Here is a 57671-nt window from a genome sequence, read left to right as displayed (position 1 = left end):
GGATTCCGCCACAAAACTACCCGCCGTGCGACTGGGCAGTCGCACAACAGGCAAATACCAGCCGCCGGGCCCAGACCTCGCAACGCACTCGTCCGTGGTGCGACCGATCAGTCACACCACGGACCGATAGCGAGCGCCCGAGCGGGATTCCGCCACAAAACTGCCCGCCGTGCGACTGGGCAATCGCACCACAGGCAGATAGCAGCCACCCCATGCGGAATCCCGCCACAAAACTGCCCGTCGTGCGATCAGTCAATCACACGACGGGCAGACACCAAGCAGAGAAAGAAGGAACCGGGGGCGTATCCCGCCGCCGTGCGACTAGCGAGTCACACAGCAGGCAAATACCAACCCCGAAGCCCGACTCCCCCTACTCGCGGTCGAGCAGCGCGGTCAGCGCCCACAGGATCGACACCACATCAATCGCCTCCTGCAGGAACGCGCCGACAACCGCGGGAATCAGGTTGAATGCGGCACACACCATGCCGACAATCGCCAGCGACAAACCAGCGACTACCGCCTGCAGCATGACACGCTTGGTCCGGCGCGCAATCGCAATCGCCTTCGGCACGCACGCGATGTCATCGTTCATGATGACCACTTGCGCGGATTCCGAGGCGGCGGTCGTCGTACCGTCGGTCATCGCCATGCCGATATCGGCGGCCGCAAGCACCGGGGCATCGTTCACGCCATCGCCGACCATCATCGACACCGGGCGCGTGGTCGATTCGCCGACCAGCTTCTGGATGATCCGATCCCACCACGGCTGCGGGGCGACCTTGTCCTGGGCGGCGGAACGCACCGTATTCACCTTGTCTTCCGGCAGCAGCTCGGAATGCACATCGGTGATGCCGACCTCGTCGGCGATAATGCGAGCGCTGGGCTCCTTGTCGCCGGTCACCATCGTCAAATGCTCTACGCCCAGTTCACGCAGGCGTTGCAACGATTCCTTCGCATTCGGTCGCGGAATGTCCTTCATCACAATACGGGCGGCGAGCTTGCCGTTGATTGCCACATAGGTGGCCATTTCGTCAGGCGCGAGACCGCCGAAGCGGCTGTCCGGGAAGAAGTCTAGCGGTGTGGCGGATTGCGGCTGCAGCCCGGCATTCACCTGGGACTGCGTGACATACGCGAAACGACCGACACTCACGTTCAGCCCGTTGACCTTGCCGGAAATACCCTTGCCGGCATCCTCATGGATGTCCTTGACAACCGGGTAATCACCGCGACGATGCCCCGGATCGGTTGCAGGTTGCGCGCAATTGCGGTTGCCCTTGTCGAAGCGGTCATGCAGACGGTCGAGCGCGGCGGCACCCGCCTTCACGATACCTTTCGCGAGAATATGCACGGAGTAGGTTTCCACAACCCCGGCGAGCATGAGGATATGGTCCTTGTCGATACGGGCGCGGGCAGTTTCGGCTCCAGCTGCGGCCTCAGTGTTCTCTGCACCGGCGGCGACCGTACCGGATTCGGTGACGCGCATCGGGATGCCAGCACCCGCATCCGGCAGCAAATCAACGCGCACGACCTGTGGCTGTTTGACCGTCAGCGTGCCGGTCTTATCGAAGAAGATATGCGAAACGCGGCCAAGATTTTCCAGGATTTCCTGCGCTTTGATCAGGATCCCGGCCTTCGCCAGGCGTCCGGTACCCGCCATGTACGCGACCGGGGCTGCAATCAGCAACGGACATGGTGTGGCGAGCACGAGCACCTGCGCGAACCGCGTCGGCACACCGGACACGCCCCACGCCACGCACGCGATTACCAGTGAAATCACCGTGAACGGCACGGCCAGAATATCCGCGGTCTTGACGACGGTCGCGCGGGAATTTTGCGCGGACGAGACGAGCTCAAGGATGCGCTGATACTGCGAATCATGCGACAACTGGGTGGCACGCATCGTGAATGCGGTCGAGCCGTTGACCGCGCCGGACATGACGCGGGCGCCTGCGAACACCTCGCGGGGCACCGGCTCGCCGTTGATATTGCTCAGGTCGAGAGTCGCCTGGCCGCTCATCAGCACGCCGTCGACGGGGACGGTTTCGCCGGGGAGCACAGTCAGCACGTCATCCAGTTTGACTTCCTCGACCGGGATGGTGCGGAAATGCATGTTGCCGTTGGATGCCGCGGAATCGGCCGGATTCTCCACGGTTTTCGCCGAATCAGCGTTGCCGGGTGCAGAAGTGTCGGGTTCGGAGCCACCGGACGCCGCGCTTGATACCACGCTACCGGACGCCGCGCTATCGGACGCCGAATCGCCGGCTGTGGCACTGCTCACGTCTGCGGTCTTATGGAAGCCTTCCTCACTGCGCTGCGTCTTGCCGGCCGCGGAACCGACACCCGGCAACGTGGCAATATGCGCGGTCTGCGGGGCCGCCTTGATTAGCGCGGTCAAGTTGCTTTCCGCCTTGGATTGCGCGTATTCCTCAATCGCTTCGCCGCTCCAGACCATGAGCACGACGGTCCAGGCAGCCCAGTATTCGCCCACGGCGACCGTGGACAGAATCGCGATTACCGCGAGGATATCAACGCCTACATGCCCGTGCCGTAAATCGTCGACCATGCCGATAATCGTGTCCACGACGGTATACGCGACCAGCGCAATGATGAAGTATTGGCCCAGTGACGGGTCGAGGGAGCCGAGAGAATGGCCCCAAGGGCGGAAGCTCCACAGCAGCGCAATCGGTAATGCGCTGATGATGGTGATGGGTAGGAGCGGTACTCGCTTGCAAAGATCGATGATGCGTTTCATCGTTTCTCCTTACGCTCGTATACGGGGCCGGACGCAAGGTGATTGCATCCGGTTCTGCAATCACGCCTTGTTAACCCACCGACTGCGTTGTTGGTGCCGGGACTTGGGATCCCGGAACAAGCGCCTCCGATACACGGCGTAAAGATGACATATTCAGTTATTGGGGTTCAGTTATGGGGTTCAGTTATTGTTGACCGCGCATGTGCGCGACTTCTGCCATCGTATCAGCTTGCGGGCGACGCTATGGGCAGGCGCGGATGGCGTGTCGTGTTGGATCTTTATCGCCTATCGTCGTCTATCGGCACGGATTGCCGGTCAAGGATTGCCTGGCACGGGAACGCGGAGCCGGTCGTTCTGCATGGTCGTTTGCGGTAAGCCGCCCGACGCGAGTCTCCCGACGCCGGACGCCAAAGGATGACATTACCGATTGTCCGACAAGGGATCGTCCGACAAGGGATTGTCCGACGCGGGATGGTCCAATACGGGATCGTCCGGCGCGGATTTTCTCCCGCGAGCGAACGGCTCTCAGACAATTCGCAGAGAAACACGGGCGTGTTCAATGACTTGCCCGTTACAGTACAAGGTATCAGCGGACAGCCGCTGACCGGGTGCAAACCCGATAATTCAATCCCTTCTCTTCTTCTCTCTGACCCGGCGGTTTCTCTTCTCCCCCGCCGGGTTTCTCTTTTCTCGGCAGATTTCTCTTCTCCCGCCAGGGTTTTCCTTTCGGGTTATAGGGGTTATATCAGTCAACATACGTGTCCGGTGGTGGGGCGTGTGGGAGCCCGGAGCATTGCATTGGTCTCCGCGCGCATCCTGCATGCCGTGACATGCGCGACTGATCAAATCTCGCCGGAAAGTGGCGCTCCGGGCTGCGTTCTGTGGCTTTGCGTATGCCGGGACATACGTCATCTAGCATTACGGCCCCACGGCAGAGCGGAACACCCATCGCCCGGTACGCAACGCATGTCCGGGCATACACAAACCGACATTTCGGCACCAAAACAGGGCGGGACGCCAGCAGCCCGGCACGCAACGCATGTCCGGGCATACACAAACCGTCTACGCCAAAAGCCCGGTTTGCGTCACCAGTTTGTGAAACATCACAAACTATCTACGCCAAGAACCCCGCCAGCGTAACCAGTTTGAGCAAGTACACAAACTGTCTACGCCAAAAGCCCAGTCAGCGTAACCGGTTTGTATCGCACCACAAACTGTCTACGCCAAGGGCCTGATTAGCGTAGACGGTTTGCGAGGAAGGGGCGGGGTCCGCGGCCGTGACTGCGTACCATCGGACGCAGGCTCAGACGCTCAACCGCCCGCACCCAACCTGCCCGCACTCAGGTCACTCGCCCGCAGGCACCACCGTGGTGACCACACCGGCGCGACGCCCAGCTTCGGCCCGCACTCAGGTCACTCGCCCGCGGGCGCGAGGGTGGTGACCATGTATCGCATCAGGTCGGAACGGCTGATTACACCGACCACCTGCTTGCCATCAGCACCACCGGTCACCGGCAGTTTCTTGATGCGGTTGCCGGCAAGCATCTCGCACACGCGGCGAATCGTGGCGTGCACATTCACAGTGACCACGCGATGCGTGCAGATCTCCATCACGTTGATATCACGCAAGCCAGCGACACGCTGCGTGAACTTGTCACCTTGCACCCACAACGCGTAAACGTACGCCATAGACGCCTTGTCGTCAGTATCGCCAATCAGCGTGCGCATGATATCGCCATCCGTCACAAAACCGACCGCATGGTTGTCATCGCCGAGCACTGGAATCCCGGTCGTACCGTTGTTCACCATCACCACGAGCGCATCGTAGGCGCTGGCGGTTGCGGTGACCGAGTAGACGTCACGCTTCATCGCATCAGCCAAGGACGGCTCGTCGGCATGCTCAAGATCCTGCGGCTTCTGCGACTCACCGGCAGCGGCACGCACACGCGCCTTCGCTTCCACGCGCGCCATCGCAAGCGCCGCCAGGAAGCCCAGCACGTCCACCACGAACGCGACGCGGCAAGCCATATCGAAGCCAGCAGCAGCGCCGACCGCCGCAGACTGTCCGGAAGCCTCGCGAGAGGCCGACACCGCGGACAGAATCCCCACGAACACCGACGAACCCACGCATCCGGCGATCTGGAAGGTCGTGGACACAATCGTCACGCCATGCGGATACAGCCGCCGGTCAAGGCTGGACAGCGCGTAAGACTGCGACGGACCCATGACACACGAGCATCCGGCGATCGCAGGCGCATACAGCAGAACGATTCGCAGGCTGGTCGTCGAACGTCCCGTGAACGACAGCGCGAGCACGAAGCAGGCGATAATCGCCATGCCGATGCTCACCAGCCAGCCCACGCCGAACCGGTCGAAAATCTTACCCGCCACCGGCGCAAGCACGCAGGACACTAGGCATGCGGGCAGCAGGGTGAGCGCCGCCTGCAACGGGGAGAAGCCCAGCGCGCTTTCCATGAACATCGGCAGCAGGATATTCATCGAGAAAATCGTCATCAGCGCGGCCACCACCAGCAGTACGCCCAGCACGAACGCGCGGTTTCCGAAGGGTTCCAGATTCAGGAAAGGCTCCGGGATACGACGCTGACGCACCACGAACGCGACCAACGCCGCCACGCCGATCACCAGCGCGATGACAGCGGCGACCGTCTGGCCGGAGAACACCGTGGACACGCCATACAGCAAGCCGATTAAGCCGATTGCGGCGAGCGCCACCGACAGCGCATCCATATGCGGGTGTGTCAGCTGCGCGATATCGCCAATCCACAGGATCGAGCACACCAGGCAGATTGCGGACAAGGTGGCAAGCGCGAAGAACAGGACATGCCATGTGCCGTGAGCGAGCAGCACGCCCGCGGCAATCGGGCCGAACGCCGGACCGAATGTGGTCATCGCGCCGATCAAGCCCATATACACGCCGATTTTGTTCTTAGGCGCGACGGCGAGCGTCAAATTCATGCCGATCGGCACAATCATGCCGGTGCCGAGCGCCTGCAGCACACGCGCGGCGACAAGCACCGCGAAATTCGGGGCGAAACCGCCGACGATGCTGCCCGCGAACAGCAGGATAAGGGACAGCGCCATCAGACGTGACGTGCGGATTTTCTTGTACAGGAATCCGGCGACCGGGACCATCACGGCGGCGGCGAGCATGTACGCCGTCGTCACCCATTGCACGGTGCCGGCGTTCACCGACAGGTCCCGCATGATGGGGTTCAATGCCACGTTAAGGAATGTTTCGTTGAATGTGGCAAGGAATGTGGCGAATCCTGCCACGAAAAGAACACGGCCAGGTTTGATGGTCGAAGTCACGGTTGTCCTTTCATCTCGTTCAGCTGTTGTCGCTGGAGTCTCTCGTTGGTTGTTGCGGTTTGCGCAGTTACGACGTAATCCCCGGTGTTGCGCGCGTTGCCGCCGCGTTTGGCGCTGATGTGCCCCGACGCGGCCCCTGGGTTTGTGCACATTGCCGCCGCGATTAATACGTTCGAGACGCGCAAGACGCTCGAGACGTTCGCCGTGTACGCCGCGTATGCCGTATGCGGTGCCGTTGCGTACTGGTGCCGCCGCGCGGGGATGTGCCGTGCGGGAATGTGCCGTGCGGGGAGGCTGCTGCACAGGAATGCTGCACAGGGATGCTGCCGTAACAGGCGTGAATGCAGACAGCGAGGCCCGGACCGGGTGATCCCGAATCCGTTGATTTTCCTCGATATGCCTGCGAACGAAATGCGTGAGCCGCATTGATGAAAGGCGAAATCTACAAAAATAGCCGCAGTGTCTCATGACACGCATCGTTCAACATAACCGAAAATCCGCGGCTTCGTAAGCGGGCGGGCGTGTCGGGCTGGCGGCGTGGCGGGCAGCGGGAAACAGACAAGCACGGAAGCGGAAGAAGCGGAGTGTGAGCGAATTCTCACACGATGACGGCACCATCCGCCCAGGCACCAGCCCGGCACCACGAAACCGGCAACTGTGTGAGCCAATCCTCACAAAGTCACCTCCCACCCAGCAACATCAGCGAATTCCAACCGCGTCAACCCCCAATGTGTGAGCCAATCCTCACACGATGACGTCACCATCCACCCACACACCGGTCCGGCATCACGAAACCGGCCACCGTGTGAGCCGATCCTCACAAAACCACCCGTCAACCCGCCAAACCGACCAAACCCAGCCGCGCCAGACCCCACCGTGTGAGCCAATCCTCACAAAGTCACCTCCCACCCAGTAGCATCAGCGAATTCCAGTCGTCCCCACCTCACACCCAACCAATCCAATCGCGAATTGGCTGGGTCACAAAATCGCGGATTGGATCGATTTCGTAATGGATTTCAAACAATCAGCCCGCCATAATGATGCGTAATCACTCATGACGGGCGAGAAAACCGCGGAAAATCGCAGATTCGCAACACTCGCAACACTCGCGAGCATTCGACCACGCGACACCGGCGGCAGCCTCCACCCGTCCGAACCGGAAAGGATTGACATGGCCGAAGAAAACCGTGCGGAACTCAACAGGAACCTCGCCCAGATGCTCAAGGGCGGCGTCATCATGGACGTCACCACCCCGGAACAGGCGAAAATCGCCCAGGATGCCGGCGCATGCGCGGTCATGGCGCTCGAGCGCATCCCCGCGGACATCCGTGCGGCGGGCGGTGTAAGCCGTATGAGCGACCCGGCCATGATCAAGGGCATCCAGGAAGCCGTCACCATCCCGGTCATGGCGAAGGTGCGTATCGGGCATATCGCCGAGGCGCGCATTCTGCAGGCCATCGACATCGATTACATCGACGAGTCCGAGGTCCTATCCCCCGCCGACGACGTTTACCACATCGACAAGACCCAGTTCAAAGTGCCGTTCGTGTGCGGCGCGAAGAACCTGGGCGAGGCGTTGCGCCGCATCGCCGAGGGTGCCGCGATGATCCGCACCAAGGGCGAGCCCGGCACCGGCGATGTCATCCAGGCCGTGCGCCACATGCGCACGATGAACCGGCAAATCCACGAACTGCAGGCGCTGCGCGACGACGAGATCTTCGAAGCCGCCAAGAAGCTGGAAGTTCCCTACGACCTGGCCAAGTACGTGCACGACAACGGCCGTCTGCCCGTCGTGAACTTCGCCGCCGGCGGCGTGGCGACCCCGGCCGACGCGGCACTCATGATGGAGCTGGGCGCCGAAGGCGTGTTCGTCGGCTCCGGCATCTTCAAGTCCGGCGACCCGGCCAAGCGTGCCGCCGCCATCGTGCAGGCGACCGCCAACTGGCAGGACGCGGATCTGCTCGCCCGCCTGAGCGAAAACCTGGGCGAGGCCATGGTCGGCATCAACGAGGACGAGATCAAGACCATCATGGCCGCAAGGGGCGAGTGACATGGTCGTAGCGGTCCAGTACATCGAAAAGGAGCAGGGCGGCGACCAGACGCACGACGTCACCGGTATCCTCGCCGTCCAAGGGGCGTTCGCCGAACATGCGGCGACCCTTGACAAGCTGGGTGCGTCCTGGCGTCTGCTCAGGGCGGCCGAGGATTTCGACGACTCCATCAGCCGCGTGATCCTGCCCGGCGGGGAAAGCACCACGCAAGGCAAGCTGCTGCATTCGACCGGGTTGTTCGAACCGATCAAACAGCATATCGACGCGGGAAAGCCGGTGCTCGGAACATGCGCGGGCATGATTCTGCTCGCCAGCAAGCTCGACAACGACGACAACGTCTACTTCGGCGAGCTTGATGCGGTTGTGCATCGCAATGCGTACGGGCGGCAGCTGGGCAGCTTCCAGACGGTCGGCTCGTTCGGCGACATCCACGATTTGCCGCTCGTGTTCATCCGCGGGCCGTATGTCGCGCATGTTGGGCCGAAAGCCACCGTCGAGACGGAGGTGGACGGGCATGTGGTCGGTCTGCGGCAGGGGAACATTCTCGCCACCGCGTTCCACCCGGAACTTACCGACGACACGCGCGTGCACGAGCTGTTCCTGTCGCTGTAGGGCTGCGGGGCGCGGCGAATAGTGCCAGCAGGGCAATCGGGGCAGGAACCGGGAGTTGCGACGTCGTCTCCCGGTTCCTGTCATGTCACGTCGGCAGAATCACGGATTGAGGTGCGCATCTTGCGCGACATCACGCACAAACCGCCACGCTGTCACTCCGCGGCCCCGCCATCGGACGCGTCATCGCGGCCAGCGTCCCCGGCACCGGCCGCACCAGTTGCACCAAGGGCGGCAGCCGCGTCAAGCGCCGCATCCACATCATCGTTCCCGGCATCAGCCGCCCGTCGCGCGGTATCCACCGCCTCCCGGGTTTCGGCCTCGCCACGCGCTGCAGCGTCCCGAATTCCCGCAATCAGCGTCTCGCCGGCCTGCAGCCCGCCCATGGCAAGCCGTTCGAAATCCGCGGCCGCCTGGTCAATCATCCTCTCGACAGGCTCGGCTTTCGCTGTCAGTTCGAGCTTCGCGCCTTTGCGCGTGAGGCTGGAGTCCACGTATCCCTTCAGCGCCAGAGTTTCTGCCAACCGTGTCGCCGACACGCGTCCGGCGTCGAGATAATCCTGCAACGCCTTGAAATCAGCGGTATCACCGCCGTAGTGCAGGAACACGATGACCCGCACTTCGCCCAGATCCATACCGAACTGCGTGGCAATACGTTCCAAATACCTGTCCAGTATCCGAGACGCAAGATGTGCCGCGATGAACGGATTGTCACGCATGCCATCGGGCATAATCAGCGGAAGCCGTTCCTCGCCAAGCCGCTTGGTGCTGGGCAGAGCGGGATTCGCCGAACCGTCCGACGCCCACGCGATCAGATACCGGTAGACGCTGGCCCGCTTGCGCGCGAACGTATCCTCGTCGTACACCTGGCGGAAGAACTCGGTGTAATAGTCGAACACATAGCGCTTGATCCGCACGGTTTCCGAGAGCTTCATCGCGTGGTTCACCAGCGACCCCTCGGTTTTCACGTAGTAGTACATCGGCACGTGAATCGGGTACACGCTCGCCGCATACACCATGTAGTCGAGGTTGAAAATGAAATCCTCACACCAGCTGACACTCGTGTCCATACTCACCCGATGGTCGCGGATGATGTCACGCCGGTACAGTTTGTTCCACAACACCCCGAAGTAGAAATCCGCGGGATCCTTGAGCAGTTCGTCCGCGTACTCCTCGCGCGAAATCACGCGGTCGATGCCCGTCAGCCCGCCCTTGCGGGACGTGCCCTCGCCGACCACACGGTAGAAATCGGCGATGACCATGTCAGCCCTGCTGTGTTCCGCGGCGCGCACCAGCAGTTTGGTGGCGTCTTCGGTGATCCAGTCGTCCGCGTCGAGGAACTGGATATAGGTGCCGCGGGCGAGCGCCATGCCCTGGTTGCGCGTGTCGGACACGCCGCTGTTGGGCTTGTGGATGACGCGGACGCGCGGGTCTTTGGCGGCATATTCGTCGAGGATCGCGGGCGAATCATCATGGCTGCCGTCGTCAAGCGCAATGAGCTCGAAATCGCGGTATTCCTGTCCGAGGATGCTGTCGATGCAGCGTCGCAGCGCGGCGGCGGCGTTGTAGACCGGCACGATGATGCTGACGGTTGGGGCGTGCGAGCTCACAACAGCCGTGGACGTTTCATCCGCACCTATGACCTGAAGCCCGCCATCGGCTTGCGTTTCACCACATTGTCCTGCCTGTTGTTCCATATCCTGCCCGCCTTCGGCCAGCATCGCCGGCTTGCTGAGTTTCGTCAATCGCTGATATCGCCTATTATCGCGCGTTTTCGCGACGCCCCATGTATTACAGTGAGGGAAAAAGACGGGAGCCTGCGATGAAGCGATTACCTCTGCAACGGTTGTCTCCGCCTCGGCGCGCCACTACCGCGGATACAGGTGCCGAGCCTGGTGGCCTCGCCCCGATCCGCGGCGTGAACCTCGGCAACTGGCTGGTCCTGGAGAAGTGGATGGAGCCGGCATTGTTCGAAGGCTACCGGGCCGAAGACGAGGACACGCTCGCGACGGTCGCCCCGAAAGGCCAACTCGCACAACGCATCCGGCATCATCGCGACACGTATATCACCGAACAGGATTTCCGTGAGATCGCCGCCTGCGGCATGAACCTGGTGCGTCTGCCGGTGCCGTACACCGTGTTCGAGTCCGAGCCGCCGCTGGGTGGCGCGTGGCGCTACGTGGACAAGGCGATGGCGTGGGCGCGCACGTATCATCTGCGCGTGCTGCTCGACCTGCATACCGCGCCGGGCGGGCAGAACGGCTTCGACAGTTCCGGACTGATCGGCGCAGTCACGTGGCATAAGAAACCGCAGAACGTGGAGAAAGCCATCACCGTGCTGGAAGGACTCGCCCACCGCTACGGGCATGATCCAGCCCTGTTCGGCATCGAAGTCATCAACGAGCCGGTCAGCTGGCCGGTGTTCTTCTCCAACCGCAAGAAACTGGTGGCGCGCAACCCGAAAGACAAACGGTATTCCAGCTACGTGCCGATGAGTTTCCTGCGGCAGTATTACCGCGCGACCTACAAGCGATTGCGGCGCTACCTGCCGGACGACAAGGCGATCGTGTTCCACGACGGATTCCGGTTCGGTCTGTGGCGGGACTTCTTCAAACGCAACCAGATGACGAACGTGTACGTGGACGCGCACGTGTACTTGTCGGCGGCCGAGCGGATCGCCCGGGTGCACAGCCCGTGGGCGTACCGGCTGTTCCTGCGCTGGCAGCGGCGGCGGATCCGCAGCATGCAGCGCGTGGTGCCGGTACTGGTCGGCGAATGGTGTGTGGAGAACGAGTGGGCGAAGAACCTCGACCCCGGGGAAATGGACCTTGACCAGTTCGATGACGCGCAACGCCGCCGGTTCGCGCATGTCACGCGCATGCAGCTCGACTGTTTCGGGCAGGCCGCGGGGTGGATGTACTGGTCGTGGAAACTGGAGCCGTCGCCGCACACCGCGCCCGACGCGCTGTGGAAGGAATGCTGGGATTTCCGGCGGTGCCTGATGCACGGGTGGCTGCCGGATATGGCGGCGCAGGGCGACGGGGAGTGAGCGGACGGACGCGGGACCTGCCAACAACCTGCCGCCGTGCAACCGGATAATCACACGACAGGCAGATAGCGAGACGACAGGAGCCGAAACCGTCAGTAGCCCTCTGCTGTGCGACTGGACAGTCACACGACAGGCAGATAGGCAGCTGGTCAAGACACGATTCGCCGGTATCTGCCCGCGGTGCGACCGGATAATCACACCGCAGAACGATACCGACACAACCAAGACCAGACCAGTACAAACCAGCCCGCTGTGCGACTGCACAATCACACGACAGGCAGATAGGTGGCCAGTCAGGGCACAACCCGCCGACACCCGGCCGCCATGCAACCAACCAATCACGCCACGGACCGATAACGAGACAGTCTTGACCGGAACCTCCAGCACTAGGCCGCCATGCGACACACCAGTCACACCGCAGACAGATATCAAGACGCGGAAAGCCCCGCGCACCGGTATCGTCACACCGTGCGACCCGTCAGTCACACAGCGGGCCGATTCACAACAACACCTGCCGCCAACCATCCTCCCATCATCCACCTGTCACCCCAACTGTCCACCCACCGCCCACTCGGCACCGCGCACGGTCAGTCCCAGCTAGAATGTCGCGCAAGACATCACGCCGGAAACTGAAAGCCCAAACCAACAAACCAACAACCACAAGCTAACAGCCGGAGGAAGGAGGGCCGCCGCCGCATGCCAATCACACTGAACCGCCACAGCAGCGTCCCGCTGTACCGGCAACTGGTCAACGCCCTGCGCGAAGACATCGTCTCCGGCGCGCTCGCCGCGAACTACAAGCTCCCGCCCGAACGCGAGCTCGCCGAACGGCTCGGCGTCAACCGCGCGACCGTCCTGCAGGCCTACCAACAACTGAAATCAGAAGGCCTGATCGCCTCGCACGTGGGGCGCGGCACTTTCGTGTGCGCGAGCGATGACCGGCAAGGCGGCGCGCCACCCTGGCAGATCCTGTTCAGCGATTATTCGAACCGATTCACCTATCATGACATCGCCGCCGCCGACCAGGCGCAGCAGGCGCCCGACGCCATCGATTTCGCGACAGGCTCGCAGAATCCTGCGGATATCCCCGACGATCTGTTGCGCAGCGTCAGCATCCGCGCGTTCGAATCGGCGGATTTCCACACCACACAGGAGTCCCCCATCGAAGGTTTTCCCCAGCTGCGTGAACTACTCGCCGACCATATGACACAACGCGGCGTGCGCTGCGACGCCGATAACGTGATGGTGCTGTCCGGCGCTGAACAGGGGCTGGACCTGTGCGTGCGCGCATTCGTGAACCCCGGCGACTGCGTGCTGGTCGAACAATCCACGTTTTTCCCCGCATTGCAGGCCTTCCGGTCCGCGGACGCGCGGGTGATCGGCGTGCCGATCGACGAGCACGGCATGCGCACCGACCTGCTCGACGGGTATTGCAAACGATTCCACCCGAAACTGATCTTCACCATTCCGACCTTCCAGAACCCGAGCGGCGCGACCATGCCGTTGCGTCGCCGGCGCGAACTCGTCGAAACCGCGATGCGCTACCAATGCCTGGTCATCGAGGACGACCCATACGGCGAACTGTGCTACAGCGGACATCTCGCCGGAACAATGGATACGGGTGACCGTAGCAGGATCGACAGCATTGGTCATGGTGGTGTCAGTCATGTCGGCGACATCAGTGACATGGGAAACAGCGGCGATGCGAGTGGCGCCGGCGATGCGAGTGGCGCACCTTCCCAGCGCCCCCGCGAGCTGACTCCGCTCAAAGGCATGGAGAACGCGGGCTACGTGATCTACCTGTCAACGTTTTCAAAGACAGTGACACCAGGGCTGCGAACCGGCTGGCTGGTGGCCGACAGCCATGTCATCGCCCGAATCGCGGCACTGCGGCGGATGATCGACCAGCATACGAGCTCGTCATCGCAACTGATCTGCATGGAGCTGCTCAGCAGCGGGCGTATCAGCCGGCATATCGGGCGATTGCGCAAAATCTACGGGCATCGGCGTGACCTGATGCTTGATGCCTTGCGACAGTACGCACCGGACGGGATGCGCTGGAGCACGCCGTTGGGTGGCTACTACCTGTGGGCGCGGCTACCGGACGGCCTGCGCGCCGCGCGATTGCTGGATGACGCCCGGCATGCGGGCGTGACGTTCATGCCCGGCGACATGTTCGCGGTTGACGAGGACGACAGCAGTCATATCCGGCTGAATTTTGTACGGCCTGATTCTCGGCAGATCGCGCCGGGGATTCGGTTACTGTGCGACACGATCGCCGAGGCGGCGCAGAGCGCGGATGAACGCGGCGGCGAGCGCTAGACGCCGGGACATTGACCTGACGGGCCAGACTAGGCTGCGACCAATCATGTCTGACTGCCGACGTCACAACGGTCGCAACGCGATAGTCACAGCTACGATGGCCGTCACCGCGGCAGTCACCACCGCGACAGCCGACAAGCCGGGTGGCAGTGCTTGACTTCAACAGCCTGCGATCCGCCATTTACGTATGCCGGGACATACGCAAACCGACGGACCTACCAGTCCAGGCCGTAGGCTCTCCGACATCTGTCGCCTTGCGCATACCGGGACACACGCAACCGAACGTATCCCGCACCCTGTCCGCCGAACCAGGGACATCGGATGACTTTCGCATGCCAAGACATACGCAACCCGGCGGACGCATCGGCCAAACTCAGATACCAGCCAATTCTGACGACTTACGTATGGCAGAACATACGCGACAGGACATATCACCGCCATCAGTCCGCAGACTCCTCGATACCGTCATCTTGCGCATGCCGGGACACACGCAACCGACGATATAGACGGCGGGCGACGCACCACCGATATGCATCCGGGCAATTCCGCATGCCAAGGCATACATGGCAGGTGGTATCGCAGCGCCCAGCCACTGCGCTGTCGTGCGTTTGGCGGTCTACGTATGTCTTGGCATACGCACAATCGATGTCGCCGCCCACCGCGTGAGCAGTATGACAGTTATGTGTGAGCGACTCCTCACACGGACACGCCCAGGGTCATCACACCGGCCCAATCCAGTCATAGCGGCACCGGTTGCGTGAGCCAATCCTCACAAAGACACCCCTCACGACAGCAAACTGACGGATTCCGGCCGTTCCAACCGCCACCATGTGAGCGACTCCTCACACAGACACCCTCAGGTCCGCCGAATCGGGCAGATTCAGCCAGCCCAACCGCGTCAGTGTGAGCGGCCCCTCACAAAGTCACCCGTCAGCACAACAAAACAGCTGATTCCGGCCGGTCAGATGGCCATCGTGCGAGCGAATCCTCACAAAGAGGGAATCCGTCTCGCTCGCGGCCACCCGTGACCGGCCACAGCACCCGCGCTCACAGCAGTTCGGTCGCGGAGTCCACGCTCGTCGTCGCGGTGAACAGCGTCCGCCCGTCGCGCACGGATCGTAGCACGTCGCAGCGCTCGTACACGGCGTTGAACACACTGTCCGCGTCCAGCACCACGAAGTTCGCGGGCTTGCCGACTTCCACGCCGTACGAGTCACGCATGCCGAGCGTGGTCGCGCCGTTGACGGTGAGGAACTTCATCGCGTCATCGATTTCGGGGAAGCTCATCATCTGGGCCACATGCAGCACGTAGTCGAGGATGATCATCATGTTGCCGTTGCCGAGCGGGTACCACGGGTCCTGCATGGAATCCTGACCGAGCGACACGTTGACACCGGCGTCGGTGAGTTCCTTGACGCGCGTGATGCCGCGGCGCTTGGGGAAGGTGTCCTGCCGGCCTTGCAGGTAGAGGTTTTCGGTCGGGGCGCACGCGAAGTTGATGTGCGCGGCCTTGAGCAGCTTGGTCAGGTGGAAGAAGTACGCGTTGTCGGCCGACCCCAGGGAGCATGTGTGGCTCGCTGTGGTGCGGGGGCCGATGCCCGCACGGTAGGCGAGCGCGCTGAGCAGCTCCACGTAGCGTGAGTTCGGGTCGTCGGTTTCGTCGCAGTGCACGTCGATGAGCTTGTCGTACTTGGATGCCAGCTCGACCACAGTGTGCATGGAGCGTTCGCCGAATTCGCGGCACTGTTCGAAATGCGGGATGCCGCCCACGCAGTCGGCGCCCATGCGCAGGCCTTCTTCCACAAGATCCGCGCCGCTCTCGCCGTTCGGCCCCTCGTAGGAGTACATGCCTTCCTGCGGGAAGGAGACGATCTGGATGGTCACCGTGTCTTTGAGCTCCTCCTTGAGTTCGAGGAGCGCTTTGAGCGAGGTGAGGTTCGGGTCGGTGACGTCCGCGTGGGAACGAATGTACTGGACGCCGTGACGCAGCTCCATACCGATGGCCTTGCGGGCGCGCGCCTTGATTTCGTCAACGGTGAGGTCGGATTTCGTATCGCTCCAGCGCTGGATGCCTTCGAACAGGGTGCCGCTTTCGTTGACGGCGCCGGGCTTGCGGGCGGTGAACACGTAGTCGAGGTGCAGGTGGGTGTCGCAGAACGGCGGGGTGACGAGTTTGCCGCCGAGATCCACGGTTTCCACGCCGGTCATGTCATAGCCTTGCGCGGGAAGGCTTGCGGCGAGGCCTTCGCCGATGGCGGCGAAACGGCCGTCTTCGACGAGGATGTCCTGGAGCGGGGCGGTCTGGGCGGCGGTGCTGCCGGGCTGTCCGGTGGCGATGTGGGCGTTGGTGAACAGGGTTCTGGTGGTCATGGTGTGCTCCTTCCTGCTGCCGTGCCGTCGTCTGCCGGTTTGCGCCGGCCGGTACGACGAATCGGGTTCGTAATGTATGTCGCCTATTGTGGGCGCGATGATGCGCGTTGCCGTAACGTGGAGGTGACGTCGCGAAGCCGAGAAATGGACAGTTTGTATGACGCTGACGATGCATGACGTGATGACGGACCCGATGTTCGCCCGTACCGATCCGACGATCGAGGCGGGAGAAGCGGACATGGGCGGCACGGTCCGTTGGGCGTACACGAATGAACGCTACGATATCGCGTCGTTCCTATCCGGCGGCGAACTGGTGATCATCGAGGGCAGTGCGCTGCTCGGCCATATGGGCGACGACGAGATTATCCGATATGTGGACACGCTTGTGGATGCCGGTGTGGCTGGCCTTGCCATCGAACTCGTGGAAGGCGTGCGCAGGGTGCCCAAGGCGATGATCGCGCGCGCGGACGAGCGCGGCCTGCCCGTCATCGGCATGCATCGGCGCATGCCGTTCATCGACTTGTGCCAGTCCATCAACACCTCGATTGTCAAGGATCAGCTGCTGGTGCAGGTGCGCACCGACACGCTCACCACGACGATGCGTACCCGGCTCGCCACGGCCCGTTCCGCGCAGGATGTCGCGAAAATCCTCAACGAGATTTTCGGCGAATCCGTGGCGATTTTCGATTCCGACGGTCTGGTAATCGCGCATTGCGGACCGTCGATTCGCCCGGCAGATGCCAATCATCCCGCGGAGCGGACGCTGGTGCTGGACGTGCGTAAAAACGGCGGTCCGCTCGCAAGTATCGAAATCACCCAGCGCAATCGTCTCGCAGACGGAAGGATTGCAGGCCAAGTTGATGAGGTAATCAGACAGGTGCTGCCCGCGTTCGTGCAGACGCAGCCCCGCAACGCGATGCTTGCCCACGTGCTGCAGGGGCCGGCGAACGGCTATCGGGCTGGCGAGCAGGAGGCCAACGATGCGGCCGCCATGCTGCAGGCGATTGGTTTGAATGACGTGAAACACCTGGTTCCGTTTGCTATCGGCATGGATTCGGTGTCGTCGTCAATCGACGCCGTCTCCCGGTGCCTGTCCGGCGATGGTGAGGAGGATACTTCAGACGAGGACACCGTCGCGGATGTGCTGGAGGGGAGCATGCTTTTCGGGTTGTATGCCGCGGCTGATGGCGGCGACAGCAAGGGGCCTGGTTCAGGCGCAGGATCCGGCTCGGACTTGGATACGGACACGAATCCTGGCTCGGCCTCAGATGCAAATCCGGGCCCTGCCCAAAGCGCCGGTACCGGCAAGGCCGGCAATCGCGGCGATACGGCGACACGACTCAAACGGCGGCTCGCAGATGTAGCCGCGCTGCCCGGAACATGGTGCATATACGGCAGGGCAGTGCCGAGCGTCGGTATGCTGCTTGATGAATGCGGCCTGCTCCAGTTCGCCGCGCACGATGCCGCGGCCATGCCCGGCACCGGTACAGTGACGAATCTGCTTGCCGCAGCGCCGAAACGCCTGCTCGGCATTGAACGTACGCGGGACGCCGCCAGCGCATTGCAGTCGCTGATGCTGGGGGACGCGCTACCGGATCAGGATCCGCTGATACGCACCTTGGAAGCCTGTTTTGATGTGGGAGGCAATATTTCCAAGGCGTGCGAACTACTGGGGATTCACCGTCAGACGCTGTATAACCGTCTGGCAAAAATCACCGGATTGACCGGCATCAGCAAAGAGGACTGCATGGCCTGGCCGTTGCTGCTATGCGCCGCGAAGCTCAAGGTCGCGGAACTCCAAGCTGCGGAACCGGCGGGCAGCAGGCAGCAACCGACGCGCTCCGCATGATGGCGAATCAGGGCAACGGGCATGAGCATAGCAACGCGCAATCACCGCACCAGCAATCGCCACACCAGCAATCGCCGGGAAGCCATGACAGCCACGAACCTGGCGATAGTCACGAACCTAGTAACCGACGCACACGCATCAGTCAAGGCGCCCAGCAAATCATCGGCCCGAATCAATCAGCACGCTTCACCCACGCTCAACAACTGGACAATTTGTCCATTTATCGCTCCGACACCGTAATCACCGGTTCACCATCGCGCAAATCATCCCGGCGATAGTACGAGGCAACGCAAGCATTCCGGCGGACCGCCCCATCGGGCATCACGCCGCACTCGAGAAAGGTCCTGTCATGAGCGCTGCCACGGAATACCAGGTGATGAGCACCTGGGAACGCCCACAAGACGACGAACAGCAGACAATGGTCCGTAAGGTCGCTGTCTCATCCTTCATGGGCAACTTCATCGAATGGTTCGATTACGCCTCCTATTCCTATTTCGCCACCGTCATCGCGACCGTATTCTTCCCGGCCTCGGATCGCACTGTCGCATTGATGCAGACTTTCGGCGTCTTCGCCTTGTCGTTCATTCTTCGTCCGATTGGAGCCCTGTTCTGGGGTTCTTTCGGGGATAAGCGCGGCCGCAAGAGCGCCCTGTCACTGTCCATCATCCTGATGAGCGGCGCGTCCTTCCTTATCGGGTGTCTGCCATCCTATGAGGCCATCGGCCTTGCGGCACCGGGATTGCTCCTGCTGCTGCGCATGGTCCAGGGCTTTTCCGCTTCCGGTGAATATGCCGGTGCCGCGACTTTCCTTGGCGAATATGCACCTTCTTCGAAGCGTGGCATCTACTGCTCGCTGATTCCGGCGTCCACCGCCATCGGCCTGCTCGCCGGCTCGACGCTCGCGACCGTGATGACATCGAATCTCAGTACTACCGCCTTGTCCGGGTGGGGCTGGCGTATCCCGTTCCTGCTCGCCGGTCCTCTCGGCCTCATCGTGCACTACATCCGCACCCAGCTCGCCGATTCACCGGTATATGAGGAAATGACACAGGCTTTGGAGAACAAGGAGAAGACTGCAGCCGATGGCGCGTCACCACTCAAGGTGCTGTTCCGCGACCATCTGCGTGAGCTCATTATCAGCTTCGGTGCCAGTGTGCTCAACGCCGTCGGTTTCTATACGGTGCTGACCTACCTGCCCACCTACCTTTCCGAAACCGTGGGCATGGACACCACCCAATCCTCGACCATCACCACCATCTGCCTCGTCCTGTATGTGCTGCTCGTATTCGGCATGGGGCATATCTCTGATCGATTCGGCCGCAAGAAGGTCCTCATCGGAGCGTGCGTCGCATTCATCGTGCTCACCGTCCCCGCTTTCGCTATCCTGAACACCGGACGGTTCTGGCCGGTGCTGCTGGTCGAGCTTGCCCTGTGCGCCACACTCACCGCGAACGATGGCACCCTGTCCAGCTATCTAACCGAGACGTTCCCAACCAACGTGCGTTTCACTGGGTTTGCATTCAGCTTCAACCTCGCCAACGCACTCTTCGGCGGTACGGCACCATTCATCGCCACTTGGCTGATTTACACGACCAAATCGACGATGTCTCCGGCATGGTACATGGTCGGCATCGCATGCATCGCACTGGTGGCGATGATCCTGTCGCACGAGAATACAGATAAGGACCTCGCCTCCATCTGACAGCGGCCTACCTGGCACGCAATGGCACTCACACGCAACAGACAACACAGAAAGGATCACCATGAGCTATCGCATGGCGGAAATGACCTGGCCGCAATTCGCGGCACGTAAGAACAAGCCGGTAATCGTTCCCATCGGCTCAACAGAGCAGCATAGCCAGCACTTGCCTCTCAGCACGGATGCCATCATCGCCGACCGTATCTCCCTCGACCTCGCCAAGGCGATTGACGGCACAGTCATGCCGACGCTGTCCTACGGTTACAAGTCAAAGCCCCTGTCCGGAGGCGGCCCGCTGTTCCCGGGCACCATCGACATGAACGGCACGACGGTCATCAACCAGATGCACGATATCCTGCACGAGCTCATCGATGACGGTTTTACCAAGATCGTCGTCATGAACGCCCACTTCGAAAACGAGGCGTTCATCGTGGAAGCCATCGATCTGGTCACCCGCGAGACCGGGGGAAAAACAACCATCGTCGAATCAAACTGGTGGGACCCGCTGCCAGAAGAAGTGAACCGCCAAGTGTTCGATGGCATCGAATTCCCCGGTTGGGCCCTCGAGCACGCCGCCGTGACGGAAACCTCCCTCCTGCTGCATTATGCCCCGGAACTGGTGCACATGGATCGCGTCGTGTTCACGGGCAACGCCGAAGCGAAACCATATGTGCGCTATCCCGTTCGCCAAGGCGATGTCCCTGATTACGGCGGACTGGCAGATCCACGAGGGGCGACAGCCGAACGCGGCAAGCTCATTGCGGATGCCTGCGTCACTGAAATGACGCGCATCTGCGAGCGCGAATTCGGGGAGTGACTTTTCTCGCAAGTTCTTTCTTCCACCTCTCTCACCACCACTTCGGCCGGCCCGCACTGGGTGATTACCCGGTACGAGCCGGCTGTTGTGTGAGCCGGGACTCACAAAGGCGCCCCCAGGAGTGTCGAATAGAGCCAATCCAGCCACCGCGATGCCGGTTGTGTGAGCCCAGACTCACACGGACACCCCAGAGACCACTCAATCAGGCCGATTCAACCAGCCCGGCCCTCACTATGTGAGCCGGCACTCACATCGACACCCATCACAGCGACAAGTCAGCGGATTTTAGCCGCCCCGACTGCCACTGTGTGAGCCAATCCTCACACAACAGCCCGCCGGCACGGGGAAACAGCAGATTCTTGCCAGTCAAACTGTCATCGCGTGAGCGAATCCTCACACAACGACACTCGCAGCAATCCACACGCCAGTCCGGAATCACGAAACCGGCCACTGTGTGAGCCAGGACTCACAAAGTCGCGGCTCGAGCCCTCGAAGGCGATTGGCACAACAGCGCGACCCTAGCCGTTCCGTGTCTGTCCAATCACGTATGTCTGGCCATACGCAGGACGGCAGGCCCGTCAGCCGAACCGAAGCATCGGCTGACGTCCGGCGTCTTGCACGTCCCGGGACATACGCAACCAACCATTTGCCGAGCATCCCCGCGGCATCGACCTACATCCGTCGCCTTGCGCATGCCGGAACACACGCGACCCGCGCACCACTCTGGAATCCCCCGCAACGCCACCCCGCTCCGTCACCCCACCACACCCCCGCACCGCCTCCGCCTTCCGCCGACGACAGAACCCGATGCCCCGGCGCGTCGTCTGATATGCTGAATCGGCTGTCCCCAGCGATACGAATTACTTATAGCGAGCGCGAGACCGCTGCCATACCGCCGCACATCGCGCGTGCCGGTAATTTCCCCGTGATGCGGGACGGGAATACTTTGGAGAGCACAACACATCCTGCATGCCTGTATGCAGAACAGCGAGAACAGCGCTTCACGCGAACAGGCACGGAACACGGGAGAAAGGGAGCCAACCATGCGCCACACGCTTCGCCCCGGCGGTACGAACGGTACCAGCCGCATCCGCCACATCAGCCACACCAGCCGACCGGCATTCGTAGCATTCATCGCGGCCATCGCCGCCTTCACTCTCACGCTCGCCGGCTGCGGCTCCAGCACTGCGAAATCGTCAGGCGACGCCGACAAGCTGACGGTCGCCATCTCGTCGGCGGTCAGCACGCTGAGCGTCAACCAGGAGGCGGGCAGCGCGAACTACCAGCTGGCCGCCCTCTACCAGGAGGGTCTCACCGGTGTCGACGGCACGGGCAAGGTCATCCCGGCGCTCGCCACGTCATGGAAGTCCAGCGATAACAAGTCGTGGGTGTTCACGTTGCGCAAGAACGTGAAGCTGCATGACGGCAGCATGCTGACCGCCGACGACATCGTGTACGCGATCAACGTGGCCCGCGATTCGAAGAAATCCCCGGGTCTGTCGGTGTATTGGCCTGATTATGTGCAGTCCGCCGAGAAGACCGGCGACAACCAGATCACCATCACCTTGTCCAGCCCGCACAGCGATTTCCCGATCCAGGTGTCCAACGTGGCAGGCCTGTTCGTCACGTCGAAGAAGTTCTACGATGAGGCGGGTTCGAATTACGGCTCGTCCAAGAAGCTCATCGTCGGCACCGGCCCGTACAAGGTCACCGAGTTCGACCCGTCCAGCCATGTGACGCTCACGAAGTTCAAGGATTATTGGGGCAAGAACAATGGTCCGCAGACGGTCCGCATCGATTTCGTGACCGAGGATTCGACCCGTCAGCTGGCGTTCACCAGCGGCAAGGTGGATGTGTCGTTCAACGTGCCGGTGACGAGTGTCGCCCAGTGGAAGACGAACGGCGGCTCGACCACCGCGTATTCCGACCGCTCCTACTACGGTCTGACTTTCGATCCGAATGTCGCCCCGTTCAACGATATTCACGTCCGTAAAGCCGTCTCGTACGCGGTGGACAAGAAGTCCATCGTCTCCGGCATCCTCAAGGGCTACGGCGAGGTCGCCACGGGTATCGATTCCCCGGAGCAGCTGGCCGGCTGGACCGACAATGACGCGAGCAAGGCCTCCAAGCAGGTGGCCAAGCTTCCCGCGATCAGCTATGACCTGAAGAAGGCGAAGGCTGAACTCAAGCAGTCCTCCCAGCCGAACGGTTTCACGGCGACGCTCACCTACCCGACCGGCTACGCGCAGGTCGGCAAGGCTTCGCTCGCCATCGCGCAGAATCTCAAGGAACTCGGCATCACCATCAACGTGAAGGAGATCCCGCTGGAGCAGTGGCTGAGCGAGATCGGCAACGGCAAGCAGGGCATCGGCTGGATGATCTACAACCCGACCACCCCGCAGCCGAACGAGATCACGTCCTGGCTGCTCGCGGCAGGCGGTTCCGGCACGAACCCGGCGAACTGGAGCAATGCCGAAGTCGCCGCGGAAACCGAGAAGGTCGGCACGTTGGAACAGGAGTCCGACAAGCTGGCGCTCGTGCTGAAGAGCACTACGACCGCACTGGATGAAGACATCTACTCACCGGTTTACTGGGGCAAGTCGGTGGTCGCCACGGCGAAGGGCGTGAAGCTCGCGAAGATCGGCACGTACTGGCTCGGCACGAATTGGGCGGCGGATTTCAGCAAGAACGCGTAGCCTGATACGTGACACGTGATACCAGTTGCCGGAGGCTATCGCATGTGGCTGTCCGGTGACTGATGGCTTGTCGCCCGTGGCGGATTCCGTCGCGGGCGACAAGCCATTCCCTCCGCCCCGACGCTCCGGCGGGGCCCGGTCCAGATGCGCATCGTAACGAAAGGCGGATTTGTGAAAGTCGCGAAGTTCATTGGCAGACGCCTGCTCAATCTGGCGATTCTGCTGTTCGTGCTGTCGCTGGTCACGTTCGGCCTGCTGTACCTGACGAATAGCGATCCGGCGCGCACGCTGGCAGGCGCCAAAAAGGTCAGTGCGACGCAGCTCGCCGCGATCCGCCACCAGTATCATCTTGACGAGCCGTTGTGGAAGCAGTATGCGATATGGCTCGGCAACGCGGTTCATGGGGATTTCGGCACGTCGATCCGCACGCAGCTGCCGGTGTCGCAGATGATCGGGCAGCGCACGTGGATTACGCTGACCTTGGCCCTGATGGCCCTTGCGATCGCGCTGCTCATCGGCTTGCCGTTGGGCGTGATTGCCGCGAAACGGCATGGCACATGGCGTGACGGGCTGATCACCGCGCTGGCCGTTGTCGGGCTGAGCGCCCCGAGTTTCGCGGTCGGCCTGCTGTTGCTCTACGTGTTCGCGGTCAAGCTGGGCTGGTTCCCCGTGTACGGGCTGGGCGACGGGAGTTTCGCCGACGCCTTGCCGCATTTGCTGTTGCCGGCGATCACGCTTGCGGTCGGCTTGTTTGCCGCGGTGATCAAGGTGTCGCGCGCCTCGCTGCTCGAACAGGTGGAGTCGGATTACACGCTGTTCGCGCAGTCGCGAGGCGTTCCCCGCGGCACGATTACCCGTTGGCAGTTGCGTAATGCGGCCTTGCCGATCATGACGTCGTCCGGATTGCTGATCGCCTCGCTGATTTCCGGCACGGTGATCGTGGAGACGACCTTCTCAATCGGAGGTCTGGGCACGTTGCTTCAGGAGTCGGTGACGTTCAAGGATATTCCTGTCGTACAGGCGGTGACGCTGCTGCTGGCGACCGTCATCTGCGTGACGACGGCGATTATCGACGCGTTGTACGCGCTGGTTGATCCACGGTTGCGTCCGAATGGCGGACACCGTGATTCCGCCGACGCGCCGGCGAACAAGGAAGGTGAGGCGTGATGTCCGATATGACACAAGCTTCGGCTCAGGCTCCGGGTTCGGCGCCGGCTCGACCCCAACAGGGTCGGCAGGAACCGGCTTCCCAGCCGACCCGCCCGTCAACGCCACAGTCCACACCACAGCCCGCAACGCCACAGCACCCTCGCCTGTTGCCGCTGCCCGCGCGTATCCGCCGTGCGATGAGCGGCTCGTGGGCCATGCTGGTGGCCACGCTGATTCTTCTGGTCACCGCCGTTATCGGCTTGATCCCATCGTTCAATTCGCAGGCGTTGAAGCAGGATATCGTGCTCGGCGCCGTTCCTGCCGGCACGGACGGCCACGTGTGGGGCACTGACGCGCTGGGCCGTGACGTGTTCATGCTGACCGTCGCCGGCGCCCGCACAGCCATCGCCGGCCCGGTGGCGATCGCCGTCGGCGCGATGGCGATCGGCCTTGTATTCGGCCTGCTCGCCGCATATACGGGCGGCTGGGTGGATTGGCTGATCTCCCGCGTAGTGGAACTCATGCTTTCCCTGCCGACGCTGCTGCTCGCCATTGTGCTCGCCGGCCTGATCGGCGGCGGCTACTGGGTGAACGTACTCGTGTTCACGCTGCTGTACGCGCCCTACGAAATCCGCCTGGTGCGGTCCGCGGCGCTGGCGCATCTGCACGACCCGTTCCTCGATGCCGCGCGGCTGCTGGAACTCAGCCCGGCGCACATCCTCGCCCGCCACGTGTTCCCGGTGATCCGGCCGGTAGTCGGCGCGGCCATGTTCCTCGACATGAGCAACGCGCTGGTATCGCTGTCGTCGCTGTCGTTCCTCGGGCTCGGCATCTCGCCGCAGGCCGCCGATTGGGGCCGGCAGCTTTCGGATGCGCGCGACCAGCTGTTCAACAACCCGATGACCGCGATCGCACCCGGCATCGCCATCATCGTGGTCTCGGTGGCCATGAACATCGTGGGTGATTGGATCACCGCGCGTGCGGATAGGGGTGAGCGATGAACATCAGGAAACGCGGCTCGCAGATTGGCGCACAGCATCATCAAAACCAACAGAACCCGCAGGATCCCGCCATCACGCTTCGCGATCTCAAGGTGCGTATCGGTGACACCGAACTGCTGCACGGCGTCGATCTGGATATTCCGCGCGGCGACACCACGGCGATTGTCGGCGAATCCGGCTCCGGCAAATCCCTCACCGCGAAAGCCCTCGCAGGGCTGCTGCCCCGGTCGGCGAGCGTGCAAGGCTCCTACAGCCTGCTGGGAGACACAGTGGATCTCGCGGGCGGCGAGCGCTCGTGGCGCGTATTGCGCGGCGGCGCGATCGTGTGGCTTCCGCAGGATCCGTTCTCCTCGCTTGACCCGCTGCACACCTGCGGAACACAGATTGCCGTCGGCATGCGTGAAGGTTCCCGTGCCGAGCGCCGCGACCGTGTACGCCGGTTGTTGACGGATGTCGGGCTTGATGCCGGTGTCGCCGACCGTTACCCGCATGAATTGTCAGGCGGGATGCGCCAGCGTGTGGCCATCGCCGCCGCACTCGCGCCGCAGCCGCAGATTCTGATCGCCGATGAGCCGACCACTGCGCTCGACGCGCAGATGCAAAGCGGCGTACTGGACTTGTTGGGTCGGTTGCGTGACGAACGCCAGCTGACGCTTGTGCTGATTACGCATGATCTGGCGCTTGCCGCGGAGCGTGCCGACCATCTGGCGGTGTTCCGCGACGGCAGGGTGGTCGAGACCGGCAGCCGGGACGGCATCATCCGGCATCCGCGAACCGCGTATACGCGCGAACTGCTGGCCGCCCACGCCGGCATCGGCGAGACGGCGCGCCCGGCCATCGGCAGTGCCGTAGTGCGGGCGGACCATCTGGTGAAGCGCTTCGCAGGCGCTTCCCGACCTGCGGTCGACGACGTCTCGCTCGAGGTGCATGCCGGCGAGATCCTCGGTCTGGTGGGCGCCTCCGGTTCCGGCAAGTCCACGGTCGCGCGCTGCCTGGTCCATCTGGAGCGCCCGGATTCCGGCGATGTGAAGTATGCGGATGGCAACGGCGGTATGACCGGCTGGTCGATGCATGTGGCACAACTCGTGTTCCAGAACCCGTATCAGTCGTTGAATCCGACGATGACGGTCCGGCAGACGCTGGCGGAAGCGCTGCACGCGGCAGGCGAGCCGGCCGATGACGCGCATATCCGCCGGCTCTTGGATGTTGTCGGGCTGGAAGCGCAGTATCTGGACCGCAAGCCGGGTACGCTGTCTGGCGGGCAATGCCAGCGTGTGGCCATCGCCCGCGCGCTTGCCCCGCAGCCGAAACTGCTGGTGGCCGATGAGGCGGTGACCGCGTTGGATGCCAATGTGCAACGGCATGTGCTGGAAACCTTATTATCCCTGCGTGATCGCACGGATCTGGCGATTTTGTTCATTTCGCATGACCTTGATACGGTCCGGCGTATCGCTGACCGGATTGCGGTCATGGTCGACGGGCGAGTCATCGAAGAGGGCACCACCGCCGAAGTCATGGACCACCCGAAGCACGAGTACACGCGCAAGCTCATCGCCTCGGTGCCGCAGGCGCTGTCCGCGACCCCTACGACACAGGAACGTCAATGATAAGCGCCGAAGAGAACGCACAAAGCGCACAGAACATGCGAGAAGTCCTGTACCGTGCGATTCCCGTCCCGCAATCGGTAAGCGGCCGGGCACAGGATATTCCCCAGCAAGCCGAGCACACGGACACAATCCGCGCTGCCAATCCCAAGGCGTGTGACGATATCCGCTCCATCTACCTCAAACTGCCGGAGATCACACGTGCCGCACTGGTCCGGGCGCAAGGCGCGTTGGAACGCACGGTGTACACGGCCAGCGATGGCCGCGATACCGCGTTCCTGCTGGGGTATCACCGTCCGCACACCGCGCAGGAGAAGCTGTGCGCGTTCAGCGGCGACGAACGCCTGCGCAATGGGCTTGTCGAGTATGCGGCACTGCACGCAATCCATGATTCGCACGTGGTCACGGTGAAAACGGAGCCGGGAGTCTACGGCGAACAGGCGATGACGACCTGTAACGGGCAATCCTGGCGTCCGCTGGGCGAGTATGAGCATTACCGCCAGACCACGGAGTTCACGTGCGGCCCGGTGTCACTGTTGAACGCCATGCACCGGCTGCATCCGCAAGTGACGGCGAACCGTGTGGACGAGCTGCATATCTGGCGTGAGGCGACGATTGCCGTGGCGTGCGAACCGTATGGCTTGGCGTTGAGCGCGGTGAAACGCGGCGAGAATCCACGCATCGTCGTTTCAAAGACCGGTCCGGTGCTCAATCCAGCGGATGGTGCGATGGGCATGATCGACGTCGCAATGTCACGGGACGTGCAGGAGCATTTCGCGACGGAGGCTTGCACAACCGGCATTCCCGTCGATATCACGTCCTTCACCGCGGCGGATGTCGCGAAGCGGCTGGATGGTGGGCATGTGGCGCTGGTGCTCATTGACGAGCATGTCATGCATGGCGTGACCTGCCCTCACTGGGTGACAGTCACCGGCACGCTGACCGACGGCACGCTGCTGGTCGACGACCCGTGGATTGACGAGCCGTACGGCGAGACGCTTGTCGACGCGTATCAACTGCCAATTCGGCAGGCCGATTTCGACCTCATGATCCACTACGACGAGCCGGCGAGCGCCCAGGCGATGGTCATCCTGTAGCCCGCAATCTGTCACGCAATCTGTGGTGTGGCCAATCCGTGGCCGATTTATGGCCGTACAGTCCTTGCGCCGCTTCCGCCACGAGTACGGCGAAGGCCCGGCAGGACTCGCAAGTCCGTGCCGGGCCTTCGTTATCCGGGCCGCTCAGTCAGCCCTGGCCGCTCAGTCAGCGGGAACGGGGTTTACCACAGGCCGAACGGGTCGAACACACCGCCGTCGTCATCGTTGGAACCGTTGCCGCTTCCGTTGCTGCCGTTGCCGTTGCTGTTACCGCTGTTGCCGCTGTTGCCGGATCCGTTCGAGCTGTTGGAGCTCGTGGAGGTTTCAGCCTGGTCGAGGGTCACGTCCACGTCCATCGTCTTGCCATCACGCACGATGGTGAGCGTCACCTTCTCGTTGAGCGTCGCGGCCCGCACGTAGCCGAGCAGCGAGTAGCTGTTGGTCACCGCGTTGCCGTTGAAGGCGACGATGGTATCACCGGCCTTCAAACCGGCCTTGTCTGCCGCGCTGCCGGAGGTCACTGCGGAACCGGTGCCGGAGGAGGTGATCTCGGCGCCGCCGCGGGTCACGCCGTCGGCTTCCACGTTCGCGCTCTTGACGGTCACGCCGAGCACGACATGCGTCGCTTTGCCGTCCTTGATGATTTCCTCGGAGATGGTCTTGACCACGTTCGACGGGATGGCGAAGCCGATGCCGATCGAACCGCTGGAATCGGAGCTCGAGGAGCTGGAGGACGCCGTTGCGATCGAGGAGTTGATGCCGATGACCTCACCGGCCGCGTTGAAGGTCGGGCCGCCGGAGTTGCCAGGGTTGATGGCCGCGTCGATCTGCACGGCGTTCGTGACGACCTCGTTGTTGTTGTCGTCGGTCACGGAGACCGGGCGGTTCACGGCGGACACGATGCCGGTAGTGGCGGTGTTCTCGTAGCCGAGCGGGTTGCCGATCGCCATCACGCCTTCGCCGACGGCCAGCTTGTCGGAATCGGCGAAGCTCACCGCGGTCAGGTCGCTCGGCGGGTTGTCGAGCTTGATGACCGCCAGATCGGTGGTGCTGTCGGTGCCGACGACGGTCGCGGAGTAGATGTCGCCGTTGGCGAGCGTCACCTGGATTGCCGTCGCGCCGGAAATCACGTGGTTGTTGGTGACGATGTAGCCCTTGGTGTCCACGATCGCGCCGGAGCCTTTGGCGACGCCGCCGCTGATGGTCGACTGGATGGACACCACGGATGCCGAGACCTTCTTCTCGACCGTGGTCCAGTCGGTGCTGGTGGTCTTGCTGTTGGTGCTGCCCGAGCCGGACGTGTTCGAGGACACGCCACTGAGCGAGCTGGTGGTCGGGACAGTGACCCAGCCGTTGGTGATGGCCGCATAGCCGACGCCGAGGCACAGGACCGCCGCGACCAGTGCCGCGACGACGGCGACGACCACGTTGTTCGCGGTTTTACGTGCTGCGGGACGCCCGTCCGGGTTCTGGGGCGCTGCACCGGCGTTGAACGGTCCCTGCGGGCCGTTCGGGTCTTGTGGCGGGAACATGGGCGCCTGCGGGGCCCCCGGGTTCGTTGACGGTTCGCCGTACGGCTGCTGGGCACCGGTCGGCTGTGCGCCGATGTTGCCCGTGTCATTGCCGTAATATCCGCCGGCGTAGGCACCATACGGGTTCTGCTGGTGCTGCGGGGGAAGCTCCTGGGTGGCCCCGACCGGCTGCACGGGCTGGGTCTGCGATGTCGGGACCGGCCCGTACGCCCCGTATTCGGGTGCCGGCGTGTATGCCGGCGGCTGCTGTGTGGCGTTCGTATCGTTGTCGGCTTCCGCAGCCGGCGTATTCGTATCGATGACGGAGGTCGGCTGTTCTTCGCCGCTCTCCCCCGTGTATGACGTATCGTTTGTCGTCTGGTCGGCCGGCGGCACGGGTACGGTCTGCCGGGCGTCGTCCTGCGGCTGGTCGGGCTGGTTTTCCCAACCGGTATTGGTATCAGCCATGATTACTCCTTTTCGCCTAACTCACGGCCGCACATTCCGTTCGGCCTTGCACTACCTATGAGTAAAGCCGCCACTTCTCCATGTTTCCTGAATGTTCCTTGGAAACCGATTCAAAATCCTCGTCAAATACGCGCAAAGTGCGGAAAATCAACGATTCCAGAGGGTCCGTCAAAGCGACATAGGTCATCGAACTCAGCTGAGAGCGATGCACTCACGAACTCACGCACACACGCTACAGCAGGTCAATCAGCCGATCCACCGACTCGGCGGTCGTCGCCCAACTGGTGCAGATCCGCATCACCGTATGATCGTCGTCATACCGTTCCATGAAGCCGAGGCGGACCTCACGTTCCAGCCGTTCGATGGTCGCATGGTCAAGACTCACGAAAATCTGGTTGGTCGTGTTCTCGTACACCATCCGGTAGCCCTTGGCGCGCAGGGCTTCGCGGATGCGGTCGGCCATCCCGTCCGCGTTGCGGGCGATTCGCGTATACAGCCCGTCGGTGAACAGCGTGTCGAATTGCAGGCCCATGAGCCAGCCTTTCGCCATCAATGCGCCATGTTGCTTGATTTGCGCGGTGAAATGCTTGGGCATGTTGCCTTTGGTGAACACCACGGCCTCACCGAACAGCGCGCCCACTTTCGTGCCGCCGATATAGAACACGTCGGCGATCCGGGCGATATCAGGCAGCGTCACGTCAGTGCCGGACGCCACCAGCCCGTAGCCGAGGCGGGCGCCGTCGATGAACAGCGGCATGTGATACTCGTGGCAGACGGCCGCGATGGCTTCGAGCTGCGCCTTCGTGTACAAGGTGCCGTACTCGGTGGGGTGCGAGATGTACACCATGCCGGGGAAGACCATATGCTCGTGGTTGCCGTCGGCGTAGAAGGTCCCGCAATACTCGCGCAGCTCGCCGGCGTCGATCAGCCCGTCATGCTGCCCGATGGCGAGGACCTTGTGCCCGGTCGCCTCGATCGCGCCCGCCTCATGCACGTTCACGTGGCCGGACTCCGCGGCGACCACGCCCTCATACGGCTGCAGCATCGTGTCAATGACCAGCTGATTGGCCTGCGTGCCGCCGGAGATGAAGCGGACCTGCGCCTGCGGGCAAGCGCACGCCTGGCGGATCTTCTCCTGGGCGGCCTCACAGTAATGGTCGGTACCGTAGCCCGGCAGCTGCTCCATATTCGTCTCGGCGAGACGCTTCAGGATCGCAGGATGAGCGCCTTCACTGTAATCGTTCTGGAACACGAGCATGGATACGCCTCGAATCGTAGGTAGGACAACGGCTAAGCAATAGTGACATCCTATCATCGCGGCCGCGCGCATGGCGGACGACGCTCCCCTGCGCCTTGCACTCGGATTCGCCCACATCGAAATGTATCAGCTTGTGATACATTTATCTCATCTCTGACGACACGATGGGAGCGGAACCGTGGACACGAAATTCTCAACGGCAATCCACATGCTGATCCTCATCCACGAGGCCGACACCCCGATGAATTCGGAACAGATCGCCCACAGTGTCGGCACCAACGCCAGCTACATCCGCAAAATCGCCGCGCTCCTCAGCCATGCAGACATCATCGCAGGCCGACGGGGTTCGAGCGGATTCGCCATGCTCAAACCGCCGGAGGACATCGCACTGCTCGATATCTATCGCGCGGTCGAGCAACACGACGAAGTCCACATTTTCGACATCCACCACAATCCCAGCGACGAATGCATCGTGGGGCGCAATATCCGCCCCGTATTGACCGGGATGTTCCGCGAGGCCGAGCGGACGGTCGAAACCAAACTTGCGACAGCGACGCTGGCGGACTGCATCGCACAAATGCGCGCGCATATCAACCGCACCAATGCCAAGAGCGCCGTCAACAGCGGCAGCGCGATCGGCAACAGCAATACCGTCAACGCCCAATAGGGCAACAAGGAAGGCAGACCGCAATGAAAGCAGCGATGCTGGACCACTACGACCGACACGGAGCGCCTCTGGATGTGCGAGATATCCCCACACCCGAACCCGGCCCCGGCGAAGCGCTCGTGCAGATTCACACGGCGGCGGCGAACCCGCTGGACAATATGATCATCCGCGGGGACGTGCGCCTCATCGTGCCCTATCGCACGCCACTGGTCATGGGCAACGAATTCTCGGGGACTATCGTGCGGTCCGCCAGCGGTCGGTTCAAGCCCGGCGACCGCGTGTACGGCCGCATGCCCCTCGCCAAAATCGGCGCGTTCGCGGAATATGCCGCCGTGGACGAATCCGCGCTCGCTCTCGTGCCTGACTATCTGTCCATGGAAGAGGCCGCATGCGTGCCGCTGACCGCGCTCACCGCCTTGCAATCGCTGGAACTCATGGAAACGCAGCCGAGGCAGACGCTGTTCATTTCAGGCGGGACCGGCAGCCTCGGGGCCATGGCCATCCCCATCGCCTCACGCATGGGGCTGACCGTCGCTACCAATGGCAGTGCCCGCAACGAAAAACGCGTCCGCGACTTGGGCGCCGACATATTCATCGACTACAAGACCCGGCGCTATACCGATGTGCTGCACGATGTCGACTGCGTGCTGGACTCCTTGGGCGAGCGCGAACTGCCCGATGAATTCCAGGTGCTCAAACCCGGCGGTCATCTCGTCTCACTCCGCGGCATTCCTAACGGAAGATTCGCCAAACGCGCGGGATTGCCGCTGTTCAAACGGATGCTGTTCAGCCTTGCGGGGCGCAAATACGACCGTATGGCTGCGCGCAAGAATCAGACCTACGATTTCGTGTTCGTCCACGCCGACGGTGCGCAGCTCGGGCGCATCAGCGAGCTCTTCCCCGCGGAACGCCCGCTCAGCGTGTCCATCAACCGGACATTCGGGCTCGACCAGGTGAACGACGCGCTCGAACAAGTCAGGTCAGGCCACTCGCAAGGCAAAACGCTGCTGCGAATCGCGAACGCGTGAGACCGTGCCCGCGTCAGCCGGATACGCATATGCTGTACCCGCGTGAGCCCGTGCGCACGTAAGTCTATGCCTTCGTAAGCCGCACACACGTGAGCCGCACCCGCATGAGCTCGTGCCTGCGTATATCGCACCCGCGTGAGCCGCACACACGTATGTTGTACCCGCGTGAGCCCTGCCCGCTCATCACCCTGCTTCTGCCGACACTGGGGACCGCGTCAGCGTCGGCAGAAGGTCGGGAAATCGGCGGCCATTCGTCGATTCCCCGATTCCCATCCTGCGCGACCAATCCCGGCATCCCGGCCGCGCAACATCTCAACATCTCGCCGAATCGGCATGTTCAGAAGAGATGTTCAGAAAAATCTCTCGAAAACTCTCCGCAGAGACGAAATCCGAGATTTTTTGAGATTCCCAGCCAGCATGACGAACTTCCGTAATCGTAGAATCGTTGAAATTCCAAGCTTCCATCCGCCACACCATACCGACGACCAGACGATGGAGTCTCAAAAACTTCCAAAAACAGGCATCACCGACGAGATGTTCAGACTTTTTCTCAATATCTCGCAAAACTGGACGAAAATCGGAGATTGTCAGATTTCAGCCCGATGCCCCGCACAAGGCTGAGATCAGCGACGCCTCAGAACCGAAGCAAGTAGAGACAGGGAAAGTAACATGCGGCGCGCTGGAAAACGAGTGAATTTGACAACTACATGCCTCATTGTCATCCATCGCTACTGCCGTATGGCATGTCGCAAGGCGATGCATCATCACGGAATAGCTCAACACGGATGGCCACAAGCACCGACCAGTGACGCCACTCATCCCCGTTTCCGTCCGATACCCGAACAAGCTCCTCAACGTCGGCAGCGAATCGGGATATTGAACAGAATTGTTAAGACTTCGGGATAACCACTCGCGGAAAATATCATCCAGCCGCCGACTCATCAACACTGCCGACCAACGCACGGGGATAGATAATCCGCCCGCGTGAATCTGAGACCATGCTGGGCATGTCCAAATATGTGACTTCGATACCCCCGTCACCTTGCGAAAAATGTTCCCCCGGGACTACGGTTGCAACCACGGAATAGGCAACGACGATGAACTCGTTGTATGCCGCACCGGAATTCTCAACATCCGCAATGTTATCGGACTCGTATGAAGTGAGAAACCTGCACACATACTCCTCATGCTCGCCATACTTTAGTGTAAGCAGTTCGTCGCCATGGGCAATACCGTATTCCAATAGAATTCCTACGGTGTTCTTTTCTTCTTTGTGATACCACATCTATTCTTCCTCCGGATAAGCTGGCACGATATGCGCGCCCTTGGCGCTGTAGTGAATTGTTCCGCAAGTTGTTTGGCGTGTTTCTCCGGTATCGGGATTGACCCATAGCCCGATTACACGATGAAAGTTTACTTTCTCGACATGTGACTTTGGAAACCAAAGCCCCGTACCGGCATATTCATTGACAAGCTCTTGAGCATCCTTTACTGTCCCATAGAATATACTTTTCGTATTCCCCTTTGCAATTTCTTGCGCATAATTATTTGTCCCAACGATATGCTTCTTCTGTTGACCATGGTTGATTTTTGTTGTGAACCCTCCATGAACTAATCGTACTGGCGTTTCCTTAGTATTTTCATGCAATAACTTGAAAACGTTGCTCGGCGGCTTCGTCATTACGAGCGGTCCTTTCAAGTTCAGCGTACCGATGATTCTTGAAGAAATGGATAGGAATGCCGAGCGCTCTCGGATATTCGAACATTCCATATGAGTCCGTTCCGTACACAATAATCGCAGTTGGGTGCAACGTATTGACCGCTTTTGCGACATCCGTGAAGAAGTAATCCTGGTTGTCCGGGAAACGTATATTTCCGTGCGCCCCAATGGCGATGACGCTATTCCTTGGAGCTCCCGCGAGGGCATATGATTCGGAGTTTTTCCCAGAAAGTCTGATATTTGCAATGACGGCTAGCCCCTGAGACTGAAGCCAGTAACCGCATGCGTAATTGCGATACGTATTCCAAATTTTCAATGATTCTGGAAAGTCGCGGCAAAGGCTATAATCAGGGGCAATGACTCCAGCGAAACTCCTGAGTTTCGACATATATTTTCTAGGATTATTCCAAAATCGTTCTATTTTTTCATCATGTTCATAGAAGTGCACAAAAGCGTTCGACATATCGCGCGACGTCCGCATCGCTTCGCTAAAGGAAATCAGTTCCTTGGGGATGACGTGGCATGGTTGCATAATTGGGATGTCAAAAGGCCGCGCAAAAGTCGCCCCGTCAACCATGTACCCGTGGAAATTGTCCTTTCGGGACTTGTAATGAACTGTATAATTGGACATGTTGTGCCCATCCTTCCTAATGGTCCGGATAATGCTTCAAACGGTGGCACAATGTCATTGCCGGATGATTCATTGTGATCGTCTGATATGCGGTGTGCGAACTTGCCGGTTCGCACACCGTTTCCTATTTCATGATTTGCGTCAACTCAGTTTGTTCATCGTTCCTTCTTTCCAATAGCAAACCGTTGTGGTAAAGCTCAAGAATGGCGTCGTCAATATCTTTGTCATCTTGACGATGACGAAGCCAGTTGGAGTGCTGACTCATAATATGCGAGGCACATTCCGTCGAGATCCCAAATCGCTGTGCAATTTCTTCAACGGATGACAAACCTAATGTTTCGACAAGAACCGGCGGCGCGATGGAGTATTTTGCCCAAAAGTTGGCCTCGATTTCAGCTGTCTCACTTCCCTGAACATGCCCGCGAAGAAGATGTCCCGCTTCATGCAACTTGGTGAAGCGCACCCTTCCCGGCGATTCTTGAAGGTTGCATGCAACAAAGCGTTGACATCCCCCACGCGTCGTAAGCGTGAACGAGAAACCACTAGGACAACGACATAGCATTACCAAATCATGCAAAGAGGATGAATCGTAGATCGATTGATATGCCAACGATTGAATCCCATGGGCTTCGAGCAGCTCTGAAGGATCAACCGGTATTTTTATGTAGCCAAGTTTCTTAAAGGCGCTTACAACACTCCACTTCAGTTCTTGGTAGAAAGTGGGGTCATTGACGATGAATCCCATCACGATCCCCCTTTCCTCTTGCCGCCAGCAAGGCGATGATAATCTCTCTTGTTTCCTGTTCACTGAGATCGCCGCCATGCCTTTCGCAGTATGCTTTAATCCTGCCAAATGGGGTATCGACAGATGATTCAGGCAATCCTAGGAGGTATTCTGAAGTGGTATGCAGTACGGTTGCGATATTGGCAAGCGTATTTGCAGTAGGCTCTCGGTCACCCGAGAGATATTTCGAAATGCTTGGCTGGGTTGTTCCAGATCGCGCTGCAAGTTGCGATTGGGTTATCCCGTGCTGCCGCATCAAATCACGCATCCTATTCCCCAATTCGATGGACATCAGAGGCTCCTTTCGCTCATCTGCGCAGCTGTCTGCGACTATGCGCCCATTATATCACAATTATTCCAATCGGAATATTCGCCAATTCACCTGATGCGGCAATCTTATTGAAAGGCCGGCGCTATCACCAATCTTCAAGATTGCAATCGCAACTACTGAAAGGAACACCAGAAAGCAATCCATCCAAGCGCGGCTATTTTCCACATGCAACAAAAGGCACAACCAAAGGAAAGCAAGTCATAGGCCAGAATGCGTGTCCGGAATCGGGTGTGAGGGGTTGTCCTGCCGGGCGTGTCGCGGTTTCGAATCCTCATGCCGCCACTTTCGAGCCCGGCCAGAATGTGTGTCCAGAATCGGCACAGACCCGTTGCGGCGCAAGGCATGCTGGCGGTTCGAATGTGCCAGATTGGTGGAATGAACACTCCACGATGCCCCAAATGCCACGGGATGATGAAGAAGAACGGTTCGGCCAGCGCCGGGAGGACCAGGTGGCGATGCAAGGACAGCGCCTGCGGCGCGTCGGCGATCAGGTCGTACGACCGCGCCGCCGCGGACCTGCGCGCCGGTCTGGACTGGCTGTTCTCCAAGGACAGCCAGGCAGAACGCCGCATACCGGCCAGGAGCCTGAGACGCGCCAACACACTGATGTGGAGCCTATGGCCGCCGGTGCCGTTGGACCGGTCGGCGCATGACGTGGTGCACCTCGACGGCATCCACCTGCATCGGAAGGCGGTCGTGCTCATCGCGGTCACCGACGGCCATGTCATCGGATGGCACGTGGCCAGGAACGAGACCTGCGCCGCATGGTCGTCGCTGCTGTCGAGGATCGCGCCGCCGCTGGCCGCGGTGTGCGACGGGGGAGGCGGCGTGCTCAAGGCGCTGCGCACGGTCTGGCCCTCGACGCGCGTGCAGCGCTGCCTGTTCCACGTGTGCATGAACATCACCGAACTGACCGGCCTCAGGCCGCGTCTCGAGGCGGGCAAAAGCCTGAGGAAGGCCGCCGTCGCCCTGTCGCGCGTCTCGGACGCCGATTCCGCGGCGCAATGGCTGGCGTCGTACAACCAGTGGGAACAGGACCACAAGGAGTTCCTCGACCAGAAAAGCCGCCGGGAGGACGGCACCGTCGCCGACCAGCACCGGCGTCTCGCCAAGGCGCGCCGGATGATCCGCAGACGCATCCGCGAGGGGCACCTGTTCACGTTCGTCGAACCGCCGCAGGGGTGCGCGGCGCCGATCCCGCCGACGAACAACCTCATCGAGTCATGGAACGCACGCATCCGCGACATGCTACGCCGGCACCGGGGCCTGTCCCTGGTGCGGCAGATCAAGGCGGTGTGCTGGTGGTGCCACCAGCACACCGGGCATCCGGAACCCGACGCGTGGCTCGCGGCCAACGCCGTCACGGACGAACAAATCGAGGCGCTCTACCGGGAGGCCTGGGAACGCAGCCCGCTGGGTGCATGGCAGACGACCGGAATCCCGATGCGATACGGCACCGGCATCAACTGGGACGAATTCCACACCCCAACCGAATACCACGGCACCCCCGACCGGCCCACCACCAGACACATATTTTGGCCTATAACCCCCTCAGTTCGAGGCGACACGCGCGAAAAGTCACCGGAAAACAAAAACCGGAGCCGAAGCTCCGGTTTTGTTCGTGCGAGCGGAGGGAGTTGAACCCTCACGAGCATTCGCTCACTGCCACCTGAAGACAGCGCGTCTACCATTCCGCCACGCTCGCAGACAAATAGACAAGATACCATGATTGACCATCTGTTGCAAGCTAGCATCATCGGCGTGTCGTGAGCATAGATGTCAGCCGGCTGCTGTCAACACGCAGACGGGCGCCGCGAAGCAACTGTAATGAGGCACCCAAAAGAGCACCCACCGGCCGGCGTTGATCTTGTCGGCAGGCGCAGCATGCACCAACCAGTATCAACGCCAACGCCGTCTCCAGCGTCGCCAACGCAAATATCAGCAGACTGCTGGCCTGAGGCATCATCCGGCCACCACACGACCCGCTCAATCACCCGCTCGGTCAGCTCACCCGCGCGACCCGCTCAATCACCCGCGCGACCCGTTCGCGTAGAATCGCGCCAGCGTCTCGTCGCGGAACTCGTCGAAATACCCACCGTCAATCGACGCGCGGATGTCGTCAAGCAGCTTCACGAAGAAATGCTCGTTGTGAATCGTCGCCAGTGTGAAGCCGTTGAACTCCCTCGCGCGCAGCAGATGGTCGACATACGCCCGTGAATAATGCGTGCACGTGTAGCAGTCGCAGCCCTGTTCAAGTGGCTCGAAATCGAACTTGTTGGCGGCGCGCTTGATGTTGTACCGTCCGTCGCGCGTGAAAATGGCGCCATTTCGCCCGCAACGCGCGGGAGCCACGCAATCGAAGGTGTCGCCGCCGTTCTCCACGCACGCGAAGATGTCATCCACCGCCGCGATACCGAGCACGTGGCGCGGCCGGCTCTCCGGCATTGCGTCGCAGATCCACGCGCACGTGTCACCGATGATCCGTTTCTCGATCGCGCCTCCGATACCGACGCCGTCGAAGTCCAGCGAGGCGATCTCCTCGGCCGCATGCCGCCGCAGATCCTCGTAATTCGCGCCTTGGACCACGCCATACAGCGCCTGGTACGGCTTGCCGAGCCGCTCCCGGGTGAGCCGCTCATGCTCGGCGACGCAGCGTTTCGCCCATCGGAACGTGCGTTCCACCGAGCGTTCCTGATATCCGCGCGTGTTCATGAGCGTGGTCAGCTCGTCGAACGCGAACATGATGTCGGCGCCGATCTTGTGCTGGATTCCCATGCTGATTTCCGCGCTGAACCGGTGCTTCGCGCCGTTGAGCGGCGATTTGAACGTCACGCCGTCCTCGTCCACGAAAGCGAGGCGTTCCTTGCCTTCGGCGATTACGTCGTCCGACTTCATGCCGGTCACGTCCATGGCGAGCGTCTTCTTAAAGCCCGCGCCCAGCGACAGCACCTGGAATCCGCCGGAATCCGTGAAGGTCGGGCCGTCCCAGTTCATGAACTTCGCCAGCCCGCCGGCCACGTCAAGCACATCCTCGCCCGGGCGTTCGAACAGGTGGAACGCGTTCGACAGCAGGCATTGCGCGCCAAGCTGCTTCATGGATTCCGGCAGAACGGCTTTCATCGCTCCCTGCGTGGCGACCGGCACGAACGCGGGCGTATGGATGTCGCCGTGCGGGGTGTGGATGATACCGGTGCGCCCGTACCGCGCGCCGCCACGCCCTTTGCCGTTCGCGGCATCCGGCAGGCGGGTGATGGTTTCAAACCAGAACGCGCTACGGTCACCGGGTTTGCCGGGCTCGGCGCCACGGGGGTGTTCAAGCAGACTAGTCATAGCCGCTACTTTAGGCGGAACCTAGGGAAAAGGCAGTTCCGTGGCGGGATTCCAATATTGTCCCCAATACTGTACGCCTGCGCATGGTTTGCCACTTGGCTGCGCGGGACCTTACGTCCATTAGGGTCATAAGCGAATATCTGCCCGGATTTCGCGGGAGTTTAGCGAAATTCCATGATTCGCGGATAAACTCCCACGCAGAACCCGGGAGTTTGGCGCGATTCCGCTGTACGGACGATAACCTCCCAATCAAAACGTTGGAATTCCGCGATTCAGAAAAATCAGCCCAGAAGCCTTCAGCGGGAGTTTATTCGCCAAACGCCGTATCCGCGATAATCTCCCACCCAAATCCGGGAGTTCATCCGCCGGCAGGCAGTTCCGGCACAAAGTCCCGCCCACAACACAACTGACCGCGCCCGGAATATGCCGGACGCGGTCAGTTCGCGTAGTGCTGAGTTTATGTATCGTCGCCAGCCCTCTGGCTTACGTGCACCAGCTGCCGATGCAGTTACAGCTACTTCTACTTCGCCGGCTTGTCACTCGGATGCGACTTCGGTTTCATGGCACTCGGCAGCGGCATATGGATCGGCTTATGCGGCTTGACCGGCGTATGCTGCACCGGCAGTTCGTCGCTTGCGGCCTTCGCCGCCGCTTCCGCCGCCCACTTGGCGTATTCGTCTAGATCGTCATCAACTGGTGATGACTCGCTCTTGGTGCCCTCGCCCGACTCATGCGCATACTGCTCTTCGACGTCGGCGAACGGATCGAACGAACCGGTACCCGGCTCCTGGGAATTGAGCTCCTTGGCGAGCTCATCGTAGTCGGTATCGGTAGTCAGGTACTTGAGCTTACGGGCTATTTTCTGCTGTTTTGCCTTCTGACGTCCGCGGCCCATCTGACCCCCTGCAATACTTATAGTTGTTGAATCATCATATAAGAGAGTACCACTTATTATGCACGTGGTGGTTGTCTGCTGAGACTTTTACGATAAAAGCAAGTTTTACTTGGGCTTTCAAGGCAAAGGAATGGTCATGGCAGATGAGCAAGTGACTGCTGTAGGCAACGAGATGAGCGCGAGTTTCCTCGCCGCGAAGAAGCGTTCGGACGAGACGCTGGCTGCGCTCAAGGAGAATCCGGGCAAGTTCACGATGCTGACCGGCGACCGGCCGACCGGACGCCTGCACCTTGGCCACTATTTCGGCTCGATCCGCGAGCGTGTCGCCATGCAGAACCTGGGCGTGAACACGAATATCATCATCGCTGATTATCAGGTGATCACCGACCGCGACACCACCGAGCACATCCAGGACAACGTGCTCAACCTGGTGCTTGACTATGTGGCCGCCGGCATCGACCCGAACAAGACCATGATCTACACGCATTCCGCGGTTCCGGCGGAAAACCAGCTCATGCTGCCGTTCCTGTCGCTGGTCACCGAGGCTGAGCTGCACCGCAATCCGACCGTGAAGTCCGAGATGGAGGCTTCCGGCCACGCGCTGACCGGCCTGCTGCTTACCTACCCGGTGCATCAGGCGTGCGACATCCTGTTCTGCAAGGCCAACGTAGTGCCGATCGGCAAGGATAATCTGCCGCATGTGGAGATCACGCGCACTATCGCCCGCCGGTTCAACGAGCGGTATGCGAAGAAGCACCCGGTATTCCCCGAGCCGAGCGCGATCCTGTCCGAGGCCCCGGAAATCCCGGGTCTTGATGGCCGCAAGATGAGCAAGTCCTACGGCAATTCGATTATGCTGGGCGCCACCGCCGAGGAGACCGCGAAGCTTATCAAGAAGAGCCGCACCGATTCCGAGCGCAAGGTGACGTATGACCCGGTGAACCGTCCGGAAGTGTCCGCGCTGCTGACCACCGCCGGCCTTGTGACGGGCCGCGACCCGAAGGATATCGCCGAGGAAATCGGCGATGCCGGCGCCGGCGCCCTGAAGGCGTACGTCACCAAGTCGGTCAACGAGTTCCTCGCCCCGCATCGCGAGCGTCGCGCAGAACTCGCCAAGGACATGGATTCGATCCGCGACATTCTGCACGACGGCAACAAGCGCGCCAACGAAATCGCCGAGCAGACCCTGGACGAGGTCCGCGAGGCCATGGGCATGAAGTACTGACCCGGGTCAGACAATCCGCGTTGGTTCCCACAAGCCGGCTGTGCCAAGAGGTCTCTTGGCACAGCCGGCTTGTGTATGCGACGCTTGCCTTTCTTATCCCCTTACTCTCGGCAAGATGCAACAACCTTCCTCCGCTGATGCAACCCCAGACGGAGCGATAGGGGATGAGCGGAGGAAGGTCTTAGCGTGGGCTTATTGCCGACCGAAGCAATCGTGGGTTCTCGCAATCGTCCCGTAGCTTCCACTCTGCATGGACTGTACGCACGCTCAGACGAGCGGTAGCAGGCCGCTCAGATCGTCACGTTCGCCGACGGCGCTGATGCGGCCGGCCTGCTTTTCCTCGGCCCACGTGGTAATGCCGCATGCCAGACGCAGCCACACATCGGGATCGAGTTCAATCACATCAGGCGGCGTGAGATTGTGCGGGTCAGACGCCGGCCCGTCCAGGATCTTGATGGCGCCCCACGGCGCCACACGCACTTCGACGCCCTCCCCCGGCGCCTTGCGCTCCAACAGATACAGTGAGTACCGCACGGCCCACGCCCACACCGGACGCGGCAAATCATTCGGTGACACGGCCAGACGCCCCGTCTCGCTGTCGTCCTGCGCGGCGAGCTCCCATGCCTTGTCACGCCACTGTTGCAGCCCGTCACGGCCTTTATCAATATCCTGTTCCCTGATTACCGGCATACCCCCATTGTGCCACGCCTGCACGTCACGCCGCACTCAGCGCAAGACTAATCCATACCGGCCCTGTTGCGGCCCTGTACGCGCCCTTGGGCGGCCATACAACAACACTTCCTGCGGCGGCCCCTTGCCCCCGCGCACAGAAACATAAGAGGCGGAAGCCCTGCATTCGCGGTGCTTCCGCCTCTTTGGATCGACCGGCATCTACCGGTCTACTGCCCTACCGGTTCAGGCGTTCACGCCCATACCGGCCGGCACTGGCGCTTACTTGAGGGCGCCGGTGTGCCAGATGCGCTCGAGGTAGTCCTCGATGGAGCGATCGGAGCTGAAGTAGCCGGAGTTGGCCACGTTGAGCACAGCCATACGGGCCCACTTCATCGGATCGCGGTAGGTCTCCTCGATCTCGGCCTGGATGTCCATGTACGCGCGGAAGTCCGCGAGCGTCATGAAGTAATCCTTGTTCAGCCAGTCGTTGACGAGGTCCTTGTAGGTGTCCTTGTCGCCGTCGGAGAAGGTGCCGTCCGCGACCATGTCGATGGCCTGCTTGAGCTGCGGATCCTTCTCGTAGTACTCGCGGGACAGGCCCTTGGTGTCGTAGCCCTTGGCGTACAAGGCGGAGACTTCCGGCTCGGTCATGCCGAAGAGGAAGAAGTTCTCAGCGCCGACGCGCTCACGGATCTCGACGTTCGCGCCGTCGAGCGTGCCGACGGTCAGGGCGCCGTTGAGGGCGAACTTCATGTTGCCGGTGCCGGAAGCTTCCTTGCCGGCCTGCGAGATCTGCTCGTCGAGGTCGGTGGCCGGGATGAGGTTCTGGGCCAGCTCGATGTTGTAGTTCCACGGGAAGTAGACGTGCAGCTTGCCCTTGGTGGCCGGGTCGTTGTTGATGACGCGGGCCACGTTGTTGATCAGCTGGATGGTCTGCTTGGCCAGGTAGTAGCCCGGGGCGGCCTTCGCGCCGAAGAACACGGTGCGCGGAACCAGGGTGTCCGGGTCGACCTTGCCGGACTTGATGTCGGCGTAGGTGGCGATGACCGCGAGGATCTTCAGGGCCTGGCGCTTGTACTCGTGCAGACGCTTGATCATCGTGTTGAACATGGTGTTCGGGTCGATGTCGAAGCCGTACTTGCGCTTGGCGAACGCAGCGAAGTCGTTCTTGTTGGCCTGCTTGACGGCGGCGAACTTCTTGACGAACTCCGGATCGTCGGCCAGCGGGATGAGGCCCTTGAGCTGCTCGAGGTCGGACAGCCACGCGTCGGTGCCCAGACCCTCGGTGATGAGGTCGGACATGCGCGGGTTGGCGAGCTTGATGAAGCGACGAGGAGTGACGCCGTTGGTGACGTTGGTGAACTTGTCCGGGTACACGGAGGAGAAGTCCTTGAGGGTGACGTCCTTGAGCAGCTCGGAGTGCAGCTCGGCCACACCGTTGACGTAGGAGCCGCCGTAGGTGGCGAGGTACGCCATGCGGACGGAAGCGTCCTTGCCGTCGGTGTAGATGCGCATGCGCTCGATCTGGTCGTCGGCAACGCCCTTGGCCTTCAGCTCGGCCATGAACTGCTCGTTGATCTTCTTGATGATCTCGAGGTGACGCGGCAGCAGCTCGCCGATCAGGGAGGCCGGCCACACTTCCAGAGCTTCCGGAAGCAGGGTGTGGCAGGTGTAGTTGAAGGTCTTGTTGGTGATGGACCAAGCGGTATCCCAGTCGTAGCCGTACTCGTCGATCAGGACGCGCATGAGCTCCGGGATGCCGATCACCGGGTGGGTGTCGTTGAGCTGGAACACGATCTTGTTCGGCAGCGTGGTCAGGTCAGGGTTCTTCTCGCCCGGGTAGAACACGCGGATCGCGTCGTGGATGGACGCGGAGACGAAGAAGTACTGCTGCTCGAGGCGCAGCTTCTTGCCCTGCGGGGTGGAATCCTCCGGGTAGAGGATCTTGGAGATGTTCTCGGCCTCGACCTTCGGGATCACGGCGTCGAGGTAATCGCTCTTGTTGAAGGTGAGCAGGTCGAACTCGTCGTAGGACTTCGCGGTCCACAGGCGCAGCGTGTTCACGCGGCCGGACTTGTAGCCCGGAACCATGTAGTCGCACGGGACGGCGCGGACAGCCCACGCCGGCTTCCACACGCGCTTGCCGTTCTCCTCGACGACTTCGCCGCCGAAGTTCACGCGCTGGTCGCGGTTGTAATCGACGTGGCCCCACGGCTCCTCGTTGACGAGCCAGTAGTCAGGGGTCTCAACCTGCTTGCCGCTCTCGTCGAACTCCTGCTTGAAGATGCCGTACTGGTAGCGGATGCCGTAGCCGAAGGCCGGCACGCCGATGGAGGCGAGAGAATCGATGTAGCAGGCGGCGAGACGGCCAAGACCGCCGTTGCCCAGGCCCGGCTCATACTCGGCGTCGATGACGTCCTTGGTGTCGAAGCCCAGCTCCTTCATGGCGCCTTCGAACTGCTCGGTCAGGCCGGCGTTCAGCAGCGCGTTCTCCAGCTGCTTGCCCATGAGGAACTCAGCGCTCAGGTATCCAACGGCCTTGGTGTCGCCGTTGACCATGTCGTGCTGGGTCTTCATCCAGGAATCCACGAGGTGGCGGCGCACGGCAGCAGCGGTGGCCACATACACATCGGCGGCGGTCGCCTGCTCCGGCGTCACGCCCTGGGTGTACTTGAGCTGCTCGCGAATCTCGTCGGTGAACTCACCGGAAGTAAGCGAAGACTTCGGTGCAGTGATTTCGGTCATTATCTGACTCCCTTTGACGGAACCTATTCCAAGAACCATTATGCCTGAAAGTGTCGGCATCGGCACGGCCTGACAAGCGCAGTGCGCCCCTTTCTGCATACGTTCTCAGAGGTGATATTATCATCACCCCCTCAACCATGCGCAATCAGGCTGGGGCATGGCGTCAAACCTTCTTTGTGTTTACTGGATTAACAATTGGGGAAAGCCCGTTCCCGCGCGGTTCATGGGTGGAACGCCAGTTTGGAAGCAATCGTTTGCATGAAACGACACGCCCAAGCCGGCCCCGGCCCAATACCACAGCAGGGACGCCCCGTAAGGAACGTCCCTGCATATGCTGCGCACCATGTGCCTCAACGGGCACAGGCCCGCCTGGCATCGGTTGCCGTGCGGCCGGCCGGATCAGGCCTGCTCAGGTTCGGCGGCAGCCTCGTCGGCTTCGTCGCCAGCCTCGCCATCGGCTTTGTCAAGCCCCAGGTCGACCGGCGAGGAGCTGTTCTCCCACGGCTCCTCCCACGGGTCGTAGTCCGGGTTCTGCTGCTTGTAGATGTACATACCCGCGACAGCGGCGAGCAGCGCTCCGAAAAGCAGCGCAAAGAACTTCCAACCGTTAGAAGACTTCTGCTCCATGACGGCTCCTTTCAGGTACCAGGTGACCTGCCCATCCAAGTCAACTCTGCTTACCATAGTAAGACTCCGTTTGTGACGATTGGGTGGAAGAGCGGCAAGAGCACCCCGCTGCAAGCATATTCACACCGCAGACGCATCTGCCGGCGTTACAGTTGGGACCATGCGAATTGGCAGTGTTACCCTCGACCGGCGGTCCATCGATGCGCAGTGGCGCAGCGGGGGACCGGTGATCACCGCGGCGATCACCGTGGTATGTGTCGTCATATGGCTGTTGGAGATCCTGTTCCAGCACACGCTCCCGGCACTGTTCACCTCGATGCTCGGCTCGGGGATGTTCATGCCCATCACCGCCGTGGAGCATCCGTGGACCTGGCTGACCTCGATGTTCCTGCATTCCACGTCGATCTTCCATGTCGGCTTCAACATGATGGCGCTCTGGTCGGTCGGGCCGGTGCTGGAACGCATGTTCGGCCACTGGCGTTTTCTGGCGTTGTACCTGGTTTCCGGGTTCGGCGGAGCCGTGGGCGTCGCCCTGTGGTGCCGTATCACCGGCAACTGGCTGATGGCGGCGTATGGCGCGTCCGGCGCGATTTTCGGCCTGTTCGCGGCGCTGCTCATCGTATTCAGGCGGATGGGCGCCGATATTCGATCCATGCTGGTGTGCATGGCCATCAACTTCGCGATGCCGATGGTCATCCCGAATATCGCTTGGCAGGCGCATGTCGGCGGCTTCCTTGTGGGCGGGCTGCTGACCTGGCTGCTGGTGGACGGGGTCCCGGCGTTGCGTCGGCAGCCGTTCTCCAGGCGCATGTGGGTGTACGCGTCGGCTATCACGGTCGTTCTCGTGGCGGTCCTGGTGCTGTGCGTCCCGCCGATCGGGCGGATCGCGTAGCGATCGCAAGGCACCCTGTGGCGCGGTAGCGGCCGTGGAAGGTGATTGCGCAGGGCAATCGCGTAGGGCGTCGCCTCAGGCAGCACGTTGACATGCCGTAATCCCGGCGTGGTGTGACTCGTCAGTCGCACCGCGGCATGGTACGGCCGGTTGGCACGGCAGTGAGGCCGGTACCGGCCTGTAGTGGGACACGGCAGGCACATGACGGACGGATATCGCCGGCTCATGGGCGGATTCGCCCGGCATCCGTGTGCAGTGCGGCTCCATGGGCGCACGGCGAGCCGATTGCCATCCGGTAGCCCGGCAGGAATCCGGCATTGGCGCCTCGGAGCGTTCCGGATTGTCCAGGATTGTCCCAAGAAGAGAATTACACCGATGTAGTTTTCCACATCTGTGGACAAGGCGGTGGATAACTTGGGTATAAGTGGGGTATAACCCGTGGATAGCAACGCGAGTTATCCACATACATATCCACAACACGTGCGTTTCCAAGCATTTTCAAGTGTGGACGATGTGCACAAATAGTTATCCACATTTTCAATATCCATCGATTATCGATAGATTTTTCTTGTGGTGCCGTCACGTGTCCACCCCTAGATGTGGTGTTACCCACAACTTGTCCACCAAGTTGTCCACTTATCCACAATTGGTGGACAATCCATTCGGCTGCTTGCACCCCCATCGCAGTCATCCGGGCGCATCCCACCACGTATGATGACGGCATGGATTTCAACGAGCCGACACGACAGTTCATCGCCTCCCACAGGAACGACGACGTCCGCGACGCGGCACTGCACGCGCATCAGGACGACGTCGACATGCCCTTCGCGCTCGACCAGATCGAAGGCTGGCAGCGCGCACGGACCAAACTCCCCCAATGGGCGGCATGCGAGGGCATCATCTATCCCCCGCATCTGGCGATGGAACAATGCTCGTCGCAATCCGCCGCACAATACAAGGCCGCCCTCGCCAAGCGCCTCACCGCCGACGCGCCGCACCCCACCACGCTCATCGACATCACCGGCGGGTTCGGCGTCGATTTCTCCTTCATGGCCCGCGCCTTCGACCAGGCCATCTACATCGAACGCCAGGCGCAACTGGTTGGACTCGCCCGGCACAACATGCAGGCGCTCGGCCTCGACCACGCCCGATACCTCAACGCGGATGCCACCGCCGTACTCGGCGGGCTGCCGCCGGCGACCCTGATCATGGCCGACCCGGCGCGGCGCGACGCCCACGGCTCGCGCACCTATGCCATCGCCGATTGCACGCCGGACATGCTGGCCATCCTGCCGCAACTCACCGCCCTCGCCCCCACCGTCATCATCAAGCTCTCTCCCATGCTCGACTGGCATCAGGCGGTCCGGGATTGCACCGGCGCCCTCGCCGCCTCACCGACCCGCGCAACCGTCACCGAAGTGCATATCGTGTCGGTGCACAACGAGTGCAAGGAACTGCTGCTGGTCATCCGCGCGGACAACGGCACAGCTGCGGGCAAGACCGCCACAGACGACTCCACCACAAACGATTCCACCACAGACATCGATCCGCTCGTTGTCTGCGCCGACGACGATACCGTGTTCAGCTTCCGCCAGACGCAAGCACGGGAGGCGGGAGCAACGGGCCATGACGAGCCATCGGCAGCCGGACAGCCAGCATACCTGTACGAACCCAACGCATCCCTGATGAAGGCGGGATGCTTCGACGTGCTCGCCGCCCGGTTCGCGGTCAGGCCCGTCGACCGCAACAGCCATCTGTTCGTATCCGACACACCAATCGCCGATTTCCCGGGGCGCAGATTCGCCATCAGGGCGTACGGGCCCGTCAAGCGGACGCTCCACGGCATCAGCCGGGCCAATGTGGCGGTGCGCAACTATCCGGCGAGCGTGGCGCAGGTGCGCAAACGCTATCACATCGCCGACGGTGGGGATACATTCATATTCCTGACCACCATGTCAGGCAGGAAAACCGCGTTCGTGTGCGCCAAGGCGTGATGCGTGGTCGTAGCACGGCACCGCGATACCTCGCCACGATACCAAGCTGCGGTACCGCCGATCGGCGCCGTCCGTCTGCGGATTGCCGATCTGGTTACGCCGGCAGGCCGCACACGCAACCAGATTCAGCGCAACCAGATTCAGCGCAACCAGATCGGGTAGGATGCGATAGCTTACCGCCACCACATGGTCATCAGGAAGCCGATCATGATCAGCCCGCCGCCGATGGCGAGATTCCAGGCACCGATGCCGGGGATCGGGTACGAGCCGGTCAGGTAGTACACCACGGCCCACACCAGGCCGAGAATCATGAACGCGCAGAACACCGGCACGAACCACCCCGGATTCGACTTGGCGCTCTTGATGCTCTCCTCGACGCGCTTGGTGTTCTCCGCCTGGCGCTTCATCATGCGCTGCATCTGCGGGGTCAGCGTCGACTTGTCAGCTGTGGCGTTCAGTACCGCTTCGACCTCGTTCATCGGGATGTCGTAGTCATCGTCGCGCGTTCCGTCATTGGACGTGGTGGCGTCCGACACGTTGTCAACCGGCTGTTCGTCGGTTTCGTGCAGCTCTTCGTCAGCCATGTGCATTGTCTCCATTCAATAGGCTAAAAGTCATCATAGCGGCTACACTCGAAAGCAGCGGACACGGCGGAGGTGACATGAGCAAACACACCGGAAAACACGGAGTACGGCATTCCGCGCTCGGCGGTATCGCCGTGTTCGTCATCGTCGCGCTCACCGGTTTCCTGCTCGCCACCAATATCCGCGTGAACCGCACCGCGACCGTCACCTCGGATACCGCGCAGATGGTCGAACAGCGTGTCGAACGCGCCAAGAAGCTGCGCAGCGAAGTCAACGAACTCAACTCGCAGGTCAACACCCTGAACAAACTCTCCGGCAACACCAACGGCACCACCAACAGCGAAGACGCCGGCTCCGGCACCGTCCTGCCCGCGGTCGAAGGCCCGGGCGTCACCGTGACGCTCGACGACTCGCCCCTGTGGAAGACCATGGTGAACGATTCAGGCTCGACCTCGAACATCAACGACTACGTCATCCACCAGCAGGATATCGAGGCCGTGGTCAACGCGCTGTGGGCGGGCGGCGCCGAGGCGATGATGATCCAGGACCAGCGGGTGCTCTCCAACTCCGCCGCGGTATGCGTCGGCAACGTGCTGATGCTGCAAGGCAAGCAGTATTCGCCGCCGTATACGATCTCCGCCATCGGGCCCACCGAGGATATGCTTGACTCGCTGGAGAACTCGCAGGCCGTACAGGTCTACCAGGAGTATGTCAGCGCGTTCGGCCTCGGCTGGAACGTCCAGGAGAAAGACAGCCTGAAATTCCCCGAATCGCCGCTGCTGCTGCAGCCGCTGAAATACGCGACGGTCACCGACACAGGTAACGCTGACAGCCAAAGCGACCAGGATTCGGGCGCATCCGACAATGATTGAACCCATAGGCACAGGACAGGCACCCGTCACCAACCACCAGACCGGAACGAGCAGACCATGAACGAAACGAACACCCCGCAAGCCGGGCCCGCATACACCGCGAACCCGGGCGGCAGAAAACTGAGCGCGGGCTGGCAGATTGTCGGCATCATCGCCGAACTGCTGATCACCGCCGCCATCATCTGCGGACTGTACGTGGCATGGCTGTTCTGGTGGACCGGCGTCCAATCGGAGCATGAGCAGGCGCAGACCCGCACGGCGGCCACCAGCTCGTGGACGCAACCCGCCGAAAGCGACGGGACGACCGCCGTCGCCAAAGCACAGGCGGGGGACCCGCCCGTCGAACCGACCAGCGCCAATGAGGGCGAGCTGGTCGCCGAAGTGTACATCCCGCGGTTCGGCAACCAGTGGGTGCGCAATATCGTGCAGGGCACCAGCCTCGAACAGCTCAACAAGCATGGTATGGGCCATTACGAGGAGAGCCAGATGCCCGGGCAGATCGGCAACTTCGCGTTCGCCGGGCATCGCGCAGGCTACGGCTCGCCGCTTGCCGACATCAATCTGCTGCAGAAAGGCGACGCGGTCATCATCCGCACCCAGGATTACTGGTACGTGTACCGGTACACCAGGCATCTGGTCGTGCTGCCGACCGAGACCGAAGTCGTCGCTTCCAACCCGGATAGCCCCGGCAGCGCGCCCACCAAGCGCATGCTGACCATGACCACCTGCAACCCGCGGTATTCCACGCCGACCCACCGCTGGATCGCGTACGCCGAGTTCGCGTACTGGGCTAAGGTCTCCGACGGCATCCCGGCGGAACTCGCGGGGGATGGGGCCTCCGGATCGGTGAGCTTCTCGAGCACCCCGAAACAGTCGGTCGCCTCGCAGCTGGACTCCCTGGAACCGGTGGTGCAGTGGGCGCTTATCGTGTACGCGGTGTTGTTCGTCGCCGCGGCGATCGTATGGCGGTGGCCGGTTCGCCGCGCCATCCGTGAGGGACGCCGCCAGAAGCCGGACGCCAGCATCTACGGCGGTATCGCACGCCTCCAGCCCGGCGTACTGCCGGTACGCATCATCCTGCTGGCCCTGCTCGCCGTCGCGGCGACGGCGGCGCTGTTCCAGTGGGTATACCCGTGGGCGGCGTCCACCATACCGGCACTCCAGCAGATGTCGAATTATGTAGCTGTGTAAGATGACTTGCAACACGTGGCTGCAACACGGTAAGGAGAGGCAATGACCGATTCGGCGCATATTCTGGTCGTCGACAATTACGATTCCTTCGTCTACACGATTGTAGGCTATCTACGTACCTTGGGCGCGACCGTGGATGTCGTGCGCAACGACGCGATCGACCCGTCCGGGGCGGGCGTGCTCGACGGGTATGACGGCGTGCTGATCTCCCCCGGGCCCGGCACGCCCGCGCAATCCGGTGCGAGCGAGGATATGATCCGGCTGTGCGAGGCCACCGGCACGCCGATGTTCGGGGTGTGCCTCGGTCTGCAGGCGCTGGCGGAGGTCTTCGGAGCGACCGTGGACCATGCCCCCACCATCATGCACGGCAAGACCAGCCAGGTCGAGCATATCGATGACGAGATCTTCGCGGGCGTGGCGAACCCGATGGCCGCAACCCGCTACCATTCGCTGGCGATTGAGCCGGATTCCCTGCCGGACGACCTGGTGGTGACCGCGCGGGCCATGGATGACCATACGATCCAAGGCGTCAAGCATCGCAGCCTGCCGATGTACGCCGTGCAGTTCCACCCCGAATCGGTGATGACCCAGGACGGCTACCGGCTGCTGGCCAACTGGCTCGCCGTATGCGGCCAGACCAACGCGGTGGAGAAGGCGAAAGGCCGTCAGCCGAAAATCATGAAGACCCGTTGAATTCGCGCGTAGCGGTGGGTTCGCGCGGCGGCGAAATGAGTGTGCGGCAAGCCAAGGTCATGTCCCAGAAGTTGGTGGATGACTCCCTGTTCCTGCGGGGTCGCCACCTGGTATCACGATTCGCAAGCGCGTCGGGATGTCGCGAATCGCAACCGTCTGCCGCCGCAGCGTTAACCGCCGCGATAGCGAGCAGCAGGCGCCCTCAAACGCCGTCGCCGCAGACCGGGGGACATCATCGACCGCCCCAACCGCCATTTTTCCATATCTCCGCGAAATGTCGAAATCATCGAGACATTGAGGACCGGGGCTGAATATCTCTCCGAATCAGGCGGCAGGTGCGAGAAATTGAGACTTCGGCAGTCCTGGTGCAGATTGCGGAATTGCGACGGGCATCATGCCGGGACGCCTGCACCTCGAGATCGCAAACGCCGACACCGGTGGCGCACCGAGACGTCATCCTCCCGGACGGTTTCCGGGAGAACTTCGCGGGTTCCGCAATCCGCGGGTTTTCTCCCGTCCGAGGTATGGCAGTTTTGCGTGACTGCGCACTTCTGCGGATAATCTCCCAACAGAAACGTTGAAATCCTGCGGTTCCCCAACATCGCCTCTGGAGCCCGAATCGGGAGATTTCGCCGAATTCGCATATTCGGACTAAACTCCCGCGAAAACACGAGCGCCGACTCGTCGATAGTCTGCAGCGCACACCCCAGACAGCGATTCCATAATCTCGCTACACAAAACGCGCCGCCAGCGTAACCAGTTTGGGAAAGGGGACGGCTGCGCAAATAACAACCCGCACAAACGGCCCACACCAACAACCCCCAAAATGCGAGCGGCCCGGAACACCAGATGATGTTCCGGGCCGCTGCTTATTTCCCTACAGGTCACTGGTGACTAGCTTGGCCACCTGTGGCGCTGCTATCCGTAGCAGTAGAGGACGAACCGGCGCTCGGCGACGCCGACGTACTCGACGACGATGACGAGGACTTGGTCGTCAGCGTGATCGCCGCGCCCTTATCCGCCTGGGTTCCGGCGGTCAGGCTCTGCTCCGTGACGATATCCGTGTCCTTCGCGTTCTGCGAGGAGTTGGACACCGTGAACCCGAGCCCCTCGAGCGTCGACTTCGCCGACGCGTACGTGGCGCCGACCACCGACGGGACCGTCAGCTGCTCCTTGCCCTTGGACACGTATACGTTGATGGTGGACCCCTGTTCGATGGATGTGCCGGGGACCGGGTCGAGACGCGTCACCGCGCCCGACGGCACGGTGTCGGAGTTCTCCTCCTCGACCGACGTGTTGAATCCGCGCTCCTGCAGGGTCTTGAGCACCGTGTCCTTCGACTGGCCGACCAGACCGTCAGGCACCTTGGTCATGCCCGAGGAGATGTACAGCAGAATGGTCGTGCCCTTCGACTGCTTGGATCCGGCCGCCGGGCTGGTGCGGGTCACGTTGTCCTTGGACACCGTGTCGCTGTCCTCGGTCTGCGTGCTCGCGGCGACCTTGAAGCCCGCGGCTTCCAGCGTAGAACGCGCGTCATCCTGCGATTTGCCGCTCACATCGGGGACGGTGCCCGTTGACGGCCCTGCCGAGAACCACACCCTGACCGTCGAACCGGCCGCCACCTTCTTGCCTCCTGCGGGGGACTGCTTGGTGAACGTGCCCTTCGGCTCGGTGGAATCCGTATCGGTCTCCACCTTGATTTTCAGCCCCACAGCCTCGAGTTTCGCCTCGGCGCCCGCCTCGGTGGTGGACGACGAGAATGTCGGGACCGTCACCATCTCGGTCTGTTTGGAATGCATGAACGCGAACACCACGCCACAGATCGCCGCAATCACCGCGAGCGACACGATCACGGCGATGACGATGCGCTTTTTCTTCTTGTGCTGCTCGGCCTCGCGCTGCTGGGCGCGGGTCTCGCCTTCCGGTTCGGCGAAGGGGTTCGTCGTGACCGCCATCGCCGGATTGGTCATCACCGGATTGGTCTGCGTGGTGACCGGCTGGGTCGGGTTGAGCAATTGGGTTTCCTCGGCACGACGACGCCCGCTGTTGTTCGCCAGATCGGTCAGCTGGTTGAATGTGGCCGCGATCGGCACGCCGCCGTTCATGAAGGTCAGGATGTCGTTCTTGAACTCGGTGGCTGTCGCATACCGGTTCTGTCGGTCCTTCGCCATGGCTTTCGCGCAGATGTTGTCCCACATCTTCGGCAGGCCGGGGACCACGGCGCTTGGGGGAGTGGCCGCCTCGGACACATGCTGGTAGGCGATGGCGACCGCGGAATCGCCGGTGAACGGCGGACGGCCCGTCAGCATCTCATACAGCACGCAGCCGGCGGAATACAGGTCGGAACGCATGTCCACGGTCTCGCCGCGGGCCTGCTCGGGGGACAGGTATTGGGCGGTGCCGACCACGCCCTGCGACTGGGTCATCGTGGCCGCGGAATCATCCAACGCACGCGCGATGCCGAAATCCATAACCTTCACGACGCCCTGGTCGGAGATCATGATATTGCCGGGCTTGATATCGCGGTGGATGATGCCCATACGATGCGAATATTCGAGCGCATTGAGCACCCCGAGCATCACCTGCTCGGCGTCGCGCTGGCTGAGCGGGCCATTCGCCTTGATGATGTCGCGCAGGGTCTGGCCCTTGACGTACTCCATCACCAGGTACGGGATGCGCTCGGTCTGGCCGCCCTCGTTGACGATGGTCTCCTCGCCCGAATCGTAGATGTTCACGATATTCGGGTTGTTCATCTGTGCCACGGAATGCGCCTCACGCCGGAACCGCGTGAGGAAGATCTCGTCATTGGCAAGGTCAGAGCGCATGATCTTGATGGCGACGGTGCGTCCCAGACGCTGGTCGAGCGCCACGCGCACCTCTGCCATGCCGCCTCTGCCAACGAGCTGGCCGAGCTGGTATCGGCCGTTCGCCAACGAAGTGGGTACACTGCTGCTCATTGCTGCTCCTTCCATTGCGGGCGGAACGTCGAACTCACGGTCCTCGGCTCATCGCTCCCGCTAATGAACACTTGCTTCGGTTCCTGCACGTCAGGCAGGCCGGCCATGCCCGTCGCCTCAATATGCGGCGTACTGCTCACACGACGCGGCAGACGACCACGGGATGGCACGATGGTCGTGTCATCGCTGAGTTTGGTTTCCTGGTCCATCAGCCTGCGTTCAATGCGTGCCAGCGTGCGTGACACCACCAACGCGTCCTTCGGACGGTCCCGCGGATCCTTCTCAAGCATCGACATGACGAACTGCCGCAATTGCAGGTCGATGGAATCCGGCAGGGGAGGCACCGGCTCATTGACATGGGCCGCCGCGATATCGACCGGCGTGGCCCCGGTGAACGGACGATGCCCGCACAACCCCTCGTAGGCGACGACGCCAAGCGAATAGATGTCGGATTGGGCGGTCGCCTGCTTGCCCTGCGCCTGCTCCGGGGAGATATATTGCGCTGTTCCGACCACCATGCCATCCTGGGTGATCTGCTCCTGGTTCGTGGAGTATGACACACCGAAATCGGTGATCTTCACCTCACCATCATCGGAGACCATGATGTTCGCCGGCTTCACGTCGCGGTGGATCACACCATGCGAATGGGCGACGAACAGGCCACGCGCCACTTGGATCAGGATCGGCAGCAGTTCCATGGGGTCCATCGCGCCCTGCTCGTGGTAGATGTCCGCCAGGGATTTGCTGGGCACGTATTCCATGATGAGGAACCCGATGCCGTCATGCTCGTAATATTCGAACAGCGCCGCGATATTGGGGTGCGCCAGGTTCGCGGAATTATGCGCTTCAGCACGCAGCCGACGCAGCTTCGCCTCGCTGTTCGCCGCATCGCTGCGCAACGCCTTGATGGCCACCGGGCGCCCCAGTTGGATGTCGTAGCCCTTCCAGACCTCGCCCATGCCTCCTTGGGCGAGTCTGCAATCCAGGCGGTAGCGGCGATGAATCAGCTGCCCTTCGATCAATCTCACTGCTTCAACGCCTCCTCCATCACCTGCTTCATGACCGGCCCAGCGGCGGTAACGCCGAACGCATTGACATTATGTATCACCACGGCGACGGCGATCTTCGGGTTATCCGCGGGTGCGAAGCCCATCACCCATGCGTCGTTGGACTGGTTGCCGGTACCGATCTGCGCGGTGCCTGTTTTCGCGGCGACCTGGACTCCATCTATCGCCAGGGTCGGGCTTTCCTTGGCGACTACGCTTTCCATCATGCCGGTCAGTGTGCTGGCCGTGTTGGAGCTCATCGCCTGGGACATCACCGTCGGCTTGGTTTCGGAGATCGTCGACAGGTCGCTCGCACGCACACGGTCGACCAAGGTCGGCTGCATCAGGGTGCCGCCGTTGGCGATGGCCGCGGCGATCATCGCATTCTGCAACGGTGTCTCCAAGGTGTCACCCTGCCCGATGGATGCGAGGGCCAGCTTGTCCGCGGCCATATTCGACGGGAACGTCGAGGCGACCGCTTTCATCGGGTTGCCGGTGGAGGATGAGCCATCCACGATGATCGACTGGCCGAATCCGAGCTTTTTCGCCTGTTCGGCGATCGCATCCTCGCCGAGCGCGACACCCAGCTGGGCGAACGCCGTGTTCGACGAGTAGGCGAGGGCGTCGGACAGCGAGATCTGCCCGTTGGTGCCGTTCGCCGCCGTGGTCGTATTCGTCAGCTGGGTGGCCGTATTCGGCAGGGTGTAGGCGCTGCCGGCGGGAATCTGGGTATCGGCCTGGTATTTGCCGCTTTCCAGGGCAGCGGCCGCGACGACGGTCTTGAATGTGGATCCCGGCGGGTACAGTTCCGACGTCGTGCGGTTGAGCATCGGATTGGTCGCATCGGAAGTCAACGCCGCGTACGCATTGTTGACTTTTGCGGTGTCATGCTGGGCCAGCACGTTGGGGTCGTAGCTCGGCGTACTGACCATCGCGACAATCCGCCCGGTCTTGGGCACGATGGCGACGACGGCGCCGTCATACCCTTGGCTGGTCAGGGCCTGATACGCGACATCCTGCAGCTTGGTGTTGATGGACGTCTCGATGGAGGCGCCCTTGTTCTCGGTGCCGGTCAGCAGCGCCTTGAATTTCTGCACCGCCAGCGCGCTTGCGGTTCCGCTCAGCAACGCTGCACGGGAGGCTTCGATGCCGCGG

At 61.6% G+C, this 57671-nt stretch carries 41 protein-coding genes, 1 tRNA gene and 1 pseudogene (1 of these 43 cut by a window edge); 22 read left to right on the top strand and 21 right to left on the bottom strand.

Annotated features, from left to right (window positions below; all coding sequences use genetic code 11):
- Positions 1-370: 370 nt before the first annotated feature.
- Entirely contained in the window at positions 371-2752 is a 2382-nt protein-coding gene (locus WD012_RS03400; protein WP_339562386.1) for an HAD-IC family P-type ATPase, read from the bottom strand.
- 1413 nt (positions 2753-4165) lie between these two features.
- The gene (locus tag WD012_RS03395; protein WP_339562385.1) at positions 4166-6508 is read right to left on the bottom strand and encodes an MDR family MFS transporter; all 2343 of its coding nucleotides are present in this window, start codon (positions 6506-6508) and stop codon (positions 4166-4168) included.
- 745 nt (positions 6509-7253) lie between these two features.
- On the opposite strand from WD012_RS03395, the gene pdxS reads away from it, so the two are divergent.
- Together pdxS and pdxT are read left to right on the top strand one after the other, a co-directional pair.
- Entirely contained in the window at positions 7254-8132 is an 879-nt protein-coding gene (gene pdxS / locus WD012_RS03390; protein WP_015449602.1) for a pyridoxal 5'-phosphate synthase lyase subunit PdxS, read from the top strand.
- 1 nt (position 8133) lies between these two features.
- A complete protein-coding gene (gene pdxT / locus WD012_RS03385; protein ID WP_101451607.1) occupies positions 8134-8745 on the top strand; it encodes a pyridoxal 5'-phosphate synthase glutaminase subunit PdxT in 612 nt (203 codons plus the stop codon).
- A 152-nt stretch (positions 8746-8897) separates the two neighbouring features.
- On the opposite strand, the gene WD012_RS03380 is transcribed toward pdxT, so the two are convergent.
- Positions 8898-10487 carry a glycosyltransferase gene (locus WD012_RS03380; protein WP_339562384.1) on the bottom strand — a complete coding sequence of 530 codons (1590 nt, stop codon included), beginning with the start codon at positions 10485-10487 and terminating at the stop codon, positions 8898-8900.
- 77 nt (positions 10488-10564) lie between these two features.
- Between WD012_RS03380 and WD012_RS03375 the strand changes: the two genes are divergently transcribed.
- Positions 10565-11791, top strand: a complete 1227-nt coding sequence (locus tag WD012_RS03375; protein ID WP_339562383.1) for a glycoside hydrolase family 5 protein — start codon at positions 10565-10567, stop codon at positions 11789-11791.
- 696 nt (positions 11792-12487) lie between these two features.
- A complete protein-coding gene (locus tag WD012_RS03370; protein ID WP_339562382.1) occupies positions 12488-14113 on the top strand; it encodes an aminotransferase-like domain-containing protein in 1626 nt (541 codons plus the stop codon).
- Between the two features lie 1047 nt (positions 14114-15160).
- Here the strand turns inward: WD012_RS03370 and WD012_RS03365 are convergent.
- Complete coding sequence (locus WD012_RS03365) at positions 15161-16483, bottom strand: amidohydrolase family protein (RefSeq protein WP_339562381.1); 1323 nt, start codon at positions 16481-16483, stop codon at positions 15161-15163.
- A 157-nt stretch (positions 16484-16640) separates the two neighbouring features.
- Here WD012_RS03365 and WD012_RS03360 point away from each other — a divergent pair, with 157 nt between their 5' ends.
- The 8 genes from WD012_RS03360 to WD012_RS03325 all read left to right on the top strand — a co-directional run bounded on the left by WD012_RS03360 (position 16641) and on the right by WD012_RS03325 (position 28395).
- Complete coding sequence (locus WD012_RS03360) at positions 16641-18332, top strand: PucR family transcriptional regulator (RefSeq protein ID WP_339562380.1); 1692 nt, start codon at positions 16641-16643, stop codon at positions 18330-18332.
- A gap of 349 nt (positions 18333-18681) precedes the next feature.
- The gene (locus WD012_RS03355) at positions 18682-20034 is read left to right on the top strand and encodes an MFS transporter (RefSeq protein ID WP_422614349.1); all 1353 of its coding nucleotides are present in this window, start codon (positions 18682-18684) and stop codon (positions 20032-20034) included.
- 73 nt (positions 20035-20107) lie between these two features.
- The gene (locus WD012_RS03350; protein ID WP_422614355.1) at positions 20108-20848 is read left to right on the top strand and encodes a creatininase; all 741 of its coding nucleotides are present in this window, start codon (positions 20108-20110) and stop codon (positions 20846-20848) included.
- 1043 nt (positions 20849-21891) lie between these two features.
- The gene (locus tag WD012_RS03345; RefSeq protein WP_339562379.1) at positions 21892-23544 is read left to right on the top strand and encodes an ABC transporter substrate-binding protein; all 1653 of its coding nucleotides are present in this window, start codon (positions 21892-21894) and stop codon (positions 23542-23544) included.
- Between the two features lie 171 nt (positions 23545-23715).
- A complete protein-coding gene (locus WD012_RS03340; protein ID WP_339562378.1) occupies positions 23716-24711 on the top strand; it encodes an ABC transporter permease in 996 nt (331 codons plus the stop codon).
- Complete coding sequence (locus WD012_RS03335; protein WP_339562377.1) at positions 24711-25694, top strand: ABC transporter permease; 984 nt, start codon at positions 24711-24713, stop codon at positions 25692-25694. Before WD012_RS03340 ends, WD012_RS03335 begins: the two co-directional genes overlap by 1 nt.
- Positions 25691-27301, top strand: coding sequence for an ABC transporter ATP-binding protein (locus tag WD012_RS03330; protein WP_339562376.1), 1611 nt, complete (start codon positions 25691-25693; stop codon positions 27299-27301). The genes WD012_RS03335 and WD012_RS03330 overlap by 4 nt, the downstream gene beginning before the upstream one ends.
- Complete coding sequence (locus tag WD012_RS03325; protein ID WP_339562375.1) at positions 27298-28395, top strand: peptidase C39 family protein; 1098 nt, start codon at positions 27298-27300, stop codon at positions 28393-28395. The genes WD012_RS03330 and WD012_RS03325 overlap by 4 nt, the downstream gene beginning before the upstream one ends.
- A 182-nt stretch (positions 28396-28577) precedes the next feature.
- Here the strand turns inward: WD012_RS03325 and WD012_RS03320 are convergent, their stop codons facing one another.
- Together WD012_RS03320 and WD012_RS03315 are read right to left on the bottom strand one after the other, a co-directional pair.
- Positions 28578-30374, bottom strand: a complete 1797-nt coding sequence (locus WD012_RS03320; RefSeq protein WP_339562374.1) for a S1C family serine protease — start codon at positions 30372-30374, stop codon at positions 28578-28580.
- 232 nt (positions 30375-30606) lie between these two features.
- Positions 30607-31632 carry a threonine aldolase family protein gene (locus tag WD012_RS03315; protein ID WP_339562373.1) on the bottom strand — a complete coding sequence of 342 codons (1026 nt, stop codon included), beginning with the start codon at positions 31630-31632 and terminating at the stop codon, positions 30607-30609.
- Between the two features lie 178 nt (positions 31633-31810).
- On the opposite strand from WD012_RS03315, the gene WD012_RS03310 reads away from it, so the two are divergent.
- Complete coding sequence (locus tag WD012_RS03310) at positions 31811-32299, top strand: Rrf2 family transcriptional regulator (RefSeq protein ID WP_339562372.1); 489 nt, start codon at positions 31811-31813, stop codon at positions 32297-32299.
- A gap of 23 nt (positions 32300-32322) precedes the next feature.
- Positions 32323-33327 (top strand): NADP-dependent oxidoreductase, encoded by a 1005-nt coding sequence (locus tag WD012_RS03305; protein ID WP_339562371.1) that lies wholly within the window; start codon positions 32323-32325, stop codon positions 33325-33327.
- Between the two features lie 922 nt (positions 33328-34249).
- Here the strand turns inward: WD012_RS03305 and WD012_RS03300 are convergent.
- The 5 genes from WD012_RS03300 to WD012_RS03280 all read right to left on the bottom strand — a co-directional run bounded on the left by WD012_RS03300 (position 34250) and on the right by WD012_RS03280 (position 36754).
- The gene (locus WD012_RS03300) at positions 34250-34612 is read right to left on the bottom strand and encodes a hypothetical protein (RefSeq protein ID WP_339562370.1); all 363 of its coding nucleotides are present in this window, start codon (positions 34610-34612) and stop codon (positions 34250-34252) included.
- A complete protein-coding gene (locus WD012_RS03295; RefSeq protein ID WP_339562369.1) occupies positions 34613-35008 on the bottom strand; it encodes a polymorphic toxin type 50 domain-containing protein in 396 nt (131 codons plus the stop codon).
- Positions 34968-35678: a DUF4417 domain-containing protein gene (locus tag WD012_RS03290; protein WP_339562368.1), complete on the bottom strand. Its 711-nt coding sequence runs from the start codon at positions 35676-35678 to the stop codon at positions 34968-34970. The genes WD012_RS03295 and WD012_RS03290 overlap by 41 nt, the downstream gene beginning before the upstream one ends.
- A 124-nt stretch (positions 35679-35802) precedes the next feature.
- Positions 35803-36423 (bottom strand): ImmA/IrrE family metallo-endopeptidase, encoded by a 621-nt coding sequence (locus WD012_RS03285; protein ID WP_339562367.1) that lies wholly within the window; start codon positions 36421-36423, stop codon positions 35803-35805.
- Positions 36404-36754, bottom strand: coding sequence for a helix-turn-helix domain-containing protein (locus WD012_RS03280; RefSeq protein WP_339562366.1), 351 nt, complete (start codon positions 36752-36754; stop codon positions 36404-36406). The genes WD012_RS03285 and WD012_RS03280 overlap by 20 nt, the downstream gene beginning before the upstream one ends.
- A gap of 414 nt (positions 36755-37168) precedes the next feature.
- On the opposite strand from WD012_RS03280, the pseudogene WD012_RS03275 reads away from it, so the two are divergent.
- Positions 37169-38290 (top strand): annotated as a pseudogene (locus WD012_RS03275) (IS1249 family transposase); the annotation flags it as partial.
- 125 nt (positions 38291-38415) lie between these two features.
- On the opposite strand, the gene WD012_RS03270 reads toward WD012_RS03275, so the two are convergent.
- The 3 genes from WD012_RS03270 to WD012_RS03260 all read right to left on the bottom strand — a co-directional run bounded on the left by WD012_RS03270 (position 38416) and on the right by WD012_RS03260 (position 41018).
- Positions 38416-38498: transfer RNA gene (locus tag WD012_RS03270), tRNA-Leu, on the bottom strand.
- Positions 38499-38821: 323 nt separating this feature from the next.
- A complete protein-coding gene (gene tgt / locus WD012_RS03265) occupies positions 38822-40123 on the bottom strand; it encodes a tRNA guanosine(34) transglycosylase Tgt (RefSeq protein ID WP_339562365.1) in 1302 nt (433 codons plus the stop codon).
- 520 nt (positions 40124-40643) lie between these two features.
- Complete coding sequence (locus tag WD012_RS03260; RefSeq protein ID WP_339562364.1) at positions 40644-41018, bottom strand: DUF3073 domain-containing protein; 375 nt, start codon at positions 41016-41018, stop codon at positions 40644-40646.
- Positions 41019-41154: 136 nt separating this feature from the next.
- Between WD012_RS03260 and trpS the strand changes: the two genes are divergently transcribed.
- Positions 41155-42243, top strand: coding sequence for a tryptophan--tRNA ligase (trpS, locus tag WD012_RS03255; protein ID WP_339562363.1), 1089 nt, complete (start codon positions 41155-41157; stop codon positions 42241-42243).
- A gap of 267 nt (positions 42244-42510) precedes the next feature.
- Here the strand turns inward: trpS and WD012_RS03250 are convergent, their stop codons facing one another.
- The 3 genes from WD012_RS03250 to WD012_RS03240 all read right to left on the bottom strand — a co-directional run bounded on the left by WD012_RS03250 (position 42511) and on the right by WD012_RS03240 (position 46287).
- Positions 42511-42933, bottom strand: a complete 423-nt coding sequence (locus WD012_RS03250; RefSeq protein WP_339562362.1) for a sterol carrier family protein — start codon at positions 42931-42933, stop codon at positions 42511-42513.
- 261 nt (positions 42934-43194) lie between these two features.
- Positions 43195-45660 (bottom strand): glycogen/starch/alpha-glucan phosphorylase, encoded by a 2466-nt coding sequence (locus WD012_RS03245; protein ID WP_339562361.1) that lies wholly within the window; start codon positions 45658-45660, stop codon positions 43195-43197.
- Between the two features lie 399 nt (positions 45661-46059).
- Positions 46060-46287, bottom strand: coding sequence for a hypothetical protein (locus WD012_RS03240; RefSeq protein WP_339562596.1), 228 nt, complete (start codon positions 46285-46287; stop codon positions 46060-46062).
- Positions 46288-46447: 160 nt separating this feature from the next.
- On the opposite strand from WD012_RS03240, the gene WD012_RS03235 reads away from it, so the two are divergent.
- The 3 genes from WD012_RS03235 to WD012_RS03225 all read left to right on the top strand — a co-directional run bounded on the left by WD012_RS03235 (position 46448) and on the right by WD012_RS03225 (position 49335).
- Positions 46448-47179, top strand: coding sequence for a rhomboid family intramembrane serine protease (locus WD012_RS03235; RefSeq protein ID WP_339562360.1), 732 nt, complete (start codon positions 46448-46450; stop codon positions 47177-47179).
- Between the two features lie 722 nt (positions 47180-47901).
- Positions 47902-49173 carry a THUMP-like domain-containing protein gene (locus WD012_RS03230; protein ID WP_339562359.1) on the top strand — a complete coding sequence of 424 codons (1272 nt, stop codon included), beginning with the start codon at positions 47902-47904 and terminating at the stop codon, positions 49171-49173.
- Between the two features lie 3 nt (positions 49174-49176).
- The gene (locus WD012_RS03225; RefSeq protein ID WP_339562358.1) at positions 49177-49335 is read left to right on the top strand and encodes a hypothetical protein; all 159 of its coding nucleotides are present in this window, start codon (positions 49177-49179) and stop codon (positions 49333-49335) included.
- An 11-nt stretch (positions 49336-49346) separates the two neighbouring features.
- Here WD012_RS03225 and crgA read toward each other — a convergent pair whose 3' ends face one another.
- Positions 49347-49757 carry a cell division protein CrgA gene (gene crgA / locus WD012_RS03220; protein ID WP_339562357.1) on the bottom strand — a complete coding sequence of 137 codons (411 nt, stop codon included), beginning with the start codon at positions 49755-49757 and terminating at the stop codon, positions 49347-49349.
- Positions 49758-49834: 77 nt separating this feature from the next.
- Between crgA and WD012_RS03215 the strand changes: the two genes are divergently transcribed.
- Genes WD012_RS03215 through WD012_RS03205 form a run of 3 tightly spaced genes read left to right on the top strand, consistent with a single transcriptional unit; the run spans position 49835 to position 52513 of the window.
- Positions 49835-50629 carry a DUF881 domain-containing protein gene (locus WD012_RS03215; protein ID WP_339562356.1) on the top strand — a complete coding sequence of 265 codons (795 nt, stop codon included), beginning with the start codon at positions 49835-49837 and terminating at the stop codon, positions 50627-50629.
- A 57-nt stretch (positions 50630-50686) separates the two neighbouring features.
- On the top strand, positions 50687-51820 hold the full coding sequence (locus WD012_RS03210) for a class E sortase (protein WP_339562355.1): 1134 nt from the start codon (positions 50687-50689) through the stop codon (positions 51818-51820).
- A gap of 42 nt (positions 51821-51862) precedes the next feature.
- Complete coding sequence (locus WD012_RS03205; RefSeq protein ID WP_339562354.1) at positions 51863-52513, top strand: anthranilate synthase component II; 651 nt, start codon at positions 51863-51865, stop codon at positions 52511-52513.
- Between the two features lie 884 nt (positions 52514-53397).
- Here the strand turns inward: WD012_RS03205 and pknB are convergent.
- The 3 genes in view from pknB to WD012_RS03190 are tightly spaced (each overlapping or abutting the next) and all read right to left on the bottom strand, a layout consistent with a single transcriptional unit that may run on beyond the window.
- On the bottom strand, positions 53398-55470 hold the full coding sequence (gene pknB, locus WD012_RS03200) for a Stk1 family PASTA domain-containing Ser/Thr kinase (RefSeq protein WP_339562353.1): 2073 nt from the start codon (positions 55468-55470) through the stop codon (positions 53398-53400).
- Complete coding sequence (locus WD012_RS03195; RefSeq protein ID WP_339562352.1) at positions 55467-56498, bottom strand: serine/threonine-protein kinase; 1032 nt, start codon at positions 56496-56498, stop codon at positions 55467-55469. The genes pknB and WD012_RS03195 overlap by 4 nt, the downstream gene beginning before the upstream one ends.
- Positions 56495-57671, bottom strand: partial view of a peptidoglycan D,D-transpeptidase FtsI family protein gene (locus WD012_RS03190; protein ID WP_339562351.1) — the 3' portion only. It continues 296 nt past the right edge of the window; 1177 of the gene's 1473 nt are visible here — the last part of the coding sequence; its start codon lies beyond the right edge, outside the window; it ends in the stop codon at positions 56495-56497. The genes WD012_RS03195 and WD012_RS03190 overlap by 4 nt, the downstream gene beginning before the upstream one ends.

This window comes from Bifidobacterium thermophilum (genome assembly GCF_037482445.1).
GTDB classification, from domain to species: Bacteria; Actinomycetota; Actinomycetes; order Actinomycetales; family Bifidobacteriaceae; genus Bifidobacterium; species Bifidobacterium thermophilum_B.
Note: the sequence above shows the minus strand (reverse complement) of the source record. Positions and strands in the feature narration are given on the sequence as shown.

What these genes read in the sequence shown, in the direction of transcription:
- WD012_RS03400 (WP_339562386.1), bottom strand. Translation starts at nt 2,752, where the DNA reads ATGAAACGCATCATCGATCTTTGCAAGCGAGTACCGCTCCTACCCATC.
- WD012_RS03395 (WP_339562385.1), bottom strand. Translation starts at nt 6,508, where the DNA reads ATGCGGCTCACGCATTTCGTTCGCAGGCATATCGAGGAAAATCAACGG.
- pdxS (WP_015449602.1), top strand. Translation starts at nt 7,254, where the DNA reads ATGGCCGAAGAAAACCGTGCGGAACTCAACAGGAACCTCGCCCAGATG.
- pdxT (WP_101451607.1), top strand. Translation starts at nt 8,134, where the DNA reads ATGGTCGTAGCGGTCCAGTACATCGAAAAGGAGCAGGGCGGCGACCAG.
- WD012_RS03375 (WP_339562383.1), top strand. Translation starts at nt 10,565, where the DNA reads ATGAAGCGATTACCTCTGCAACGGTTGTCTCCGCCTCGGCGCGCCACT.
- WD012_RS03370 (WP_339562382.1), top strand. Translation starts at nt 12,488, where the DNA reads ATGCCAATCACACTGAACCGCCACAGCAGCGTCCCGCTGTACCGGCAA.
- WD012_RS03365 (WP_339562381.1), bottom strand. Translation starts at nt 16,483, where the DNA reads ATGACCACCAGAACCCTGTTCACCAACGCCCACATCGCCACCGGACAG.
- WD012_RS03360 (WP_339562380.1), top strand. Translation starts at nt 16,641, where the DNA reads ATGACGCTGACGATGCATGACGTGATGACGGACCCGATGTTCGCCCGT.
- WD012_RS03355 (WP_422614349.1), top strand. Translation starts at nt 18,682, where the DNA reads ATGAGCGCTGCCACGGAATACCAGGTGATGAGCACCTGGGAACGCCCA.
- WD012_RS03350 (WP_422614355.1), top strand. Translation starts at nt 20,108, where the DNA reads ATGGCGGAAATGACCTGGCCGCAATTCGCGGCACGTAAGAACAAGCCG.
- WD012_RS03345 (WP_339562379.1), top strand. Translation starts at nt 21,892, where the DNA reads ATGCGCCACACGCTTCGCCCCGGCGGTACGAACGGTACCAGCCGCATC.
- WD012_RS03335 (WP_339562377.1), top strand. Translation starts at nt 24,711, where the DNA reads ATGTCCGATATGACACAAGCTTCGGCTCAGGCTCCGGGTTCGGCGCCG.
- WD012_RS03330 (WP_339562376.1), top strand. Translation starts at nt 25,691, where the DNA reads ATGAACATCAGGAAACGCGGCTCGCAGATTGGCGCACAGCATCATCAA.
- WD012_RS03325 (WP_339562375.1), top strand. Translation starts at nt 27,298, where the DNA reads ATGATAAGCGCCGAAGAGAACGCACAAAGCGCACAGAACATGCGAGAA.
- WD012_RS03320 (WP_339562374.1), bottom strand. Translation starts at nt 30,374, where the DNA reads ATGGCTGATACCAATACCGGTTGGGAAAACCAGCCCGACCAGCCGCAG.
- WD012_RS03315 (WP_339562373.1), bottom strand. Translation starts at nt 31,632, where the DNA reads ATGCTCGTGTTCCAGAACGATTACAGTGAAGGCGCTCATCCTGCGATC.
- WD012_RS03305 (WP_339562371.1), top strand. Translation starts at nt 32,323, where the DNA reads ATGAAAGCAGCGATGCTGGACCACTACGACCGACACGGAGCGCCTCTG.
- WD012_RS03300 (WP_339562370.1), bottom strand. Translation starts at nt 34,612, where the DNA reads ATGTGGTATCACAAAGAAGAAAAGAACACCGTAGGAATTCTATTGGAA.
- WD012_RS03295 (WP_339562369.1), bottom strand. Translation starts at nt 35,008, where the DNA reads ATGACGAAGCCGCCGAGCAACGTTTTCAAGTTATTGCATGAAAATACT.
- WD012_RS03290 (WP_339562368.1), bottom strand. Translation starts at nt 35,678, where the DNA reads ATGTCCAATTATACAGTTCATTACAAGTCCCGAAAGGACAATTTCCAC.
- WD012_RS03285 (WP_339562367.1), bottom strand. Translation starts at nt 36,423, where the DNA reads ATGGGATTCATCGTCAATGACCCCACTTTCTACCAAGAACTGAAGTGG.
- WD012_RS03280 (WP_339562366.1), bottom strand. Translation starts at nt 36,754, where the DNA reads ATGTCCATCGAATTGGGGAATAGGATGCGTGATTTGATGCGGCAGCAC.
- tgt (WP_339562365.1), bottom strand. Translation starts at nt 40,123, where the DNA reads ATGACTAGTCTGCTTGAACACCCCCGTGGCGCCGAGCCCGGCAAACCC.
- WD012_RS03260 (WP_339562364.1), bottom strand. Translation starts at nt 41,018, where the DNA reads ATGGGCCGCGGACGTCAGAAGGCAAAACAGCAGAAAATAGCCCGTAAG.
- trpS (WP_339562363.1), top strand. Translation starts at nt 41,155, where the DNA reads ATGGCAGATGAGCAAGTGACTGCTGTAGGCAACGAGATGAGCGCGAGT.
- WD012_RS03250 (WP_339562362.1), bottom strand. Translation starts at nt 42,933, where the DNA reads ATGCCGGTAATCAGGGAACAGGATATTGATAAAGGCCGTGACGGGCTG.
- WD012_RS03245 (WP_339562361.1), bottom strand. Translation starts at nt 45,660, where the DNA reads ATGACCGAAATCACTGCACCGAAGTCTTCGCTTACTTCCGGTGAGTTC.
- WD012_RS03240 (WP_339562596.1), bottom strand. Translation starts at nt 46,287, where the DNA reads ATGGAGCAGAAGTCTTCTAACGGTTGGAAGTTCTTTGCGCTGCTTTTC.
- WD012_RS03235 (WP_339562360.1), top strand. Translation starts at nt 46,448, where the DNA reads ATGCGAATTGGCAGTGTTACCCTCGACCGGCGGTCCATCGATGCGCAG.
- WD012_RS03230 (WP_339562359.1), top strand. Translation starts at nt 47,902, where the DNA reads ATGGATTTCAACGAGCCGACACGACAGTTCATCGCCTCCCACAGGAAC.
- crgA (WP_339562357.1), bottom strand. Translation starts at nt 49,757, where the DNA reads ATGGCTGACGAAGAGCTGCACGAAACCGACGAACAGCCGGTTGACAAC.
- WD012_RS03215 (WP_339562356.1), top strand. Translation starts at nt 49,835, where the DNA reads ATGAGCAAACACACCGGAAAACACGGAGTACGGCATTCCGCGCTCGGC.
- WD012_RS03210 (WP_339562355.1), top strand. Translation starts at nt 50,687, where the DNA reads ATGAACGAAACGAACACCCCGCAAGCCGGGCCCGCATACACCGCGAAC.
- WD012_RS03205 (WP_339562354.1), top strand. Translation starts at nt 51,863, where the DNA reads ATGACCGATTCGGCGCATATTCTGGTCGTCGACAATTACGATTCCTTC.
- pknB (WP_339562353.1), bottom strand. Translation starts at nt 55,470, where the DNA reads ATGAGCAGCAGTGTACCCACTTCGTTGGCGAACGGCCGATACCAGCTC.